The following is a 55,800-nucleotide window of genomic DNA, read 5'->3' on the forward strand; positions in this document are numbered from 1 at the left end:
ATCGCGGGTTCGTAGCCAGTCACTTTTTCATCTTCCACGGTTCAAGTCGTTGTATTCTCCATTACAAATCCAGTTAGGGACAGTATCAATACAGGGAAGTTATTTTTGGCGAAATCCTAAGTGTTTTTAAATCGTTAAAACTTAAGCAAACTTGGTCGTAGGAAAGAAACTCGCGAATTGAATGTGGTGCTTTGATTTCGATAATGCTTTTTGGGGTCGAGCCATTTTGTACCCAAGCTAAAGCCCCTTTGCCCCAATCGATCACCAAACGTTGTGAAAGCTCGTTCATTTCGTGGTTTTTTTTCAAGTCGTACCAAACCATATTGTCTGTCCAGCCGAATTCGTCTTGCAGTTTTCTGAATCGGCTTAATAGCTGTTCGTCGAATTGGTTGAACGGCAGATGACCCTCAATATCCCATAAACCTAAAAATAACGCCGTAGTACTACGCGTTCGTGCAAAGGCGGCAATATGCTTGGCATCGGAAAATTTTTTCGGTGGTTGAAAGCTTTGGTAGTCACAAAATTCTTGGGGATCGATTTGAAAAGTTTCCAAGATACTCATCCGAGAATTCTTCTTTTCGGTGGTTTTTTCTACGCCATGCCTGACCAGTTTGATGTTCTCTGGATTCAAACCGTAAATTTCAAACAGCTTAGAAAGATCTAATCGCATTTTCGTGCTTTGCTTTCCAATTGCTGCAATAGTTTTTGAATGCTGTCAAGCATGGGATGCTTCGTTCAACACTTCCGTTGCCCACTGATTCAGGCTTTTGCCTTTCGCTTTAGCGGTTAATAGTGCAGCCGCATGGATTTCGGGTGGTATGCGCAGCATCAGTTTGCCGCTAGCCGGTTTTTCCGGCGATTTGCCGATGCTGGCGCAAGTTTCCAGATAGTCGTCAACTGCTTCCTCGAACGCGCTGCGCAATTCGGTCACCGTATCGGCATGAAAGCCGATCACATCTTGAATGCCCAGCAAGCGCCCAACCAACAAGTTGTTTCTGTCGTCGAAATCGATGCGGGCGGTGTAGCCTTTGTAAGTCATGGTGTTCATGGTCTGACTCCAATAGAAGATAAAAAATCGCGAGCCTGCTCGACTTGGTAAGGTTTGGCTTCCTTGCTTGGGTGAGGGCGATGGAACGTCGCGATGCGGCCGCGATCCGCGCCCCTCTATTACTTCGCAGCCTATGGCGGCAAAAAGCGATTCGATGCGTTGCCATTCCAGTGTGGCCGACGTGGGTTTGGCAAAGATGGCTTGCAAGGTCTTGGTATGCTTTGCGTTCATGCTATTATGCTAGCAAATAATGCAAGCGTTTGTAAGCGCTAAGCTTTCGTGCCAAGTCGAGCCAACAACTTCTCCAAAAACACCACCTTATCCTCCATGTCCTTAAAGGCTTGGGTAAAGCGTAGCTTATCCGCGCCATCGAATTTATAAACCTGCGACTGGCTTTGAATCATCAAAATCAACTCGCCGGTATCGATCTGCGGATTGGCGGTAAAGACGATGCGGCCGCCGGTGGTGTGGGCTTCGATTTTGCGGATGCCCAGATGCGCGGCTTGTTGTTTCAGTTCGGTGATGGCGAACAAGGCTTTGACTTGGTCCGGCAATAAACCGAAACGGTCGATCATTTCGATTTTTAATTTGCGCAAATCGTCTTCGGTTTCGGCGCTGGCGATGCGTTTGTACAACACCAGGCGGGCGTGAATGTCCGGCAAGTAGTCTTCCGGGATCAGCGCGGCGACTTGCAAATCCACTTCCGGGCCGGTATCCAGCGGTGCGTCCAGTTCCGGTTGTTTGCCGGATTTCAAGGCTTTGACCGCCCGTTCCAGCAACTCGGTGTACAAGGTAAAGCCGATTTCTTGAATCTGCCCGCTTTGCTCGTCGCCCAGCAGTTCGCCGGCGCCGCGGATTTCCATGTCGTGCGAAGACAGCATGAAACCGGCTCCTAGTTCGCCGGAGGTCTCAAAGGCCTCCAGGCGTTTGATGGCGTCCTTGGTCATCAACGACTTGGGTGGCACGATGCAATAAGCATAGGCGCGGTGATGCGAACGGCCGACCCGGCCGCGTAACTGGTGCAACTGGGCCAGACCCAGCTTGTCAGCGCGATTGATGACGATGGTGTTGGCGCTGGGGATGTCGATGCCGCTTTCGATGATGGTGCTGGCGATCAACACGTTGAAGCGCTGGTGGTAAAAATCCAGCATGATCTGCTCCAGCTCGCGTTCGGCCATCTGGCCGTGGGCGATCTGGATGCGCGCTTCCGGCACCAGTTCGCCCAGTTCGCGCATCATTTTTTCCATGGTCTTCACGTCGTTGTGCAGGAAAAACACCTGGCCGCCGCGCTTGATCTCGCGCTGGCAGGCTTCCTGGACTTGCGAATCTATCCATTCGGTAACGAAAGTCTTGATGGCGTGGCGGTTCGGCGGCGGCGTGGCGATGATGGAAATATCGCGCAGGCCGGCCATTGCCATGTTCAATGTACGCGGAATCGGTGTCGCGGTCAGCGTCAACAAATCCAATTCGTGGCGCAGCTTTTTGAAATGTTCCTTTTGCGTCACGCCAAAGCGGTGTTCTTCGTCGATGATCACTAGGCCCAAGGCCTTGTATTTCATCTCCTTGGACAGCAATTTATGGGTGCCGATGACGATATCGACCTTGCCGTCGGCCAAATCGTCGGCGATGGCTTTTTGTTGTTTGGGTGTGACGAAGCGGGAAGTGACTTCGATGCGTACCGGCCAATCGGCGAAACGGTCGCGGAAGTTTTGATAGTGCTGCTGGGCGAGCAGGGTGGTCGGCACCAGCACCGCCACCTGTTTGCCGCTTTGCACGGCAACGAAAGCGGCGCGCATCGCCACTTCGGTTTTGCCGAAACCGACGTCGCCGCAAACCACGCGGTCCATCGGTTGGCTGGCGGCCATGTCTTGCAGGATGGCTTCGATGGCGCTGAGCTGATCCGGCGTTTCCTCGAACGGGAAGGCGGCAGCGAAGGCGTTGTAATCGCTGTTGTCGATGTTAAAGGCAAAGCCTTCGCGGGCGGCGCGTTTGGCGTGGATGTCCAGCAACTCGGCGGCCACGTCGCGGGCACGCTCCATAGCCTTTTTCTTGGCCTTGCTCCATTGGTCGGTGCCTAGGCGGTGCAGTGGTGCGTTTTCGGCGCTGACCCCGCTGTAACGGCCTATCATGTGCAAGGACGATACCGGCACATAAATCTTGTCATTATTGGCGTATTCCAGCATCAAAAATTCGGCATCGATGCCACCGACGTTGAGAATCTGCAAGCCCAGATAGCGGCCGACGCCGTGTTCCTGGTGCACCACCGGCGAACCGATAGTCAATTCGTCGAGGTTATTGAAAATATTTTCCAGCGCCCGGGCCGCCGATTTGGCCCGGCGCCGGCGCTGCTGGACTTTTTCGCCGCTGAGCTGGCTTTCGGTGATGATCGCCAGCGGCGGCAATTGTTCCAGACAATTTGCCGCACTTCCACCATCCATGGCGGTCGTTGCCTTATCCAGCCAAAGGCCATGGTCCATCGGCGCCACGACAATACACGGCGAATGATCGGTTTTTAGAAACTCCGGCCAGCTTTGTACTTGCTTGGCAGCCAGTTTGACGCTTTTTAATTTGTCGATTAGGCCTTCGCGGTGGCCGGTGGTCTCAGCGACGAATAGGATCTTGCCGTCGAAGCCTTCGATGAACTGGCGCAAGCGTTGCGCAGGCTCTTTTAAACGACTGTCTATCGCTACATCGGGTAGCTGTTTGCAGTCGAAGGTGTGGGTGTTTTCCGTTCGATTGTCCAGTACTACGCGGCTGAAACAGTCGGTGTGTTGTTGGATTTCCTCGGCCGACAGAAACAGGCGAGTCGGAGGTAATAGTGGTCGGTCAGTGTCGTATTTGCGTTGCTGATAGCGTTCGTCCGCTTCGCTGTAAAAACGTTGGGCGTTTTCCGCAAACTGGGCCGGCAGCACAAACAGCGCTGTTTTGGGCAAATAGGCGAACAGCGATTCGGTGCGTTCGACGAACAGCGGCAAGTAATATTCGATGCCAGCCGGGGCGATTTGTTTGGAAACATCCAGATACAGATTGTTCTTGGCCGAAGCGTCTGGGAACTGTTCGCGGAAGGCCTGGCGGAAGCGTTTGATGGCTTCGTCGGTAAACGGAAATTCGCGGGCCGGAAATAGCTCGACTTTCTGCATTTTGTCTTGTGACATTTGCGTGTCGGGATCGAAGCTGCGGATTGATTCGACGTCGTCGTCGAACAGTTCGATGCGGTAAGGCTGCTTGGAACCCATCGGAAACAAATCCAAAATCGAGCCGCGCACCGCAAATTCACCGTGTTGATAGACTTGCGACACGCATTGGTAGCCGACCGCTTCCAGTTTGGCGCGGGTGACTTCCAGGCTCAAAGTGCCGCCGACTTCGATGGCAAAACTGTGCGCCAGGATATGCTCGCGTGGGGCCAGGCGATGCATCAAGGTAGCAACTGACAAAATCAGTGCGCCGCGTTTGGTGTCGGGTAGCAGCGCCAGAGTGCGCAGGCGCTCCGAGATAATCTCTGGCAATGGCGAGAATACGTCGTAAGGCAGGGTTTCCCAATCCGGAAAATGCAGAATCGGCAGGCTGTTGTCTAAGAAAAATGCCAGCTCGTGTTCCAGACGCAACGCTGTTTGCGTGTCCGGCGTGACGATGACTAGCAGGCGCTTTTCCTGAGCAATCGTTTGCGCCAGCGTCAGCGAGTCGCCGCAGCCGCTCAGACCACTCCAGTATATTGTGGTGCCTTGTTGCGGCAATGCAGTTGCGGAGATTGTTGGTAAGGACATGGCGTTAAATCAGATTTTTGAAGCGCGCAATTATAACCAGTAAGGTCAGGCTTGAAATAAGCATCCGCGCTTTGTCAATGGCCGGCCTTGGGGGTGCTTTTGCCGCAATTTCGCTGCCTAAAACCTATGCTCAGCTGTTTGGGATTTAAATGCTTAGATTCTTTTGCTGTAATTCGATTTCCTGCATGTAGCGTTGGAGGTTGTTTTCGAACACCTGCGGGATATGGGTGAATTTGCAGCCTATGCGATGTTGATAGGTTGTGGCGCTGGCTCGAACATTGTTCACGCTTTTAATGACAAAACCCACGTGGGCCCTGCTGCCATCGTGCAAATACAAGGCGCATTCGTCTATGACGGTATCCGGCACTAAAAGGTCGGCAATTTTTGTGTCGGGATTTAAAAACGAAAATCCGGAAATACTGATGTCTGCCACGCTGAACACTTTGGCTTGCGTATCGACTTCGCCCGCTTCATTTTTTGTGGCAAGGTTGAGTTCGCAGGTGCTGTTTTTATGAGAAAGAGGCACTTTAACGCGATAATACTGGCGGCGTTGCATCCAAAAAATGGCGTCCGGGATAGGCATCGCAAACACCGGGTGGCCGTCACTTTGCGACTTTTTGATTGCTTTGCCGCGGAATGAAACTTTAATGCCTTCGTATTCGGTGCGGAACAGCACTTTGGCTGAGCCTAGCAGCTGCTTATTCAGTAATTCCGTAGGCGCAACATCCAGTGTAATCAGATTGGCTTTTTGATCGAGATCGATAATGGTGGTCAAAAATGATTGGTTATGTTCGCCAAAATGCGCAGAGATAATGCATTTCTTTTTGACTAGATCGCTCAAGTGACCAAAAATCAGCCTCGCGCTTCTAACAAGATAGTCGGATTCTTTTTCCATTAAATTACTAAATATTGCGGATAGGTGAGAGCACTGCTGTAAAATACCGCAGATTATAGTGCATAGGAAAGGAGTTTTGATGGGTTGGTTGCTATTGTTCGCCGCGGGTTGCTCGGAAATCGTGTTTGCGATAAGTCTTAAATACAATGACGGGTTTACCAAGCTATGGCCGAGCGTAGTGACCGGCGTATCGGGGGCGGCCAGTTTTTACCTGTTAATGCTGGCGATCAGAACTTTACCGCTGGGTACGGCTTATGCGGTGTGGACCGGTATGGGGGCGGTAGGTGTCGCGATAGTCGGGATTTTTCTGTTTAAGGAATCGGCAGACTGGTTCCGCTTAGCGTCTATCCTGTTAATCATCGTCGGCATCGTCGGTTTGAAGCTGACGCATGTGGAATAATGCTGCATTTGTTATCGCAATTGCCGTTGCAAGCGGCGCTTATCGAGCGCATTGGCAGCGGTGACGATGTTGTCTTGATGGAAGGTGCGGTGTGTGCCGCGCGGATCGGGCATGGCGGTAATGCGTTGTTGCGGCAATTGTTGAGTCGGTCGTGTCGGGTTTATGCCTTGCAAGAGATGTTATCAGTTCACGGCGTCCAGCCGCAATTTTTGTTGTCAGGTTTGGAAGTGGTTGATTATGCGGGCTTGGTCGAACTGACTGTGCGGAATCCGGTAATTCATTCGTGGAATTGATTGTCGGTGGGGTTGCGTTGCCAACCAGCGACGATGGCTTTTTGCGCGATGCCGGACAATGGAATCGCGAGGTGGCCGACGAGTTGGCGCGGCTTGAAGCCATTGAGATTAGCGATGCGCATTGGGAAATCCTGCTGTACATTCGTGATTACTATCAAAAATTCCAACACCTGCCCAATGCCCGGATGTTTGTGGCAGCTATCCGCAAACAATTTGGTGAAGACAAGGGCAATAGCCGCTATCTGCAAAAACTGTTTCCGCAAGGGCCGCTGAAATACGCCTGCAAAATCGCCGGCTTGCCCAAGCCACCCACCTGTTTATAAAAATGTTTTCAAGAGAGTTTCATGAGTAACCCCCGTGTAGGATTTATCAGTTTAGGTTGCCCGAAAGCCCTGGTCGATAGCGAGCAAATTTTGACCAAGCTACGTAGCGAAGGCTATCAGGTCTCGCCGAACTATAAGGATTCCGATCTGGTGATCGTCAATACCTGTGGCTTTATCGATGCGGCGGTGGAGGAGTCGTTGGACAGCATCGGCGAGGCTTTGGCGGAAAACGGCAAGGTCATCGTCACTGGGTGTCTGGGAGCGCGGCAAGACGAGATTTTGGCTCGGCATCCGCAGGTTTTAAAAATCACCGGTGCGCACGCCACTGATGAAGTGGTGTCTGCGGTGCACGAGTATCTGCCGCCCGCACACAACCCATTTACCGACATAGTCCCGCCGCAAGGCATCAAGCTGACGCCTAAGCATTATGCTTATCTGAAAATTTCGGAAGGCTGTAATCATAGGTGTACGTTTTGCATCATCCCATCCATGCGCGGGGATTTGGTGAGCCGACCTATCGATGATGTGATGCAAGAGGCCGAGAAGTTGGTCGATGCCGGCGTTAAGGAACTGCTGATCGTTTCGCAAGATACCAGCGCTTACGGTTTGGATTTGAAATATCAAAGTCGGCGCTGGCGCGGCCGGGAAATGCAAACCCGGTTTTACGATTTGGCCGAAGCCTTGGGTGAGTTGGGTATCTGGGCACGGATGCATTATGTCTACCCCTATCCGCATGTTGATGACGTCGTGCCGCTGATGGCTGAAGGCAAGATTCTGCCGTATTTGGATATTCCGTTTCAGCACGCCAACAGCCGAATTTTAAAGCTGATGAAACGTCCGGCTGCGGCGGAAAATAATCTGGAACGCATCAAAGCCTGGCGGAAGATTTGTCCTGATTTGACCATCCGCAGTACGTTTATCGTCGGTTTTCCCGGCGAAACCGAGCAAGACTTTGACGAGTTGCTGCAATTCTTAAGCGAAGCGCAAATGGATAGGGTGGGCTGTTTTGCCTATTCGCCGGTGAAGGGAGCGGTGGCTAACGATTTGCCCGATGCGGTGCCGGAAGCGCTTAAACAGGAACGCTTGGCGCGCTTTATGGAACATCAAGCGGCTATCAGCGCAGAACGCTTGCAGCGTCGGGTTGGCCGGATCGAAACGGTGTTGGTCGATGAGGTGGTCGAGGAGGGTGCGGTGGCGCGCAGCAAAAGCGATGCACCCGAAATTGACGGCCAGGTGTTTATTGATGGCGCAAGTCATTTACAAGTCGGCGATTTCGTCGATGTCGAAATCGAGGAAGCCGACGAGTATGACTTGTGGGGTAAACTGATCTAACGAAAAAGCCGCTGGTTAGGCGGCTTTTTCAGTTCAATTTACAGCGGTGTTACGTTTTCCGCTTGTGGGCCTTTTTGACCATTGGTCACTTCCATCGTGACTTTTTGGCCTTCTTTCAAGGTTTTGCGGCCGTTGCCGTTGATGGCGCTGAAGTGTACGAATACATCTTTGCCGCCTTCTTGCTCAATGAAGCCGAAGCCTTTTTCGTCATTGAACCATTTTACTTTGCCTTCTACTTGAACTGACATAAATCTCTCTTGCTAATAAAGTGCTATTCGCTGGTTTGTAACTAGGGTTGGTGAATAAAGCAGGTAGTGGAAAACAATGTTTGTTGATCCGATTGCAGACTTGAAAAGCGACAACGATACCGAGCTAAATCGCCTCCATTATACATCGCAATCGGCGGGTATCCACAAAAACTAGCTAGATTTTGCTTGTTAAATGATTGTGACAATAGGTTGTCGGCTGTCTTTGGACGGTGCAAATGTCAGGCTAACGTAGGTTGCGGGTGGCTATTGGCTGGCTAAGATATTGAAATAAAGTGATTTTTTTTAAGCTTTTATGGAGAGTCGGCTTGGCTGAAATCCGCTTTTGGCCGCTTGCAAATGCAAAATTGATTGCCGCAAAAAAGCAAAAAAATACTGAATTTTGCAATTGGCCTATTGGGCAGGCCATGAAAAAGACTGCCCAATAGAGCTTGTCGCGTTAAAAATAGCTACCGTTAATCAGGAAATGAGTAGCAATGCTACCGAAAAAACCGATCAAAATGACCGGCATCCATTTCAAGTGTGCGCTAAAGGAGTAAACGCCTTTCATTTGTCCCATCAAGCCTACGCCTGCTGCCGAGCCGATTGCCAATAAGCTGCCGCCCACGCCTGCGGTTAATGTGACTAACAGCCATTGGCCTTGCGAGATGTCGGGATGCATGGTGAGTACCGCAAACATGATGGTACCGTTATCAATGAAAGCCGACAGGATGCCGACCACAATGTTGGCGATGGTGGGGTCCATGCCGACGTATAACACATCCGAGGCCATGGTCAGATAACCAATGAAACTCAGGCCGCCGACGCTGATCATGACGCCGTAAAAAAACAGCAGGGTGTCCCATTCCAGTGTGGCGACGCTTTTAAATACATCGAATTTTTGGCTTGGTCTCGCGTCGGGAACCGCAACGTTAAATAATTTATACACGTGGGCGAAATCGCTAATTTTGCCGTTGTCTTTATCAGCGGTTTTTTGCAAATAAAAGCCCAGGAATTTTAGATAAGTCAGGCCCGCCAGCATGCCGGCCGCGGGCGGCAGTTTCAACATGTTTTCGAAGCAGACCGCAGTAATAATCGTCAGTAAAAACAGCACGATCATGGTCATTGCGCCGCGTTTCATTTTTGGGGCTTTACCGACTGCGGCAGGTTGCTGTTTGGGTATCCAGAAATGCATGATTATCGCCGGCAGTGCGAAATTGACTATGGCCGGGATGAAAAGCGAGTAGAAATCTTTGAACGGTACAACCCCGCTTTGCCAAACCAATAGTGTGGTGATGTCGCCGAATGGGCTGAACGAACCGCCGGCATTCGTGGCTACCACGACGTTGATGCAAGCCAAGGTAACGAACTTGCGATTGTCTTTGCCCATGGCTGCAATCACTGCACCCATCAGCAGTGCGGTTGTCAGGTTGTTGCAAACTGAGGACATGAAAAACGACATGATGCCGGTAATCCAAAACAGCTTTCTGTAGCTGAAACCTTTACTGAGCAACCAAACCCGCAGATTATCGAAAACGCCGCGATCTTCCATCGCGTTGAGATAAGCCATCGACACCATGATGAACAAAAACAGTTCCGCATAGCCTTCCAGACAAGCGCGGAATGCGTGTCCGGCCTGCTCGCTCATACCGTTATTCACGTAAATGCCGGCGATAAAGGCCCAGATCAAGCTCGCAGCTAACACCATGGGTTTGGATTTGTTTAATTCGGTGACCTCTTCGGTCATTGCCAGCAGATAGGCAACGGCAAATATGCCGATAGCCAAATAACCCACCCAATGCTTAGTCAGATTAAGGGCTTGTGCTGCTTGTTCTGCTTCTGCCCAAGCTGTTAGTGGTGAGCAGGTGAGTAAAATGAGTAGAAGGATGCGCGAAAACACGGGTGAACTCCTTTCAATAACTGGGTGCTGGACAGTCACGGTAGGAAGTGAGTTCCTCGACCGTGACTGCTTTTGCCGTGCCCGCTTAACTACGGGTTTGGCTATCACGATAGTACAAAGTTTGTAACTTTACAGCGAGTGTAGTTTAGCATCGCTAAAGCCCGGATATTCCGCAAGGAATGCTTCGGTTTTATATGCTTAACCCTGCCATTAAATCCAATATATTCGTCACTCCCGCGCAGGCGGGAATTCGTTAAAGCCTTTTGTCTCCGGCCTTTGCGGGAGCGACGATATGGATCGGGTCTGTAGTCTACCGGGGATAGGCTTAAAGTCTGCCTATCTTGTTATCATTGGGCTTCGAGTAAATACGTCAGCCAGAGTGAGGACAGTTTTTCCTGTACCGTGTTTTGCCGCAGACGGGCTGCCAGATTCGGGAAATCCACATAATCCAGTGCCTGATCCTGGTTGTAACAAGAATACATAAAGCTCTCTTCGCCGCTTTCCGGATCCACGTGTTTGCATAAGCATTGGGCGCAGACGCCTTTCATCATGCATTGCATCGGCGAGTTGATTGAGCCGACCGCCTCGTGGCCTTCCTTCAAGTACGGTTTTAAAGCGGCAAAGCGTGCGGCTTTTACCGCTGCCATCATTCGATCCGAGCCGATAACGATCAGGTGATCCACGTCCTGCAGACGAATGCTGGTGTCACCTAATTTTCCGGTGGCATAGGACACCATCGCTTCGACGATATTGCCGACAAAGGTTTTATCCTGTGGCCGAGTGACCGGAATCGCTTCGTTGCCGGGTCTGTCGTCTACAGCCCAAACAATCACGTCGGACGCTTCTTCAATTTCCGGGACTTTGAACAAGTCTTCACTGTTACGGTAACCGGCGAAATACAGCACCTTGTTGCCGGCATTGCGCATGGCTTTACCGATTGAGAACAATACCGCGTTACCCAAACCGCCGCCCAGCAGCAAAACGGTTTTACCGGTTGGAATTTCGGTCGGGGCGCCTGTTACACCCATCAATACCAGCGGATCGCCGACTTTCCAGGTGGCGCACAAGCGGCTGGAGCTGCCCATTTCCAGGGCAATTAAAGATACCAGACCTTTTTCCTTGTCTACCCAGGCACCGGTCAGAGCCAAGCCTTCGGCAGCCAGTGTGGTGCCTTCGACTACAGGGGCCAGTGATTCGTAATTTTGCACCCGGTAAAACTGGCCGGGCTCAAAATGTTTGGCGGCCGCGGGCGCTTTGATGACCACTTCGATGATGGTGGGTGTCAGACGATTTACTTCGACGACATGCGCCAGGAAGGTTGCATCCAGTCTGTCCTGCAGGTTGCGTAATTGGGCATCGCGTTGTGGTTGCTGGGAGGCATCCAATCCAGCAATTTCGTTGGCGAACAGTTTAACGATATATGGATAACCGTCTTTCGCGCTGGCCATGGCTTTTACCACGTTGCCGGCATAAACCGGATGGTTGTCGCCATAGAAGGTGATGTAGCGGCCGTTGCTGACATAAGACGTAAACGGTGCCGGTTTGCCCACTTTGACTTGCGCTTCGTCGGCCATCGGCGCCAGTTGCGCCTTGCCGTCCAACCAGTCGGGTTCGTGGCGTTTGTAGAATTTGCCTTCCATCGCGAAAGTGCGCGGATGTTCGGACTGGTAGATCGTGTTGGGCGCGGTGCCTGCCGCGATGAACAAGCCGCGCAGCTTCACTTCCACTTCATCGGTTTTGCGCCATTTACCGTCTTGCTCGGTCAGTCTCTCAAAGCGTACGGCTTGTAAATGGCCGTATTGGTCTTCGATCGCTTCCAATGGGCTCATGCCTTCGGCCAGGTAAATGCCTTCCGAAAGCGCTTCATGGATCTCTTCGTGGTTTTGCCGATATGCAGGCGAGTCTTTGATGCCTTTGCGGTAGAACAGCGTCACGCCGCCCCATTGTTTCAGGAAAGGCAGGAAGTTAGGTGTTTCACCAGCGGCGGCGGCGCGTTCACGCTCCTGTTCGATGACGCGGCCATGCGCCAGGAACTCTTCCAGAATTTCCAGTTCTTCACCATCGTAACGGCTGCGCACCGCCGCTTCCCCGTATTTGGCCACCAGTTTTTCGTAGCGATGCAGAATTTTGCTGACTTGACCAGGATAGTAAGCCAGTAATTCGGTGGTGGTATCGATGGCGGTCAAGCCGCCGCCGATGACGCCGGCGGGTAGGCGTACCTGCAAATTAGCCAGCGAGGATTCTTTGGCCGCGCCGGTCAATTGCAGGCCCATCAAAAAGTCTGAGGCCTTGCGGATGCCGCGGGTCATGTTGTTTTTCAGATCGATCACCGTCGGCTTGCCGGCGCCGCTGGCAATGGCGATGTGGTCGAAACCCATTTCCCAGGCTTCGTCGATGGTGATGGTGCCGCCGAAACGCACGCCACCGTAGCATTTGAAAGCGTTGCGGCGTAGCAAAGTCAGGTAAATGACTTTCAAAAAGTTTTTGTCCCAACGCACGGTGATACCGTATTCGGCCACGCCGCCGAAGCCGAGCAACACACGTTTATCCAGATCTTCGTAAAGGTCTTGGAAGTCCATGATAGGCATAGGCATGTTGTCGCGATCGCCGGTCAGATGTGGAGGCAGCGGCTCGATTTTCAAGGCATCGATACCCACCACGCCAAAGCCTTCGTTCAGCAAATAGTGCGACAAGGTATAACCGGCAGGCCCCATACCCGCCACCAGTACATTTTTGCCGTTATACGGTAGGGCGGTGGAGCGCTTGATGTTCAGGGGGTTCCAGCGGGTCAACAGGCTGTAAATTTCAAAGCCCCAAGGCATGAACAATACGTCTGTCAGCACATTGGTTTCGATTTGCGGAATATTCACCGACTCGGTTTTTTGGTAAATACAACCACGCATGCAATCGTTGCATATCCGGTGGCCGGTGCCGGGGCACATCGGATTGTCGATGATGATCATCGCCAGCGCGCCGATATTGTCGCCTTGGCGTTTGACCACGTGCATCTCGGAGATTTTTTCTTCCAGCGGGCAGCCGGTCATCAGTGCGCTCAAATGATTGGTTTTGAACGTACCGTCTTTTTTGTTCTTGATGCCTTTCGAGCAGGAGTCGTTGTCCCGGTCGTGGCAGTAAATGCAATGATCGACTTCATACAGCACCTGGCGCTGTTTGAAGCGCTTGTCGGTCAAGGCAAAGCCGTCGCGGCGGCGATGATGGTGATCGTCGCAGGCCCAGACGTCATAGCCGTTTTGTGCAACGGTTTCGTGGTCAACCAGATTTTCCAGATTGGTTTTTTCCGGCACCTTGAAGCTCACCCATTTGGCGACATAGGTTTTTAATTCCGGATCGTGCTGGGCGGCAAAACTCCAACGGCGGACGATGTCCAGCAGGCCGGCTACCAGGGCAGCTGGGCTGTCGCAGCCGGTCAATTGGTCTTTGAATGCGGCAACTTCGGCATCGGCAATTTCGGTCTGTTGCGATAAGCGCCATAAATCGGCGCCGAGTTGGCTAACCGCCAATTCCGGATCGGCCTGGAATAAATCCTGTTTGTCAGCAGTTGTCAATAAGCCATTCAGTTGGCTGCGCAGTGCGGCAATATCCCAGCCTTCGATGGTTTGACCTTTGAAAAGCTTGTTCAAATTGCCGACGATTTCGGTGCGATAAACAAATATTGCGTCGAATTCGCCGCGAATATGGTCGATTTGTTGGGCGCGCACATCGCTGACATTGAATAAACGCGCGACGAAGGTACCGACTAGCGGTGCCATTCTTACCAACAATTCGGAAACTTCCTCGGGCTTCATGCCTTCGCCGCCGCAGGCGCGGTAAGCAGTAATTTCCGCAAACAAGGCGGCATCGTGTTGCTGTACCGACTGATCGAATACCGTCAACAAATCAGACAGGCGTTTGGCATCGTACAAGTCTTTATAGGCAAAGCCGGGGATGCCGAGGGTGAGTTGGGTAAGGTCGCGAGTATTAAGCTTTTGTGTCATCAAGTTATTCCGTGAGCGTTCGCTTGAAGTGATAAATGAAAATTCGGGTTAAGGCATGTCGTCGACGACGCTGTCTTTGGCGGGCGGCATCAGGTCGTCGCGGCTCAAGCCCAGGCTCAAAGCGAGCGAGCTGGCGATGTAAATCGACGAGTAGGTGCCTTTAACGACGCCGATCAGCATAGCAATCGCAAAGCCGTGGATGGTTTTGCCGCCGAGGAAAGCTAGGGCCAACAGTGTTAAGAAGACGGTTAACGAGGTCAGAATGGTCCGGCTCAGCGTGTCGTTCAGCGCGGTATTGACGATGTCGTTAATCGATTCCTTGATGCGACTGGTGCGGACGGTTTCACGAATCCGGTCGTAGACCACGATGGTGTCGTTGATGGAATAACCGATCAACGCCAAAATCGCCGACAACACGGTCATGTCGAATTCCCAGCCAAATACCGAGAAAAAACCCATCGTGATGATACTGTCGTGGAATAAGGCAGCGATCGCGCTCAAGGATAATTTCCACTCAAAGCGAATGCTGACGTAAAACATGATGCCGACAAAAGCGAAGAACAGGGCCAGGCCGCCATCGTTGACCAAGTCATCGCCCACTTGCGGGCCGACGAATTCCACGCGGCGCAGTTCGCCGGGTTGGCTTTGGCTGCTGTTAGCGACATTTAGCACTTTTTCGCTAAGCTCTTTTTGGCTGATGTTTTCTACCGGCTTCAAGCGGATTAACACGTCAGCCGCGCTGCCGAAATGTTGCAGATTGGCATCGGCGAAGCCTTGTTGTTCCAGAGTGCTGCGCATTTTGTCCAGATCGGCGGCTTGGTTGTAATGCAATTCGTAGACGCTGCCGCCGGTAAAGTCTATGCCCAGATCCAGACCCTTGACGAAAAATGAAACAATGGAAATTAACAGCAGCGTGCCGGAAAAGTAAAAGGCCAGCTTTCTTTTACTAAGAAAATCAATATGTGTAGCGGAAGTCATGCCAATGTTCCTGATAAGTGGTGAGTGTTGCGATCCGGTCACGCTAAGTCTATGTTGTTTTTATAGAGGGCTTGCGGACGATAAGGCGACGAATTGTACTATTTTCTCCAGAAAGTGGGTGTAAAAAGCACGATTAGCGTAAAGACTTCCAGACGGCCGAGTAACATGGTTATTGCGCAAATCCAGGTTTGGAAATCACTGAGGCTGGCGTAACTATGTGATGGGCCTAGCTGGTTTAAACCAGGGCCAGCGTTATTAATACAGGCGATTACGGCGCTAAGGGCGGAAATCGGGTCCAGTCCGGTAAAGATCAGGGTGAAAGTCATCACCACGATAGAGATGAAATACAGAAAAATAAACGCCAGAACGGCAAAGATGATTTTGTTGGCAATCGGCGTGTCGCCAATCCGAATGGGATTGACTGCGCGGGGATGCAGCAGGCTGAACATTTCCCGTCCTGCTTGTTTCCACAGCAGTAGGGTTCTGAACATTTTGATGCCACCGCCGGTTGAGCCGGTGCAGGCTGTGATGCAGCTTAAATACAGCATCCACCAAGGGACAAAGGGTGGCCATGTGTCGTAATCGATGCTGGCGAAGCCGCAGTCGGTGGCAATAGAAACCAGGTTGAAAGTAACATGACGCAGAGAAATGAAAAAATCCGGGTAAATATCGAAATGCCAAAGATAGCTGCTGCAAAGTAAGGTACTACAGGCTATGACACCCAGCATTGGTATCGCTTCCGGGTCGGACAAATACGGCTTAAGGCTGCGATTATGCAGTACCGTGTAATGTGTCGCGAAATTCATCGCGGCGATCAGCATGAAAATAGTCAGCACCAGTTCGATAGCTGCGGAATCGTAAAAGCTGATGCTGGCGTCGTGTGTCGAAAACCCACCCAGGCCGAGAGTGGAAAATGAGTGGCAAATGGCGTCGAACCAACCCATGCCGGCCAAATTCAATGCCAGGATACAGGCTAAGGTGGCGCCGGCGTAGACTAGCCAGAGCAAGCGGGCGGTTTCGGTGATGCGCGGGGTGATTTTGCTGTCCTTTACCGGGCCGGCAATCTCGGCCTTGTACAATTGCATACCACCGACGCCTAGCAATGGCAGAATCGCCACGGCCAGGACGATGATGCCCAATCCACCTATCCAGTTTAGCTCGTGTCGCCAGAGGTTCAGTGACGGGGCCAAATTGTCCAGACCGACCAATACCGTGGCGCCGGTGGTGGTAAAGCCGGAAACGCATTCAAAAAAAGCGTCCGTGAACGACAGGCCGGGTATGCCCCAAATCAGCGGCAATGTGGCCGCGGAAGACATCAATACCCAGAACGAAGCTACCAGCAAGTAGCCGTCTCGGGTTTTCACATCGCCGCGAAAGCGCATGGTCACGCCGGAAAGCAGACTGCCAATCCCTATATTCAGCGACATGCCGTTTACAAAGTGATCGACCATGCCATCCTCGAAATACAGCGAAGTGGCTATGGGTAGCGCGTAGGTCACGCCGAAGACCATCAAGATCAGGCCGAGTACAAAACCTATAGTGCAAAAACGTTGCATAGTGCCCTGATTAAAACCGAAAAGGTTTTGCCGTGTTGTTATAGATCGCCGGTCTCGAACGCGCCAAACAGCCGAGCGCGTCGCAGCCGGCAATTGTAACAAACAATCGCCGAAATGCGCCTGTCACATAAGCTTAAACAAAGCTTCATATTGTTGTCACAAAGCATCTCTAAGCTGGCCTCGTCATCAGGGATCAACGTGAAACGGAAAATCGAAGATTTTCAACTGCTGCGTGAAGATCGCGGTCGACGCGCGCGGCAAACAACGAGGGCCAGACCATGAAGCTGATTTACTCCATTCATAAGTACGACGTGACGATGTTTACCTGGTTGAACAGCGTTGCCATTCATGCCTACCTAGTGCGTTTTTGCTGCATGATTTCCCGCACCGCCGACGGTTTGCTGTATGTGCTTCTCGCGGCTTGGCTGTATTGGGATCAAGGCAGCAACGATGCGTTGTTACGCGCCATGATATTAGCGTTTCTAATCGAAAGACCGGTCTATACGCTGCTAAAAAAAGGCTTTAAACGCAACCGTCCGCAACAAGCGCTGGAGGATTTCCAGAGCGTGATTACGCCATCGGACCAATTCAGTTTTCCCTCCGGACATACTTCGGCCGCATTCATGGTGGCAACCTTAGTGGGCTATTTCGCGCCTGCGTTGCTGCCGGTTCTTTATGTTTGGGCCGCGCTGGTCGGTTTTTCCAGAGTGGTTTTGGGCGTGCATTTTCCCACCGACACGCTGATGGGCGTGGTCTTGGGGGTTGGCGCGGCAATTTTTAGTCTCAATTACATTTTATGATGAAAATTTTTTATGGCGTGCAAGGTACAGGTAATGGGCACATCACCCGCGCCAGAGTGATGGCGAAAGAACTGTATGCGGCGGGTTTTGATGTGACCTTCCAATTTACCGGCCGGCCGGCGGACAAATACTTCGATATGGAAGTATTCAACGGCTATCAAGTCAAAACCGGCTTGACCTTTAACACCCATAACGGCCAGGTCAGTTACGTAAAAACCGCGTTGGAGGCCAGTCCTATCCGCTTTATCAGAGACATCAGCAGCCTGGACTTAAGCGCTTACGATTTGGTGATCAGTGATTTCGAGCCGGTCACAGCCTGGGCGGCAAGGCGGCAAAAGAAAAAAGTCTTGGGTGTCGGCCATCAATACGCCTTTGGACACAAAATTCCCCGGGCCGGCGGCGATCCGATTGCCGAGCAGGTGATGAAGTATTTTGCCCCGGCGGACATCGGCATAGGTCTGCACTGGCACCATTTCGGCCAACCGATTTTGCCGCCGATTATCGAAACCCCGGCGTTTCCGCAAAACACCCAGGCCAATAAAATATTGGTGTATTTGCCTTTCGAAGATCCGCAAGTAGTGGTTAAGCTGCTGTGCCCATTCGAAAATTTTGAGTTTCATGTGTACTCGCCGGAACCGGCGGTGTCGAAATATCCGCACATCGTTTGCAAGCAACTGTCCAGAGCAGGTTTCCAGAGGGATTTGTACGATTGCGCCGGCATCATCAGCAATGCGGGCTTCGAATTGGCCAGCGAGTCCTTGCAATTGGGCAAGAAGATCCTGGTCAAGCCATTGCACGCGCAAATGGAGCAGATTTCCAACGCCGAAGCATTAAAGCAACTGGGCTACGGCCATACGATGTTTGATTTGGATGACGCGGTGATCGAGGACTGGCTGCACAATCCGCATGCGGTGCATGTCACCTATCCCAATATCGCTAAAGTGATCGTGCAGTGGCTCCAGGATGGCATGCCTGCGATGGACGCGGAGTTTACCGAGCGGGTTTGGGAGTCGGTCCAGGTGCTGCAGATACAACACTAGGCCGGCGCTAATCTTTATCTTCGTCGGGTATCAGTCCTTTCAACTGCTGCGATAACAGCGTTTGCGCGCCAGTGGTCACTATTTCCTCGCCGGGCCGCAAATCGTCGGCCACGAAATAACCCTGGCTAGTGCTGCTGTATTGCTTGAGCGGCCGGCGATTGAAATGCTCCGCATCGGTTTTGATAAACACAAACGCCTGACCCAGATGCCAGACCAAGGCCGGTTGCGGGATATTGACGCCGCTACTGACTTGGCCGCCCTCCGGAACCCAGGCGGTGATGTGGGTGCCGAACGGCAGTTGGCAGTCCGCACACTTGAAAAAATAACGCGGGCCTTGTGACACAGGATCGACTTGCGGGGCGGCGGAAATCAGCTCGGCAGGCAAGGCTGCTTGGCGCTGGTCGCGTTCGTGGATATGAATAAGCTTGACGCCGGGATCGAGCCGGCTATTCGCGGGCAGGGTGATTTGCAGTAACTGGGCGCGATGTTCCAGCAGTTGCATGGCGTTTTTATCCTGAGCATGGGTAAACCAGTGGCTCAAGGTATCGCCCCAGACTAGGCGGCTGTTGGCTGCTATGAGTTGCTGCTGATAGCTGTTGGCAGCCAGATTGGCTTTGTCCGCCTGCCAGATAGCTTGCTGTTCCTGCAAGCGGCGGGTGGAAACGATGTCCTGTTGATGCAGGTCGCGGGTGCGGTTCAGGTTTTGCGCCGCCTCGCTGTAACGGGCTTGGGCGCTGTCTTGCTGGGCGCTGGCGGCCAGGAATTGCTGGCGGATGCTTAGCAGCGGTTCCAGGTTGACGACCGTGCCGTAAGCGGCAAATTCGGGTGTTTGTTTAACCGCTACCAGTGTTTGGGTTTGAATGCCGGCTAGCTTTTGCGCGGCGCTGTCTAGCTGTAACACATCGGGGGCGACATTGCTGCCGGCCGGTTTCGGTTGGGCGGTGCGTGTGGGGGCGTCGTCATCGTCCGCCTTGGCGGCGGTTGGAGTCAGGCTAACAAAGCCAAGCCAGCCTGCTAGGAAAAGTGCTATTCGCATGAATTTTGTTAAATGTAGTTTGACGTCTTAATGGCCGAACTTGTTGTAAGTGCTCCCCATAGAGTTGGGATTATAAAGTTTGGGCTGACGTCTGTAATTTTTTGTTGTGTTAAAAAAATAGCCGGTTATCCTTTCGGATTACTGTCACGGCTTGAGGGAAATGCAAATGAGTGAAACACCTGAAAATTTGAAATATGCGCAAACCCATGAATGGGCCAAGCTGGAAGACGGCAATCTGGTGCGCGTCGGTATCACCGACTTCGCGCAGTCCGAATTGGGCGACATCGTTTTTATCGGCTTGCCGGATGTGGGCCGGGTCGTAAAAGCGGGCGAACAACTGGCGGTGGTGGAATCGGTCAAAACCGCTTCCGATTTGTTCAGCCCGGTCAGCGGCAGCGTGGTTGAAGTCAACGAAGCGGTGACAGACGAGCCGGAGTTGGTGAATGACGGCGCGTATCAAACCTGGCTGTTTTGCATCAAAGCCGATAATCCGGCGGAACTGGAACAATTAATGGATGCCGATGGTTATCGGACCCTGATCGAGGAGTAGGAATAAGTAATGGCAAATCAAAATGCAAAGGGACTTAAGCGGCTGATTAACGCCTGCTTTTTTTCGGTCGCCGGTTTCAAGGCCACCTGGCAGCACGAGGAAGCGTTTCGCCAGGAAGTGGCCTTGTTCGTGGTCACAACGCCGTTGGCGATCTGGTTGGGGCAAACCGCTATCGAAAAAGTCTTGTTAATCGGCAGCGTGGTTTTGGTGTTGCTGGTGGAGTTGCTGAATTCCGCGGTAGAAGCGGTCGTGGACAGGGTCGGTTTCGAGCATCACGAGTTATCCGGACGCGCCAAGGACATAGGCTCGGCGGCAGTCATGTTGTCCTTGATTTGGGCCGGCGTGACCTGGGCGTTGATTCTTTGGTAAGGGATAAAGGCAAGGAGAGCGGCTGATTTTGTCGCTTTCGTCTTGTGCCTGTTTCAAACATCCGTTACCTTAGGGCGGCTAAAATCGTCAAACAAGGATAATAATGAGTGCATTGATCTGTGGCTCCATGGCCTACGACACCATCATGGTGTTTCACGACAAATTTAAACATCACATCCTGCCAGAGAAAGTTCACATGCTTAACGTGTCTTTCCTGGTGCCGGCCTTGCGCCGCGAATACGGCGGCTGCGCCGGCAACATTGCGTATAACTTGAAACTGTTGCAGGAAGAGCCGTCCATCATGGCGACCGTCGGCCACGATTTCGAACCCTACGCCCAATGGCTGAGCCAATGCGGCATCTCCAGCCGTTATATCAAGGTGCTGGACGATCATTACACCGGTCAAGCCTATATCACCACCGATGTAGACGATAACCAAATCACAGCTTTCCATCCCGGTGCCATGAGTTTTTCGCATTTAAACACCGTGCCGGCCGACTCGGGCATTACCATTGGTATCGTCTCCCCGGACGGTAAGCAAGGCATGCAAGAGCACGCCCAGCAATTCGCCGAGCAAGGCATTCCGTTTATTTTCGATCCCGGCCAAGGCATGCCGATGTTCGATGGCGAAGAATTGTTGGCGTTCCTGGAACTGGCTAATTACGCCACCTTTAACGACTATGAGTCGGAGTTGATGCAGCAGCGCACAGGCCTGACGTTGGAGCAAATTGCCGAAAAAGTCGACGCCTTGATCATCACCTTGGGCGGTAACGGTTCCAAGGTATACACGCGCGGCGAAGTGATCGATATTCCGCCCGCCAAGCCCAAACAACTGCTGGACCCCACCGGCTGCGGAGACGCTTATCGGGCTGGTCTGCTGTATGGTCTGATCAACGATTACGATTGGGATGTTACCGGGCGGATTGCTTCACTGTTGGGCGCGATCAAAATTGAGCACAATGGCACCCAGAACCACACCTTCACGATGGCGGAGTTCAAAAAACGCTATCAGGATACCTTTGGTTCGACGTTTTGAGTTTGACTAAAACCCAGGAATTGCTGGCGTTGATGGTCCGCTTGCGCGACCCGGAGAGGGGTTGCGCCTGGGACGTCAAGCAGGATTTCCATAGCCTGATTCCCTACACCATCGAAGAAGCTTACGAGGTGGCCGACGCCATCGAACGTAACGATTTCGACGATTTACGTGGCGAATTGGGTGACCTGTTGCTGCAAGTCGTGTTTCACTCGCAAATTGCCGATGAGCGCGGTTTGTTCGATTTCGAGCAAGTCGCGGCGGCAATTAGCGAAAAGCTGGTGAGTCGGCATCCGCATGTGTTTGCCGAGGTTAAATTCGATACCGATGAGCAGCGCCAGCAAGCCTGGGACGAGGCCAAAGCGCAAGAACGCCGTTTGAAACAGCCTGCGCAGCACACCGAAAGTGTGTTGGCCGGCGTCGCGCAAAGCCTGCCGGCCCTGGTGCAGTGCGAGAAAATCCAAAATCGTGCCGCTAGCCACGGTTTCGATTGGCCGGAAACCGAGCCGGTATTCGACAAAGTGCGCGAAGAGCTGCAGGAAGTCCACGAAGCCTGGCAATCCGGCGATCAAGCGCATGTCCAGGAAGAAATCGGCGATTTGCTGCTGGTGGTTGTCAATCTGGCTCGGCACCTGAAAGTCAACCCGGAAATCGCCTTGCGCGAAGCCACTAAAAAATTCACCCGCCGCTTCAATTACATCGAAAAGCAAGTGGAAGCCTCCGGCCGAGAGCTGCGCGAATGCGAATTGGCGGAACTGGATGGCTTATGGGACGAAGCCAAGCGTCATTTAAAGCAATTGCAGCCCCATGGCTAGTTTGCGTAGGAGCGATGTCAGTCGCCTAATACACCTCAGTTTGCTTTTTAGCGTTTGGGCATACAGTGAAACAGCCGCGGCCGAATTATTGGGCACAATCTCGGACGACACCGCGCCGGTTGTTAAGCCGTTAGAGCCTAAAACCGGTAAAAACGACGACCGGAAAATTATCTATCGAGTCATTTGCTCGTCTGAAGACCAAGATTTACCCGACTGCGACCGGTCAGCCGTTGATGACGGCAACGACGCTGCCACATTGCCGATGCCGGATTTACCGCCGGATAGTGCAGACCTGGCAGAGCAGTCTGCGCAAACTGACGCCGCGAAACTGACAGCGGAGGAAAAACCGCAGCAATCCGCGCATAAAAAAGCCGCCAAGCTCAGTAAGTCCGCAAAAAAGACGGCCACAAAAAAGGCGACAGCTAAAAAGTCGGACAGCAAGAAAAAGCCACATAAATAGAGCGCGGATGATCATAGCAAAGCCCATGGCCTGATTTTGCCGCAAGCGGAACTGCCGGCCCGGTTTACGGTCGAGTGGTTCTAAACTTTTTAAGAGGCGTCCCCATGAAACTTCCCGGCATCCCCGCAATTCCCGTTTCCGAAATCACGCCACGCGAGTTGTTTTACCAGCGCCGGCATTTTATGCAATTGGCACTCGGCGGCTCTGCCGCGTTGTTGGCGGGAGCTGCGGTTGGCGGGGAAAAACTTACCAGTAGTCTTTCCGAGGCTTACGGCCTGACCGATAAATTGACGCCTCTGGAAGACGTCAGCCAATACAATAATTTCTACGAATTCGATACCAGCAAGGAAGGTCCGGCAAAAATGGCCGGCCGCCTTAAAACCCGGCCCTGGACGGTGAGTGTAGAAGGCGAAGTCCGCAAACCCAAACAATTTGCCATCGAAGATTTGCTGAAATTGGCACCGATGCAGGAGCGCATTTATCGCCTGCGTTGCGTGGAGGCCTGGTCGATGGTGATTCCCTGGTTGGGTTATCCTTTAGCGGAGCTGCTGAAACAAGTGGAACCGACCAACGAGGCGCGTTATGTGGAATTCGTCAGCCTGCACGACCCCGAGCAAATGCCCGGTCAACGGCGGGCGGTATTGGAGTGGCCGTATCGGGAAGGCCTGCGCATCGATGAAGCCATGCATCCCTTGGCTTTGCTGACTTTTGGTTTGTACGGCGAAGTGTTACCTAATCAAAACGGCGCGCCGGTACGTATTGTCGTGCCGTGGAAATACGGTTTCAAAAGCGCCAAATCCATCGTCAAGATTCGTTTGCTCAAGCAGCAGCCGACCACCAGTTGGATGCAGGCGGGTCCAAACGAATACGGCTTTTATGCCAACGTCAACCCGGAAGTCGATCATCCGCGCTGGAGCCAAGCCAAGGAGCGCCGCTTGGGCGAGTTTCTAAAACGGCCGACCTTGCCGTTCAATGGCTATGCCGAGCAAGTAGCCAGTTTGTATGCCGGGATGGATTTGGCTAAAAATTTTTGATTGTGAATTGGAAAACGCTTGACGATAGTCACCTGCGGCGTCTAAAACCGCTGGTGTTTTTGGCGGCTTTACTGCCCCTGGGGTTATTGCTGACGGCGGCCTGGCAAGATCAATTGGGTGCTAATCCCATCGAAAAAATCACCCACAATACCGGTTATTGGACCTTGACGTTTTTGCTGATCAGTCTCGGCGTCACGCCGCTGCGGCAGCTAAGCGGCGCAAATTGGCTGGTCCGGCTCAGGCGGATGCTGGGCTTGTTTGCATTTTTTTATGCTTGCCTGCATTTTTCGACGTATTTGGTGTTGGACCAGTTTTTCGATTGGTCGGCTATAGCCAAGGACATCCTGAAGCGCCCATACATTACCGTGGGCTTTGCGGCGTTTGTGCTACTGATTCTGCTGGCGGTAACCTCTACCAACGCCATGCAGCGCCGGCTCGGCGGCGAAAACTGGAAACGCTTGCACCGTTTGGTTTACCCGATTGCCGCGGCCGGCGTGGTGCATTTTGCTTGGCTGGTCAAAAAAGATCTGAGCCGGCCCTTGCTGTTCGGCGGCATACTGGTTTTGTTACTGGCTTTGCGCTGGTTTTATAAAATTAAATCGGCCCGTTTACGTCGATCTTATTCGTCGATTTAGGCTAGGCTTACACGTTTTACGATTTGCAAAGGGATGCTCAGTTGCAAACCATCAGACCGAATGTCATCGATTTTGAAGCCTCCGGGTTTGGCTTCGATAGTTATCCCATCGAAGTAGGCGTGGTATTGGGAAACGGGCAAAAATATTGCGCGCTGATCAAGCCGGCCAGCGATTGGACTCACTGGGATGCGCAGGCTGAGCGCGTGCATGGCCTCAGTCGGGAGATCTTAATCAATTGTGGAAAACCCGTCGCCCTGGTGGCCAGCGAATTGAATGATTTTTTAGCCGGTAAAACGGTGTATAGCGATGGCTGGGTGGTCGATAAGCCATGGTTATCTCGCTTGTTCTTCCGCTGCGGCGTACAGCCGGGTTTTTATCTCAGCGCCCTGGAAATGATATTAAAAGAAGCGCAGATGGATATCTGGAGCCAAACCAAACGGCAAGTGATGCAGGATATGGCCTTGTTGCGGCATCGGGCCAGTACCGATGCCTTAATCATTCAGGAAACCTATGCCCGTACCCGGCAATTGATCAGCGGTGGCTTAGCGCCGGCTTGATCTTGGATTGATTGTTAAAATTCGCCTCTTGGCGCGTAACGAATCTGCCTAAAGTTGATAACTGGCCTTGGCCTTGATAGCCTATGCCGCCGGTCGAAGCTTAGCGGCCTATTTGGCGGAAAAGATTTAGAGCCAGGGTTGGCGCCAACCCGATAATTATAATAAACGAGAAAATCGAGAGCTCGCATCATGAAACTGGAAACCCAATTTAGCAATCAGCAACTCAAACGCATCAACGTTCAGGGCATTTTGTATATGTGTTCCTGTCCGTCGCAGGTTGGCGGACAAATCGATAGCTTGCGCAAGCTGTTCGACTATCAGGCCAATTGCTCCGAGCGCAGCGGCAGCGAGGTGCAAACCAGAGTACATCAGCGCATTGCCGATGCTACCCAGAAAGCCCATTTGATCATGGAAGAATGCCTGAAAGATGTGCTGGAGCTGGAAGGCTGGGATCCGGAAACCCTGGAAATGCCGGCCGGTCTGCGGACCTTGCTGGAACAAGAAATAGACGGCGAATAAGCCAGGGCCGGCAGTTCCTTTGCAGGGAATGTGGGCGGATGAATCTCTAAGCTAGGGGGTTATTTATCCGAACGGCGGGCGCGAGGCACTTTCCTCATTGCCCGTATTTCTTTTCCAATTCCCGAGACAGGGCGTCGGCTTCTTCATCGGACATATTTTCCAATTCCTGCAGGCTTTTGCCGGTCACTTGTTTTACCGCCGCCGCGCCTTGGCCTTGGCTAAGCGCACTGCGAGCTTCCTGAGCCAAGCGATTGGCCTCGTCTGTGGTTTGTTTGATCTTGGCGTCGTACAAACGATTCACTTCCGCATCCGATTTACCCTTGGCCGCTGCGCCGAGGTTTTTGCGCTTGCTGTCCATCATTTCCCGATTGCCTTTGGCGTTGGCCTCGTCGACCATTTTTTGCGCCTCGCGTTCTCTGGCTTGTTCGGCGCGCTGCGTGGCCTCCCGCTGTGCTTGTTCTTGCGCTTCCAGTTCCGGGTCCCAATCGGCCAGGGCATTGGGATTAAAAATCGTCAGTAACATGAGCAAGATGACGCGGTTCATAAGAGATCTCCTGGCGATGCGGTGGAACGGACTTCGGTGCCGTCTCTGCTTAACTATTTTGGGTTAATCCAGTCTTGAGGACGGTTATTCACTTTAGTGGCCTACGCTCTGGCCTGTCAACCAAATGCGGCATAGGTTTTCGAAGGCTTCATTCTCAAAGTTATCTGTATGTCGTATTTCCGGCAATCGTTGTGTGGTTTTGTTGAGTTTGTTGGTTAGCAGACAGAGGCTAAGCCGAGTTAAACCCTAAAAGTCTTACGAATGCAAAGGTTTTAACGTTGTCCTATGGCCGGCATGGATGTTGCACCGGGTAAGCGGGGCAATGCCGGTAGCGGAAGGCTGTTGGTGCTGCAACTCGAATAATAACAATCAAACGTTTTCAACCGTCCGGGAGTAGCTCGGTCGGAACAGCTGCGGGGGCGGCTTTGAAAACTTGCTGTTGAAGCTACTGGATAACAACAATCAACGCCCAGACTCGCGTGGTGTCGTCAAGCCAGTCACTTCGATTAGCCATAACGACGACTGGAGTATCCATGATCGAAACCTTTTACGATGTGATGCGCCGACAAGGCATCACCCGCCGCAGTTTTCTGAAATTTTGCAGTTTAACAGCTGCCTCGCTGGGCTTGTCTCCAGCATTTGCGCCGAAAATTGCCCATGCGATGGAAACCAAGCCGCGCATCCCGGTGTTGTGGCTGCACGGTCTGGAATGCACCTGCTGCTCGGAATCCTTCATCCGTTCCGGCCATCCCTTAGCGAAAGACGTGATCTTGTCGATGCTGTCCTTGGATTATGACGACACCATCATGGCCGCCGCCGGCCATAACGCCGAAGCCATCGTCACCGAGATCGTCGAAAAATACAAAGGCAACTACATCCTGGCCGTGGAAGGCAATCCGCCGCTGGCCGAAGATGGCATGTATTGCATCATCGGCGGCAAGCCCTTCGTTGATCAGCTGAAATACGCCGCAGAAAGCTGCAAGGCCATCATTTCCTGGGGCTCTTGCGCTTCCTGGGGTTGCGTGCAAGCCGCCAAGCCCAATCCCACTCGAGCGACGCCGGTACATAAAGTCCCCGGCTTGGCCGACAAGCCGATTATTAAGGTGCCTGGTTGCCCGCCGATTGCTGAAGTGATGACCGCCGTGGTGGCTTATCTACTAACGTTCGACAAACTGCCGACCCTGGATAAACAAGGCCGGCCGCAAATGTTCTACAGCCAGCGCATCCACGATAAATGCTACAGACGGCCGCATTTCGACGCCGGCCAATTCGTCGAGCAATGGGATGACGAAGCCGCCCGCCAAGGCCACTGCCTGTACAAAATGGGTTGCAAAGGGCCAACCACGTATAACGCCTGCTCCACAGTGAAATGGAACGAAGGCACCTCGTTTCCGATTCAATCCGGCCACGGCTGTATCGGCTGTTCCGAGGACGGTTTCTGGGATAAAGGCAGCTTTTACGACCGCCTCACCGGCATCAACCAATTTGGTATCGAAGCTAACGCCGATGCGGTCGGCGGCACCGCCGCCGCGATTGTGGGTGCCGGCGTTGCCGCGCATGCCGGTTTGACCGCTTTAAACAATGCCAAACAAGCCGGGGATAAACAACCAGGAGCGCAGCAATAATGACAGTCCGAAACACCCCCAACGGTTTTAATTTAAACGATGCCGGCCGCCGCGTGGTGGTCGATCCGGTGACCCGCATCGAAGGCCATATGCGCTGCGAAGTCAATATCGACGACGACAACATCATCCGTAACGCCATCTCCAGCGGCACCATGTGGCGGGGGCTGGAAGTGATTTTAAAAGGCCGCGACCCGCGCGACGCCTGGGCTTTCGTGCAACGCATCTGCGGCGTCTGTACCGGTACTCACGCCTTGACCTCGGTGCGGGCGGTTGAAGATGCCCTGAAAATCAAGATTCCGGAAAACGCCAACTCGATCCGCAACATCATGCAGCTCAGCTTGCAGGCGCACGATCACTTGGTGCATTTCTATCATTTGCATGCCTTGGATTGGGTGAATCCGGTCAACGCCTTGAAGGCTGATCCGGTGGCAACTTCGGCCTTGCAACAACAGATTTCGCCGAGCAATCCCAAGTCTTCACCGGGCTATTTCCGCGACACCCAAAATCGGCTGAAAAAGTTTGTCGAATCCGGCCAATTGGGTCCGTTCAAAAATGGTTACTGGACCAATCCGGCCTATTTGCTGCCGCCGGAAGCCGATTTGTTGGCGGTGACCCATTATCTGGAAGCGCTGGATTTTCAAAAGGACATTATGAAAATCCGCACCATCTTCGGCGGCAAGGACCCGCATCCGAATTGGCTGGTCGGCGGCGTGCCGTGCGCGATCAATCTGGACGGCGTCGGCGCGGTCGGTGCGGTGAACATGGAGCGCTTGAACCTGATTTCGTCGATTATTGACCGTACGATAACCTTTATCGACCAGGTCTACATTCCGGATTTACTGGCGATTGCGCAGTTCTACAAAGGCTGGATGTACGGCGGTGGTTTGGCCGGCGCCAGTATGCTGTCTTACGGCGACATTCCGGACAAAGCCAACGACTATTCTGCCGCCAACTTGCTGATGCCGCGCGGCGCGATCATTAACGGCGATTTGACTAAAGTTCATGAAGTGGACTTGACCGATCCAGAGCAAATCAAGGAATACGTGCCCCACTCCTGGTACAAATACCCGGACGAAGCGCTGGGTTTGCATCCTTATGATGGCATCACCGAACCGAACTATAAAATCGGCGCGAAAACCAAGGGCGACCGCACCAATATCCAGGAACTGGACGAAAGTGCCAAATACTCGTGGATCAAAGCGCCGCGTTGGCGCGGGCACGCGATGGAAGTTGGCCCGCTGGCCCGTTATGTCATCGGCTACGCGCAAGGGAATAAAGAAATCACCGAGCAGATCAACTTTGTTCTAAAAACCCTGGATGTGCCGGTCAGTGCCTTGTTCTCGACTTTGGGCAGAACTGCAGCGCGTGGTCTGGAAGCGCAATGGGCCGCCGGCAAGATGCGTTATTTCATGGACAAACTAATCACCAATCTGAAAGCCGGCGATTTAAGCACGGCTAATGTCGAACGCTGGGATCCGGAAACCTGGCCCAGCAGTGTCAAAGGCGTGGGCTTTACCGAAGCGCCGCGCGGTGCCTTGGGCCACTGGCTGAAAATCGAAGATACCAAAATCGCCAACTACCAATGTGTGGTGCCAACTACCTGGAACGGTTCGCCACGCGACGAGCAAGGCAATATCGGCGCCTTCGAGGCTTCGCTGATGAACACCAAAGTCGAGGTGCCGGACGAGCCGGTGGAAATTTTGCGCACACTGCATAGTTTCGACCCGTGTTTGGCTTGCTCCACGCATGTGATCAGCCCCGACGGTACTGAATTAACCCGCGTCCAAGTCAGATAAGGAATAGCCATGAAAAACTTGTTTTGGACTTTGTTACTGCTGGCGCTGGCCGGCAATGCCCATGCTCACAGCCATCCGGGTATCGATAGCTTTACCCATGCATTGGAACATCTGTTTCTGATCCAAGGCCTGCCCATGCCTTATGCCTTGGGCGGTAGCTTGATATTGCTGGTGCTGGCCGTGGTGGCAGTCTGCTGGGCGAGCCGCTGGCGGAGACCCTTATGAGCGCGCCCCTGGCTCCGGTTTATGTGTACGAGTTGCCGGTCAGGCTTTGGCACGCGGTCAATGCCTTGGCGATTACCGTACTGGCGGTCAGCGGCTATCTGATTGCCTCGCCGTTACCGTCCCCAGTCGGCGAAGCCAGCGAGCATTTTCTGATGGGCTATATCCGCTTTGCGCATTTTGCGGCGGGCTATGTGCTGGTGATCGGTTTTCTGGGACGAATCTACTGGGCGTTTGCCGGCAACGAACATGCTCGGCAGATCTTTCTGCCGCCCTTGCTGCAAGCGCATTTTTGGGACGGCGTTTTGCAAGAAGTCTTGTGGTATGCGTTCTTGACCAAGTCGCCGCGTCACTATATCGGTCACAACCCGCTGGCTATTTTGGCGATGCATTTTGTGTTGGTGTGGGGCTCGTTGTTCATGATTTTCACCGGCTTTGCCTTGTACGGCGAAGGCGAGGGGCAGGGCAGTTGGCAATACACACTGTTCAGCAGTTGGCTGTTGCCGCTGTTCGGCGACAGTCAAACCGTGCACACCTGGCACCATCTGGTGATGTGGTTCATCGTCTGTTTCGTGCTGATTCATATTTATGTCGCGGTGCGCGAGGACAAATTATCCGGGCAGAGCATACTGTCCACCATTGCGACCGGCTGGCGGACCTTTAAAGATGACAAGCCGGTGGACGATGCGCATTAAATTCGTAGGGTGGGCACGGTTTTGGTGCCCACGCGGAATCGAACGGTGGGCACTTGATTGTGCCCACCCTACGCTTGTCTGAGCGAGCCATGGCAAGTACTCCATCCAACATCCTGCTGCTCGGCATCGGCAACCTGCTCTGGGCCGACGAAGGCTTTGGCGTACGGGTGATTGAGCATCTGCAAAAACACTACCGTTTCCCGGATAACGTGCAAGTGGTGGATGGTGGTACGCAAGGCGTATACCTGATCGAACATGTGCAGGCGGCGGACGTTTTGGTGGTGTTCGACGCGGTGGATTACGGTCTGCCGCCTGCAACCATCAAGCGGGTCGAAAACGATGAAGTGCCGAATTTCCTGGGCGCCAAGAAAATGAGCCTGCACCAAACCGGCTTTCAAGAAGTCTTGGCCCTGGCGCAAATGCTCGGTCAATATCCCCAGCATTTACTGTTGATTGGCGTGCAGCCGGAAGAATTGGAAGACTACGGCGGTAGCCTGCGGTCCGCCGTCAAGGCGCAGATTCAACCGGCCATCGATATGGCTTTGACCTATTTACAAGATTTTGGTGTGCTCGCCGAATGCGTCGCTACCCCACAGGTATTGGCCGATCCCATCTTGAATATCCAACGCTACGAACAGGAACGTCCCACACCCGAACAAGCCTGCCGGCTCGGGGATGAACGCATCGTATTATCCGCTGCCTTTGAGGTGAAACCACCGTCTGCGTCTGACTTGCCCAGTCTGCAAGTCGATGTCGATTACCGGGGCAAATACTGATGTGCATCGGCATCCCCATGCAAGTCATCGAATCGCGAGGCGATGCTGCACTGTGTGAATATCGCGGCCAAACCACACTGATCGACATGATGTTGGTCGGCGAACAAGTCGCCGGCACTTGGCTGTTGGTGTTTTTGGACGCAGCGCGGGAAGTTATTTCCGCAGAGCGCGCCGCGCAAATCGCCGATGCCCTAGAGGCCATGCGCCTAGCCATGCAAGGCGAAACTAACTTCGACCATTTATTCGCTGACTTGGTCGACCGCGAACCCGAACTGCCGGAGTTTTTACGCACATGAGCACGCCCTTGCTGGAACAGTTGCACTCCCGCCATGGCCTGCCGCTGCTGGATGCCGACAGTTACGACAACTTTATTTACGGCCACGACTCCGTGGTGCTCTTCTTTGCCAACGACCCGGCCATGTTTCCGGAAAGCCACGACGTCGCGGTGATCTTGCCGGAGCTGTTAAAGGTGTTTGCCGGCCGGTTGCATGGTGCGCTAGTCGATAAAACCATCGAACGCGAGTTGCAGGCCAAGTTTCACTTTAGCAGTTGGCCGTCCTTGGTATTTTTGCGCGGCGGCGACTATTTGGGTGTGATTACCGGGATTAAGGATTGGGCGGAATACGGTCAGGAATTTGCCAGGATTTTGGCTGACGAGCCTGGGCAGCCGCCGGGGTTTGATTTGGAGAAGGTTTGTGGTGTTGGGCAGGCTTAATTTATTTTTGACGGTGCTTGTGCTGTTGGCGTTCGAAGGCTTTCAGTAATTTAGCAGTCTGATTCCCTCTCCTTGCGGGAGAGGGCTAGGGTGAGAGGGAACTTCACCGGCTCTTTAACAATTTGGTGTCGTTATCGCGGCAGAAGTGAGGTTGGACGTATACTATCTCCGTCGCGCTTGTACCGGCGTGAACGAGTTTTCTGCTTAACGGGGGTATCGCCGACATGAATCTCGCACAACTGGAAGCCGAAATTTTGGCCTTACCGCTTCAAGACCGGGCGGCTTTGGCGCAACGCCTGCTATTGAGCCTCGAGGACGTTTCCGAGTCGGAGTTCGAGCGGTTATGGGGCGAGGAATCGGCGCGCAGAGTTGCTGAATTTACCTCTGCCTACAATAAAGCGATTGAACAAGAAGGCTTGCCTTTGGACGAATGGCGTTCTTTTTAACATTGCTCGTTTTTATGCAAATAACTCGATGAGCTAAACATGCGGTTTGACTGGGACGAGCATAAGAACCAACTACTCAAAAACACTCGTGGCGTCTGCTTCGAGGATGTCTTGGTGGCGATTAGTGAAGAAAGATTGCTTGATGTATTGCCACATCATAATGTTGACAAATATCCGCATCAGAAAATTTTTATCGTTCGTATCAGGGATTACATCTGTTACGTGCCATTCGTGGAAGACAGCGAAACGATATTTTTGAAAAATATCATTCCAAGCCGTAAATATCACAAGCAATATTTTAAAGAGGCTCAACATGGCGACTGAACTATCGATTGAAGAACAAGAGATTGTCGATTATGTCGAAGGCGGCGCGGCTGTCAGTGTCGATAACTTGGATGGCGAAAAAAGCCGCTATAGCCAAATCGCCCGCGACCAAATAGGCAAAAAGAAAACGGTCAGCATTCGGTTGTTGGAAAGCGATCTCGAACGGTTGAAGGCGCAGTCGGTTAGTCAGGGATTGCCGTATCAAGTGTTGATTAGTTCGTTGATACATCAATATGCGAATGGGAAGATTAAATTTGATGTTTGATGAGTGAGTTTTTCTAGTTCTTCTTGGGAACCTTTTCTCGGAAGCTCTAGCTTCCAATCTTGTCGAGTCAATGTGTCGCTGCCGCGACGGGTTTTTTGAAGTCGGGTCTCGGCCCGACAGCCGAGTGACTTTTCTTTGTTTGGCCAAAGAAAAGTCACCAAAAGAAAGGCCACCCGGAATTCCGCCTTAATCCTGCGCTTCTCGCTTTTGGCGAGGGTTTTCGGAAGGGGCTTCCCAGCCCCTCCGAAAACGAGCGGCATCCCTGCCGCTCCCCTACCGGGCTGATCTCGCCAAAAGCTGCGATGCTCGGGGCGGAATAACGGGAACAACCCTGTCGCGAGATGAAAGGTTATTAGATGATTTTGAAAGCTAGGTTTGCAATTGTGTTGTAGGATGCTGCCGACGAAAGGAGGCGCATCGTTCGCGATTGATGAGCTTCACTCTGTTCAGCTCATCCTAAAGGACTAAAGTTTTTAATTGATGAAACGCCGCTTTACTAAAAATAATATTAATTACATTTTAAAAAAATGGCCTCAAGCTGTTAGTGCTGACAGAGGGGATTTTAGAGTACTCCACGATCTGGCAAATTCTGGAGCACAAATGTGGAAAGAAAGTCTTCGTTGGCCAGATTACTTTTGGCTTGGATTAGAAAGTGATATTCCAAAGCCCAATACGTCTACAAAAGAATTAATACTATCTATACAAGACCCGTCTGGACAAAATCATCATGCAGATATGGGAGCATTAAAATATCGCGTTACTCCCCTTGCTGTTAGCGGAAAGTACGCAGTATCCAACCAAATTGAATGTTTTTTGGAAGTAAAAGCAATAGGAGCTAACCCGGTACATAAAATTAAAAACTACAGTCCCGATATTCCGTGGTCAAAATTCTTAAAAACGAAATTAGACCATGCATTTCTTGATCATCTTAAGCACGCAAACACACAAATCCGTGATGGTAAAAAAATTATTGGTTTCAAAGATGCCAGAGGAATAGTTGTAATAGTCAATGAGTGGGCGCCATCATTAAATATCGATCTAGCCTGCGCATATATAACACAAGTAATCGACAAACTTGAGTATATAGACGCTGTAATTTATTTGTCGGATTCCCCTCAAAAACCCAACCCTGTTCCGCTAATTGTGAAGAATGCGCAGGACTCTAACTTAGTAAAGTTTCATAGAGAATTCCTAATAATGCTTTCTTCATTTTCTTGGGAAAATTCATCTTTAAGTTGCAAATTTGACTCGAAAGAATTGGTTGCCGAAATAACGATGGATTCGATTAGTAAGCAAATGTATGGAACATGGAGTGCTGGTTGGCGGGATGTTGATGACCCATCTCCGATACCAACTCCAAAATGTAGCATTTCATTTGTACCAGCTGATGAATACTCTTCAAAATTGAAATAGCACTTGATCTTCAAATAGAGTGGGCAATAGGGAATAATTTTTCAAAGCGTGTGCTTAAATTTTCGGTTTTCTTTGAGTTTGGGTATGAGTTACTCCCGTTATTCCGCCCCGAGCATCGCAGCTTTTGGCGGGATCAGCCCGTAGGGGAGCGGCAAGGATGCCGCTCGTTTTCGGAGGGCCAGGGATGGCCCTTCCGAAAGCCCTCGCCAAAAGCGAGACGCGCAGGATAAAGGCGGAATTCCGGGTGGCTTTTTCTTTGAATACTTTCTTTTGGCCACGCAAAAGAAAGTATTTCGGCTGTCGGGCCGAAACCCGACATCAAAATAAACCGCGATAGCGACACCAAATAAACAAACTCCTATAAATTAACCAGATAACTCAAAGCGATCGCCAAAATATGACCTCAATAACTCTCCCTATTTTCGGCCAAGGCAGCCAACCCGCCGAGGAAGACGGCGTCGAACTCGACTATCTGGCGATGCCGGAAGAAATGGCCACATACCGGATGCCGGCGATTTCGGTGGACTTGAATGCGGCCGATCTGGCGCAGGCCAAAACCGCGTTGCAGCAGCTTGAGCGGAATTTGGCAAAGTATCCAGCAACCAGCCAAACCATAGACGTGATAAGCCTGGACCAAACCAATCGCCAATTCGTCGACGAACTGCTCGGCGAAGGCGAAGTCAGCATGCTGTGTAAGGGCGCGGAAACCCTGCGAATTCAGGAATCGGTGCTGGCCGGTGTCTGGCGTTCGCAACGCCTGGATGGGCAAAAGCAGATCGTTACCGATACATTGGAAGTCGGCATCATCCCACAAGCCATCTTGCAAACCGCATTTTCCGATGCCGCCACGCATATCGATACTGACATGAGCGCGCTGCCGGACGGCGTGATGAATGCGCCACCCTTGCTGGCCGAGTTGAATGCCAAAATCGCCGAGTATCAACCCGGCGCCGAAGCGCATATCATCAACTTGAGTTTGCTGCCGCAAACCGAGCAGGATTTGGCGTTTCTGGAGCAACGTTTGGGCAAGGGGGCGGTGACGATTTTGTCGCGTGGTTACGGCAACTGCCGGATCGACGCTACCGCGACCCGTAACGTTTGGTGGGTACGATATTTTAATTCGCAGGATACGCTCATCCTCAATACCCTGGAAGTCAGCGAGGTGCCGAATGTGGCGTGCGCGTCGGCGGAAGACATTGCCGACAGCCACCAGCGTTTGCAGGAAATTTTGCAGGTGTATTTGTGAGCGAAGGTTTCTTCGCCGGCGCTTACGGTGGCGATGCTTCTCGATTGCCGCCCGAAGCCAAGCTGGAATGCAAGATTTGCTGGCATGTCTATGATCCGGCCGAGGGCGATGCCGTTTGGCAAATACCGCCTAACACTGCTTTTGCCGATTTGCCTGAGCATTGGAGCTGTCCGCAATGCGGTGCGCCGAAGCAGGGCTTTTTGGTGCTGGACGATTAAGTATGCACTGGCAGGACGGTGAGCAGATTCGGCAAACGCTGGAAGCCTTGTTTAACGATATCCTGGCCCAACGGATGCGGGACTTGCCGGTGCTGAATCCGGCATTAGCGGTGGGAGCGCTTGGGTTTAGCCGCTACAACGCCGATTGGGTGGGGGTGTTGATTACGCCCTGGTTTATGAACCTGTTGCTGCTGCCAAGCGCGGAAAGTCGATGGTCGGCGCAAGCGCCAGGAACCAAGTTTGACCAGGCTTTTCCGTACGGCAGTTTCGAGTTCGTCGTCGCTGATGAACGGCAATTGGGGCGCTACGCGCAATGTTCGCTATTTTCGCCGATGTTTCAATTTGCCGACCAAGCGGCGGCCGTGGCGGCTGCGGAAAGTGCATTGCAAGCTTTGCTAGCCGTTCCCGCGCCACGAGCGATCAGCCGCCGCGATTTGTTGCGCGGCAATTTGGTAAGACCTTAAGTGACGCCGGCGGGCGAGATTACTATCGAACTGACGCATCGCGCCGGCCAAGTCGCTGCGGTGAAGATAGGCGCGACCCGGCCGGAGGCGGCGCAGGTGCTGGTCGGCAAAACGCCGGAGCAAGTGTTGAGCATGGTGCCACTACTGTTTTCTTTATGCGGCAATGCCCAGGCTTACGCGGCTTTAATGGCCTGCCGCGCTGCCTTGCAGATGACCGCTGAGCCGGAAGCTGATGCCGCTCGGGAATGCTTGCTGCAACTGGAAACCGTGCGCGAACACGCTTGGCGGATATTATTGGATTGGCCGGTTTTGCTGGGTCAGCCTGCCGATAAGCTCGCGCTTGCGGCGCTATTAAAATTGGATAGGCAGTTCAAATCGTGTTTATTCAGGGATGGCGAGGCGTTTAAGCTGGATAGCCTGTTGCAGATCGACGGAGCGTTTTTGCAGACTTTGCTTGATGAATTGACCAGCTTAATCGATCAAGCGATTTTTGCGGGCGGCCGCAACGGGTTTCTGGCGATTTCGGACGAAGCGCATTTGCGCGACTGGTTGGATGGCAATACAGGGGTGGCAGCGCAACTATTGAATGCTGTATATCAACGCGATTGGCCGGCGCTAGGGAACAGCCCTGTGGTGGGTTTGCCGGAATTGGATTCGGCCGAACTGAACAGGCAGATGCAAAACACAGATCCGTTGGACTTCTGTCGGACGCCGCAGTGGCTGGGGCGCTGTTTTGAGACGACACCTTTCAGTCGTCAGCAAGCGTCGCGCTTGCTCGCGGATTTGCATAGCCATTACGGCAATGGTTTGTTGCTGCGCTTTGTTGCCGTGTTAATGGAAATGGCAGTAATCCCGCGGGGAATAACAGCAATGGCTGGCATGATGTCGGCGTACGCTGCAGATGACGTTGGCTTGGCGCAAGTCCAAGCCGCGCGCGGCTTATTGATTCATCGCCTGGAGTTGCGTCAAGGCAGGGTGTACGATTACCGCATAGTGGCTCCGACCGAATGGAATTTTCACCCCGATGGTGTGTTGGCCCAAGGTTTAAAGTCTTTGCAAGCGGACCCTGTCGATGGTTTGCGGCAGCAGGCGGAATGGCTGATCAATGCGGTCGATCCTTGCGTGGCCTATCGTTTGATATTGAATAAACGGTAGGTACGCACCGCCGCGTACCATCGAAAGTTTGAAAGGTACGCCGTGCGTACCCTACGGCTGGCATATATTGACTGGTAACCATCATGCACGAAATGTCGCTCTGCGAGAGCGTGTTACAGATCATCGAACAACAGGCCAAGGCTCAGCAATTTGCCAAGGTCAAAACCGTCTGGCTGGAGATTGGCGCCTTGTCCGGCGTAGAACCGGAGGCGATGCAGTTTAGTTTTGAAGTGGTGATGCAAGGCTCCCTGGTCGACCAGGCCCGCTTGGAAATTATCGAAGTGCCGGGGGTGGCGTGGTGCATGCCGTGCGGCTGTGAGGTGCTGGTGAGACAGTTATACGACGAATGTCCGCACTGCGGCAGTCATCAATTACAGATCGTCGATGGCGATCAAATGCGAATTAAAGAACTGGAGGTAGAGTAATGTGCGGCGTATGCGGCTGCGGCGAGGGCCATACCCACTCGCACGACGATCCACATGATCACGAGCATGCTCATGATCACCACCACAGTCACGAGCATGGTCATCACCATCATCACGACCATAGCGCGGAACACGCGCATGCGCCGGGTCTGACTCAGGCGCGGATGGTGCGGATCGAGCAGGATATTCTGGCAAAAAACAATCGTTATGCCGACGAAAATCGCCGCTATTTTAGCGAGCGTGGCATGCTGGCTTTGAACTTGGTGTCCAGTCCCGGCTCCGGCAAGACCACGCTGTTGACTGAAACCATTCTGCGTTTGAAAGACGAGTTGAGCATCGCGGTTATTGAAGGCGACCAACAAACCGCGCGAGATGCCGACCGCATTCGCGCCACCGGCGTGCCGGCGCTGCAAATCAACACCGGCAAGGGCTGTCATCTGGACGCGCATCGGGTCGGTCATGGCTTGGAAAGTCTCAATTTGCCTGAGCATAGTCTGCTGTTCATTGAAAACGTCGGCAATTTGGTGTGCCCGTCAGCGTTTGACTTGGGCGAAGCGCACAAGGTGGTGATCCTGTCGGTCACCGAAGGCGAGGACAAACCAATCAAATATCCGGACATGTTCCATGCCGCCGATTTGATGATCTTAAACAAAACCGATTTGCTGCCGTATCTGGATTTCGACAGCGCGCAATGTATCCAGTACGCGAAACAAGTTAACCCGCGCATCAAGGTTTTGTCGCTATCGGCCAAGACTGGCGAAGGCATGGACAACTGGCTGACCTGGCTGAGGGCGGAGATGGCTTTGCAGCGGATTGAGTATGCTTAAATCACTATGCGGTAAGATTTTTTCTGACCGTTTACCTTCATTTTCGAGGAAAGGATATGCCGACTAGTCAAGAAATTTACCAACAAATCAGCCACTTAATGCCATTGGAGAAATTGCGTTTAGCAGAGATGTTGCTTGCCGATCTGGATGCGCCGAATCCGGAAATCGATGCTGTCTGGCGCGACGAGGCGCAAAAACGTTGGCAAGGCTATAAAGATGGCAAGCTAAAAACAGTCAGTTATGAAGCGGTTATGCAGAAATATAAATGAAGGTTGAATTTCTCGAAGCCGCGCAAGCCGAGCTCGATCAGGCCTTTGAATGGTATGAAATACAGCAAAATAATCTAGGTCTACAGTTTTTACACGAGTTCGATGCTGCGATTAGGCGAATTACCGCGTATCCAAAATCCTATACGTTGATTGGCAATGAGATAAGACGCTGCCTGATAAAACGTTTTCCGTATGGTGTTTTGTACGGCCTTGATGAAGGCAAAGTTATCGTAATTGCAGTAGCGCATTTACATCGAAAACCTGATTATTGGATGGAAAGAATTGGGTAATAAGGTCTCAACCTGAAGCCCGCATGCAAAAAGTGATGCGAAAGCAAGCGCCGAATTAATCTACAACATCAACAATCAGCTTATGTGCCTAGCCCTCCCTGCCCAAATTACCGAAATTGATTTTTCAACACAGATGGCGACGGCGTCAGTGGACAACGTCAAAGTGGAAGTGTCGCTGGCCTTGGTCGATGATGTGAAAGTCGGCGACTATGTGCTGGTCCACGTCGGTTATGCGCTGAATAAAATCGACGAGGACGAGGCCCTGAAAACTTTGGCCTTGTTTGCGGAAGCCGGTCTAACCGCCTCATGAAATACATCGACGAATTCCGTCAGCACGATCTGGCCCAGCAACTGGCTAACAGCATTGCGCAAACCGTCAATCCGGACCGCCATTACCGGCTGATGGAGTTTTGCGGCGGCCATACCCATGCGATTTTTCGTTATGGCGTGCAGGATTTAATGCCGAGCAATGTCGAGTTCATTCACGGCCCCGGTTGTCCGGTGTGCGTGTTGCCGACCGGGCGCATCGACAATGCGATTCAGTTGGTCGAACAGCACGGCGTAATACTCTGCACTTATGCCGATCTGATGCGGGTGCCCGGTGGCGGCAGGCAAAGTCTGCTCAAAGCCAAGGCGGCTGGCGGCGATATTCGCATGGTTTATTCCACCCAAGACGCCTTGAAAATCGCCCGAGATAATCCGGATCGGCAAGTGGTGTTTTTCGCGATTGGCTTTGAAACCACCACGCCGCCGACTGCGGTTGCGGTCAAGCAAGCGCAAGCCGAGGGGCTGACGAATTTCTCGGTGTTTTGTAACCATGTGCTGACGCCTGCCGCGATGCAAGCCATTTTGGATGCGCCGGAGCCGGTGCAAATCGACGCCTTCCTCGGCCCGTCGCACGTCAGCAGCGTGATCGGCAGCAAACCCTACGAAACCTTTGCCGAACATTACGCCAAGCCCATCGTCATTGCCGGTTTCGAGCCGCTGGACGTGATGCAATCGGCCTTGATGTTGATCCGCCAACTCAATGCCGGTCAGCATACAGTGGAAAACGAATACAGCCGCGCGGTGACCCGCGAAGGCAATCTCAAAGCCCAAGCCTTGATGGCCGAGATATTCGAGTTACGACCGCACTTCGAATGGCGCGGTTTGGGTTTGATCCCGCATAGCGCGTTAAAACTTAAAGCCGAATACGCAGAGTTCGACGCCGAACAGCGCTTCGATATGCCGGCGATCCAAGCCAGCGATGTCAAAGGCTGCGATTGTCCAGCCATCCTGCGCGGCGCGAAAAAGCCGCAGGATTGCAAACTGTTGGGCACGGTCTGTACCCCGGAAAACCCGATGGGTTCGTGCATGGTGTCGTCGGAAGGGGCTTGCGCGGCCTATTGGAGTTACGGGCGGCTGCGGCAAAGTTAGAAAAAGCGGGCGCTATTTAACGCCCGCTTGGGTGGCCCGTGTTTAGCGGACTAAGTGATGCGGCTTATTTATAGATTTCTGCTGCCGCCGCTTTCAGTTTCGCTTCGTCGCCCTGCATCGGTTTCATCATGGGGTTTGTCGACGCTTTGGCGCCAGCAACCAACTCGTCGGCGGTTTTGAATTTAGCTTTCAAGGCATCCACGGCCGGTGCGACCGAGCCGTTATGGCAACCTTTGCAAGTAGCCGCCGCATCGGCGCTGGCCAGTGAAGGCGTGATGGCAACAGCTGCCAGTGTCAATATAGCGAGTAGATTTGTTTTCATGAACGTTACCTCGTGTTAATTATTATTTTTAGACTACGGTCCGGACAAGCGTCCTAACCGCTGGTGCGGATGATTTTAGGCATCGGCGGACGTTTTCTACCACAGCCGGAAACTCCAAGCAATCGCCCGAGGATTTGGGACAGTAGATAAGCAGTGTCGCGGGGGAGGGGCGAGTATGCTCAAGCCGACGGAGATTAAATAACTATTTCAGGAAGTGCTGGGCCGTGCTTGCGCTCAGTAATCCGCGTCGTGATCGCCAATATTGATGGGAATGATGCGGCCGTCTTCGATCAATAATTCCAGGGTAATGCGGTAAGACAAATTGATGGAAACCGAATGCAGTCCAGCCAACTTGCCTTGCAGTGGATGCAAACGGAGCGACGGGTGAAACGGATTGGCTTCCAGTAGCTGCAAAGTTTTTAGATACGGTTGCCGGAGTGCCGGATGACGTTTGATAAAGCGTGCGGCCTTTTTGTTGTATTGCTCGGTAAAAACCAAGGCATACGCCATTACAGCGTGTCCAGCCGGGCCAAATGCGCTTCCGGAGACTCCTGGGTGAAGCGGCCGGCCGCCAAATCCGCGCGGGTTTGCGCCAGCGCCGCATCCAGTTCGCATTCGCGCAAATAGTGGTAATGGGCGATGTCCATCACCACAAAACGCTCCTTGCCGCGCACCGACACCACTGCTTCCGGTGCCTCGGCCAGCGCCGCTTCGATAGCAGCGACACCTTTGGTTTTTAAATCGTTGGCGCTAATTTGCGACATGGTTATTCCCGGCAGTTAATTTAGGATGTCAATGGTGTGCTTAATAGTGTGATTAAGCAAGCGATCTTTTATACTCAAAAAATCAGGGCTATATGTCGCTCAGCATCTATTGCCTTTACACCATTGGGCATCGAAGGACCTTTTGGGTATGTTTCAAACGTGCTTGAGTTGCGGTTGAATGCGTGTATCTAAACGGATACAATTGACCCATGAATTATGTCGTGCAGCAAACGGAATCGTTTGCAAAATGGCTGGCGTCTTTAAAAGACCTGCGCTCCAAAACCGCGATTTACCGCCGCATTGACCGGGCGCAGACCGGTAATCTTGGCGACATCAAAGCGGTGGGCGAAGGCGTTTGCGAGATGCGCATCGATCTCGGTGCGGGTTACCGCGTTTATTACACAATACGTAACGGCATGATGATTATTTTGTTGGCCGGCGGCGATAAGTCTACCCAACAGTCTGATATTCAACGTGCGATTAAACTGGCTAAAGAGGTTTGAAACATGAGTGAACAACTACTGCCCTTCGACATGATCACGCTATTGGATAGCGACGAAGCAGTCAGCGAATACCTTAACCAAGTGCTGGAAGAAGGCGATAGCGACGAACTGATAAGAGCCTTGGGCTATATCGCCAAAGCCAAAGGCATGGCCATGATCGCCAAAGAATCAGGCCTGGGCCGCGAAAGTTTGTACAAAGCGTTGGCCCCCGGTGCAAAACCGCGCTTCGACACGGTGTTGAAGGTTATTCGGGCATTGGGTGTTAAGTTACACGCAGAGCCGGTTTGATGCTGCCCGTCCGCGAAAGATGCGCTTCGCTCAGCACATCTATGGCCCTTAAATTAACGAATAGAAATATGCCGATAACTGAAGAACATATCCTGGAATGCTACGACGCTCACATACGTGGAGCTACATGCCCTTATCCACATGGTATGAATGCGACATCAGCGGAAATGACCATGAGATGGTTGGCATGTATCTTCCACGACCAGCGATGTAATCGTAGCTTTAGTGCAATGCAGTGCCGAGTCGTCTTGGCAAGAATATTTGCTGATTTTGGTGATAGACGCGCGACCCAGGTTGCGCTGTCTATTCAGAGGGATCTTGATCTACGATACGAAAGATATGGTGTCCACCAAAATAAACATCGTGAAGCCATCGCAGGGTATTTACCGGATTAGTAGATTAACAATGTCCAAACAATTACATAAACATACAATCGGTCTAGCTGGAGAATTCCTAGTTGCTGGCGAGTTGCTCCGTCGAGGAATTATGGCAGCAGTAACTTATGGGAACGCCAAAAAGGCAGATGTTATTGGGATTAACGGGACCACAGCTGTTTCACTGGAAGTTAAATCAACTGCACAATCCAAATGGGTGCTTGGTAGCGAGTTACCAGCCGATAATTCAAGTATCTGGATCCTAGTTCATTTACCTGAAAACGAATTCGAGTCTCCAGAATATTTTGTAATAACAAGTGCAGAACTTCGCAAATTGCTGTTGCCGCAGCATGAAGCGTACAACGCTAAATATCGTGAAAAGCATGGTAAGGATTTCTCTTCCAAGGGTGTCGTGACAATTCAGCGCAAGCTACTCATTGATGGTTATTTAGGAGCTTGGGAAAAAGTACGTGCAGCCTTAAAGCTTATGTAGCCCAGGGTACGCGGTGCGTACCCTACATCTAATCCATTCGCCAGAACATCAATAATTCAAACCCATGTCCTACTCCCATTCACTCAATCTAAAATCCGGCCAAGTCGATCTCACCCACGGCGGTGGCGGCCGGGCGATGGCGCAATTGATTACCGAACTGTTCGTTAAGCATTTCGATAACGACTTGTTGCGCCGGCAAAACGATCAGGCCTTGTTTGATGTGCCGGCCGGTCGATTGGCGATTAGCACTGACGGCCACGTGATTTCGCCGTTGTTTTTTCCGGGCGGCGACATCGGTTCGTTGGCGGTGCATGGCACGGTCAACGACGTGGCGATGTCCGGCGCCAAACCGCTTTACCTGAGCGCCGGCTTCATCTTGGAAGAAGGCTTGCCGCTGGCCGACCTGGAGCGCATCGTCATCAGCATGGCCGCCGCCGCCAAGGCTGCTGGCACGCCGATTGTCACCGGCGACACCAAGGTAGTGGAGCGCAGCAAGGGCGACGGGGTGTTCATTACCACTACTGGCGTCGGCATCGTGCCGGACGGGGTGAATATTTCCAGCGACCGCGCCGAGGCCGGTTGCGCGATTTTGCTCAGCGGCAGCATCGGCGACCACGGCGTGGCTATCATGGCTAACCGCGAGAACCTGCAATTCGAAACCAGCATCGTCTCCGACTCGGCGGCGTTGCACGGTTTGGTGGCCGAGATGGTGTCTGCGGCACCGGCGGCGATCCGCTGTTTGCGCGACCCAACCCGCGGCGGTTTGGCGGCGGCCTTGAACGAACTGGCCGGCCAATCCGGCGTCGGCATGGTCATCGACGAGGCGGCGATTCCGGTCAAGGCCGAGGTCAAGGCCGCTTGCGAAATCCTCGGCCTCGACCCGCTGTATGTCGCCAACGAAGGCAAACTGGTCTGTATTTGCGACGCCGCTGCCGCCGAGACCTTGCTGGCGGCGATGCGCCAGCATCCCTTGGGCCGCGATGCCGCCATCATCGGCCAAGCCATCGCTGACCCGCACCATTTCGTGCAAATGACCACCGCGTTCGGCGGCCGGCGCATCGTCGATTGGCCGGTCGGCGAACAACTGCCGCGCATCTGCTGATGCCCGGCAAGGCCATCCGCGCGCGCGGCGTGGTGCAAGGCGTGGGCTTTCGGCCGGCGATCTGGCATTTGGCGCGCGAGTTTGGTTTGGTGGGAGCGGTGTGGAACGACGCCGAAGGCGTAATGATTCATGTGCATGGCGACGCGGCCGCTCTGGAACGCTTCGCCGCCGCCATTCCCAACCAGCTACCGCCGCTGGCGCGCTTGGACACCTTGGAAATCACTGATTTAGCCGGGGAGGCGGCGGACAGCGAATTTCGTATTGTCGCCAGCCAATCCGGCCGTGCCGAAACGGCAATCGCCGCCGACGCCGCAACCTGCCCGGCTTGCCTGGCTGAGATTGCCGATCCCCGTAACCGCCGTTACCGTTACCCGTTCACCAATTGCACCCACTGCGGCCCACGCCTGTCCATCGTCCACAGCGTGCCTTACGACCGCTGTCATACCAGCATGGCGGCATTTGCCATGTGTCCGGAATGCCAACACGAATACGACGACCCGGCTGATCGGCGCTTTCACGCCCAGGCCAATTGCTGCCCGGTTTGCGGGCCAAAGCTGTGGTTGGAGGCTGCTATCGGTCCCTCGCTCGGCGTGGGAATGCAGCCGGAACCGCCGAGCGGTTCAGGACGCCGGAGCGTCCAAGACGGGGTCCCCACGCGGAGCGTGGGAACCATGAACGCAGACGTGATGAACGATGTCATCCACCAAGCCGTGGATCTGATTCGCCAAGGCTACATCCTCGCCATCAAAGGTCTGGGCGGTTTTCACCTCGCTTGCGATGCGAGTAATACCGGAGCTGTCGACAAGCTCAGACAGCGCAAGCGCCGTTACGCTAAGCCGTTTGCGCTGATGGCACGGGATGCAGCGATGGTAAGCCGTTATGCGCTGATCAATTCTCTGGAACTGTCAGCCTTGGAGGACCGCGCCGCGCCTATCGTGCTGTTACCAGCGCAAGGCGAATATCTAGCGAGCGGCGTCGCGCCGGACGACGACAAACTGGGTTTCATGCTGCCGTACACGCCCTTGCATAGCTTGCTGATGCAAGAGTTGGAGGCGCCCATCGTGTTGACTTCGGGCAATATTTCCGACGAGCCGCAATGTACAGATAACGCCGAGGCGCGGGAAAAATTAGCGGGCATCGTGGATTATTGGTTGTTGTACGACCGTGACATCGTCAATCGCCTGGACGATTCGGTAGTGCGTTTGATGGATGGTCAGATGCGTATGCTGCGCCGGGGACGTGGCTCTAGTCCGGAGGTTTTGGTATTGGCTCCGGGGTTTGCGGAATCCGGCAATATTCTGGCACTGGGTGCCGAGTTGAAAAACAGTGTTTGTTTGCTGAAAAACGGCCAAGCGCTGGTCAGCCAGCACATCGGCGATCTGGAAAACGCCGCCGTGCAACAGAATTACCGGCAAACCATTGATTTGTACAAAAAGCTTAACGACCTTCGGCCGGTAAAGATTGCTGTCGATAAGCACGCCGGCTATCTATCGACTCAATACGGCCAGGCCTTGGCTGCCACTGAATCTATCGAATTAGTCCGCGTCCAGCATCACCATGCCCATCTGGCGGCTTGTCTGGCCGAACATGGCGTTGATCTGAACGCACCGCCGGTTTTGGCGGCGATCTTCGATGGTTTGGGCATGGGCGAGGATGGTGAATTATGGGGCGGCGAATTTTTATTGGGCGATTACCGGAGTTACACTCGGCTTGGATATTTTCAGCCTATCGCCTTACTCGGCGGTGCCCAGGCGATGCGGGAGCCTTGGCGGAATACTTATGCACAACTGCGGCATTATTTCGATTGGCCGATTTTACAGCGTGACTACGCGGATTTGGACATCATGCGGCTGTTGGCCGGCAAGCCTTTGGCAACGTTGGATACGATGCTGACGAAAAACCTCAACTCGCCGCTGAGTAGTTCCTGCGGGCGTTGGTTCGACGCCTTTGCCGCGGCTTTTGGGCTGCACCCGGAGCAAGTGCATTTCGAAGGCCAAGCCGCGATTGCCATGGAAGTGTTGGCGACGCCGGTGTTTGCCCAAGAACAGGCTTACGCGGACGCTTGGTCCGTGGAGCGCAACTGCGACATGACGGTATTGAGTTGGCCGGGCCTTTGGCGGGCGGTGTTGGCCGATCTGCAAATCTGCATCGACAAGGCCCGCATCGCCGCCCGGATTCACCATAGCCTGGCTGCGGCGACCGTTGAGTTGCTAATGCAATTGAGCGGAGAAGCTGGCGCGGATAGCGTTGTACTCAGCGGAGGCGTGTTTCAAAACCGCTTGTTGATGGAAGCAGTCAGCGAGCAATTGCGTCGACACGGCAAAACCGTGTTATCGCCACGACGCTATCCGATGAACGACGGTGGGCTGGCTTTGGGGCAGGCGGTGATCGCGGCGGCGAGCGCTGGATAATCTTGCGGTTAACTCGAGCGAGGCAATTGGAGATCGAAGTCGGTTGATAATTTGCGTTAGAATGTTTTTGCTGTATCCGTTTCAACGCAAAAGCGTCAGGTAGTTCTGCAACATGGCAGCAATACTCGTCACTTTGGAGAACGTTATGACAAAACCTTACTCAGCGAGGCGATTATGAAAGCAAGAGGACCAATGAAAAAACTATTAATATCAGGCCTGTTTTTCGCGTGTATCCCATATTCCGACGGTTATGCCGCAACCACGCTTTATACCCAAGACTTCGAAAATCCCAATGCCGGCGCATTTGTTAATGATAGCGGTGATGTCAATATTTATAATCCGATCAACGCCCTTTATGGTGGGCAGCCGGCCGGTTTCCAGTTTGCTCAAACCTTTACCGTGGAAACATTGCAAATTGGCGGCACACAGGCTTGGGGAACCGGGTTTCTCGACCCGCAAGCACGGGCGGGAAACTATGCTATCAGCATGCTTTCGAGTGCTCAGAACGATCTTCTAGGTCTGTCCTTTAATATTGGAACACACAAATATCTGAATTTTCAGATGGATGTGTCCTCGATAGATTTGGATAGATGGGGTGGCCCTTTTGTCGCTGCGGGAGGCGTCGCGCCGGTGTTTCGTTTCTCGCTTTTTGACAATCCCGGCGGCGGTACAGGCGTAACTGGGGGAGCATTGTTAAGTTTTGCGGATGTAACCGGAACCGCAACGGCACTTAAGAACACTTTCGATTGGACTAACCACATCATAGCGCTTGACGCTACAGGGAACACCAACGGCAACGTGATATTGCAAATCGATGAGTTACAAGGCGGTTATGCAGCGCTGGATAATTTTGTGATCGCTGCATCCGATAAACCGGGTGACGTTGGCCAAGTGCCCTTACCGGCCGCTGCCTGGCTGTTTGGCAGTGGTTTGCTGGGATTGCTGACTCTGAGACCAATTAAGCGCCGTTAACGGTTGTAGGTTTAACCATCGTTCAATCGGCAAGGCGGGTTCCCTAGTTGATCAGGCCGGGCGAGACCACGTCTCACCTTGTCTGGCGTCGTCAAACCTGTTTCTCAAACGCCACCTCAAACCGGCCATAACGCTGCAAAATTGCCGGCAACAGCAGTAAGTTCAACATGGTCGACGAAGCCAATCCGCCAATGATGATGGCTGCCATTGGCCCCATGATTTCCCGGCCCGGATTGTCGCTGCCTATCGCAATCGGCAGCATGGCTAGTGCCGTGACCAGTGCGGTCATCAGGATGGCCGGCAGGCGTTCCTGGGCGCCGCGAATCAAGGTCTCCGTCGACCAAATCTGGCCTTCCAGCTCAATCAAATGCCGGTAATGCGAAATTAGCATGATGCAGTTGCGCACAGTGATGCCGAACAAGGTGATGAAGCCGACGAAGGAACCCACCGACAGCGTGGCGTCGGTGATGACTACCGCTGCCACGCCGCCCAATAAGGCAAAGGGCAGGTTTAGCAAAGTCAGCAGCATATGCCGAAGGCTACCCAAGGCGATGAACACGAAAATCAACACGCCGGCGCCGGCCAGCACAGCATGGATGATCAGCGTCTCGCGAGCTTTGGCCTGTTCCAGCGCCGCACCGATGAACTCCGGGTAGCTGCCGTCGCGCCAGCTGAGCTCGTTTTGCACGCGCTGTTTCAATTCGATCATAAAGGCGTCCATATCCCGGTCTTCCACCTTGCAAGTAACGGTCTGGATGCGCTGTGCGCCTTGATGCAGGATGTTATAGCGGCCTTCGCCGTGGCGGATTTCCGCGACCTCGCCGAGCAACACCCGCTGGCCTTCCGTGTTTTTCAACGGCAGCTGAGCCAGGTAATCCGGCTGACTGCGCCATTCAGGCGCCAAAGCTACCGCCACATTGAAAATCCGGTTGCCTTGCAGATTTTTGCCAACGATGCGGCCTTCGTAAGCGGTTTGCAGGGCGGTCATCACTTGCGCCGGACTGATGCCGCGAAACTTTAATTGCTCCAGGTTCAACTCGACTTGCAACAAGGCCGTGGCTGGCGGTGAGCGCAACTGCACGTCTTCCGCGCCGGGGATGGTGTTGATCAGCGCTGCGAGTTGCTGTGCCTTGTGGTCCAGTTCGGCTAGATCGTTGCCGTAGATATTGACGACCACCGGCGCGGTGTAGCCGGAAATGGTTTCATCTACCCGTTCAGTTAAAAACGTATTGGCTTCGTAATTGATGCCGGGGAATTGTTCCAAAACCTCGCGCAAGCGGTCCAGCACCCGCTGTTGTTCTTGGCCGGATAATGGCTTTAAGCGTACTTCGTATTCGCTGTAGTGGCTGCCGTAAGTGTCGGCGCCGCGTTCTGCGCGGCCGGCCCATTGCGATACCGACTCGACGCCGTTAATCGCCATGATTTGCTCGGTGAGTAAGCTACCGACGCGGATGGATTCTTGCAACGAAGTACCCGGTACGCTGGCGGTGTGGACGATGAAATGGCCCTCGCGCAATTCCGGCAGAAATTTATGATCCAATCGTAGAAAGGCGGCTACGCCGATCAGGCAGGCAAGCGCGCCTATCATCGCCACGGTTTTGAAATGCCTGATAGCCCAGAGCAATTGCTTGGCATACAGTGGTTTAAGCCGGCGTAACACGGGCGGATCGCTGTCGTCAGGCAGCTTGTTGCGAAACATTAAATGGCATAGAGCCGGTGTCAGCGTTAGCGCCACCAGCAAGGACATTAAAATCGCCAGGATATACGACACGCCCAGCGGCGCGAACAAGCGGCCGCTGACGCCGTCCAGCGTCAGCAGTGGCACAAACACCAAAGCCACGATGAAGCTGGCATAAACCACCGAACCGCGAACTTCCAGCGAAGCCTGATAAATCACCGTTTCCGCGCTATCCGGAAAGATTTTTAAGCGGTTTTCGCGTAGGCGTCTAAAGATGTTTTCGGTGTCGATGATGGCGTCGTCCACCACCTCGCCCAGCGCAATCGCTAGCCCGCCCAATACCATGATATTCAGATTGACGCCAGATTCCAGCAGCACCAGCGCGGCGGTCAGCAGCGACAACGGAATGGCGGTAGCGGCGATGAAGGCACTACGCAGATTGAATAAGAACACATATAGCACAACCAGTACGAACAGACCGCCGATCAGTAAATGCCCGGACAGGTTATGCACCGAGGTTTCGATGTAATCCGCCGGCCGGAATAAATGCGAGTAGAAATCCACGGCCTGTTGCTTGAAGATGGGTTGAAACTCTTCCAACACGGCCTCGACCTGCCGCGACACCGACAAGGTATTGGCGCCGTACTGGCCGATCACCATCATCACGATGCCGGGTTTACCCATGATTTGCGCCGCGCCGATGGGCGGTTCCGGCCCATAACCGATCTGCGCGACATCGCCCAAGGTTATATTCATACCCTCCTGGCGTTTGACGATCAGTTGCTTGAATTGCTCGGGATTGACCGGCTGGCCGCTGATTTGTAGCGTAAAGCGCTGGTTGGCGTTTTCGATGAAACCGGCGCCGTTCATTTCCGCCGCCCCGGCTGCTGCGTTGACAATGTCGTCTATTGAGAGATTGAAACGCTGCAAAGCCGCCGGTTGTAACTGCACTTGCAGTTGTTGAATGTCGCCGCCGAATACATTCACATCGGCCACGCCAGGTACCGCCAGTAGGCGTGGCACCAAGCTCCAATCCACCAAGCCGCGCAGTTCCATCAAGGTCTTGCTGTCCGAACTGATGCCTATCGTCAATACTGTTGCCGACGAAGAAGACAAGGGCACGGCAATCGGCATTCCCACGCCAGGCGGCAGTTGCTGACTAAGGCCGTCCAGCCGTTCGCTGATCAATTGCCGGTTGCGGTATACGTCACTAGTTTCGTTGAAGGTGGCGGTGACGATGGATAGACCTTGAATCGATTGCGAGCGTAAGGTTTGCAATCCAATTAAGCCGCCAACGCTTTTTTCGATTTGCTGAGTCACCAGCACTTCCACTTGCTCGGCAGCCAGGCCGGGGGCTTCGGTCTGGATGATGACTTGTTTGGGCGAAAATTCCGGAAAAATATCCAGACCGGCGTTAGCCAGACGATAACCGCCGTAAACGAACAGCAGTAGCGCCAGGGCCACGACGATGCCGGAATAACGAATGGAAAAGCGGACCAAAAGTGCGAGCATGAGCGGCGAGAAGGGGTGAAATAGCGGGCTATTGTGCCTTGTCGGTCAGGATTGGTCCATGTTGATACGCAGCTTTCCTGGCTGTGCGGATAGAAAGAAGGCTAAGCTGTGGGTGACTTTCGAACGGAATGGTGCTTAAAGGATTGCCTCCGCGCTAGTGGCGGAGGTGAGCGTTGTCGGTTTTTTGAGAATCAGGAAAGCCGTTTTTTGCGAGACAAGGCGATGAAGCCCAATAATGCCGAACCCATTAAGCCAAAGGCTGCCGGCACAGGAACTGGGGTTGTGGTGGTTAATAGTCTGAACTGTCCATCCCATTTTGTCGGGCCGGTGAAGTTCAAGCGAAAACTATGCAGGCTGGCAAATACCGCAGGATTGGTAAAGTCGCTGAAACTTACCAAGTAATTATTGTTGCTGGTAAACGTTTTGATGCCGGAACTTGAGCTGCCGTTGGCTACCATTTCCACGTTGACACCCAGATCGATTGCCAACACCTCCAGCAGGATGCCGTTGCCGTGAGCGGTTAAATCGAGCGGATCGAAATTCCACAGAATGGAAGCGCCACCGGCCGAACGGCCATCATTCGATATGATCAGCTGGTTGCCGCCGGAAACGATTTCCGTGGTGTTGGCTGAGGCGGTTCCCGAGGCTTGAGCGATAAAGGTCCTTGAGGCATTACTCAGGTCCGTGCCGGTAAGAGCAGACACTGTATCGCTGGTAGAGCCTGCGCTACTGCCGTCGTCGAATGCGGTTTGAGCATGGCTGAAATTATCAAGCGTCAATATGCCTGCTTGGCTTTGGCCGGATAGCGCTAAGCCCAGGCTTAGCAGCAAAGGCGCGAGGTTTTTGTGAAAATGTTTAGCATTCATGTGAGTTATCCGTGAGCAGAATTGAAGTTTGGAAATCAGAAAATTTTGACGGTAGGCGTTAAGCGGCTACTAGTTTTTGGCGTTTGCCGCCGACAATGCCCAAAGCGCCTATGATCAATAAAGCGGTGACGGAAGGTTCCGGGACTGTTGATAACTGGCTGAAGTCAGCGTCCCACGCGGCATGGGTGCCGCGCAATTTCAGCTCCAGACTGTTTAGGTTCTTGAAAGCCGCAGGATTCGAAAATTGTGAGAAATCAAATCTAATAGTGCTGGGTGAACCGATTGCAACGCTGGTCAAGTTCTGAAAACTTAGCAGCGAAGTACCGTTGGCGATCATTTGAATTTGGTAACTGGCGTCGCTAGATTCTGTCGTCAGCAATATCGCGTTAGCGAAAGTAGTGAAATCGACCGCAGCGAAGTTGTAAAAGATACTGGCGGTGCCGGTTGAATTGCTGCTGTTACCGACCGTTAACAAGCCGTCTTCTACAAAAATTCTGGTGGTACCGCCAGGGGTAGGGCTGGAATTTAAGGTTCGTTGCAAATTGCTTAGATCAGATCCGGATACATTAACTGGGCCATTGACTGTGTTTGTAGTGGACTGACGGGTGGCAAAATTATCGATCACTGTTGCCGACTCGGCGGCTTGAGTGAAGAAGGCTAAAATCAGGATTAATCCGGATAAGGGCATTTTCGGCATTACAGCATTCATGTCGATTCCTTTTTGTCAGTGGCTGAAAGATAAGTGATTCGCGTGCAAGCCATTGGGTTGCATAGTGCGTCACTCTAACTAAGCATTAGTAATGCCAACTTAATTTAGATTAATCCAATCAATTATTTAAATGTGATTTGGTAGCGCTTTTTCAGCTGAGCTGCTGACAGCCGGGGCAGAGGTTACGACAGATTTGGCAGGATGGCATGGTGCTGTCATGCGTGGCATTTAATAATGAGCGCAGTTGCTGCTTGTGGTCTTGGTGAGTGAGTGGGAATGTTTCCGATACTTTGCCGATCCTTTCAAAGTGCGATAGCATCGTACTAACACCTTCAATCTGGAGTTCAGCCTCATGGATAGCCAACATATCGATTTGCACCGCTCCATTATCTCCCTGAGTTGTGCGCTGGATTTAGTCGGTATCGACGAAGTCAAGCACGGTAAGCGGGTCGCGATGATGGCTTGGCACATTGCCGGCAAGCTCGATTGGTCGGCTGTTGATAGATTAAGCATTCTATACGCCGGTATGCTGCACGATTGCGGGGTGGCAAAGGTTCGCGAGCATAGGCATTTGACCGAATCGCTGGAGTGGGACGGTGCGGAGGCGCATTGTTTACGCGGTGCGGAATACTTGCAAGCCTGCCCGCCGCTGGCCTATCTGGCGGAGGAGATCCGCTATCATCACACGCGCTGGGAGCAATTGGTTGAATTGCCGCTGGTGCCCCGGATAAAGCTGCGTGCGAATCTGTTGTTTCTGGCTGATCGGATTGACGTGTTGCAAGCCCCGTATTTGGCCAGCGAGCAAATTTTGGTGGCCGCGCCCAAAATAGTGGAGCGCTTACTGAGTTATTCGGGATCGCTGTTTGCGCCTGAGCTGTTGGCTGCATTTTCGGAACTGGCGAAAAGTCAGGCGTTTTGGCTGGCGATGGACCCGGATTATCTGGATGAGGATTTACGCGAATTGGGGCGTGATTTGCCGACGGTAGACTTGACTTATCCTTCGCTGCGGGAAATGGCGCGGCTGTTTTCGCGAGTGGTGGATGCGAAAAGCCCGTACACCGAGCAGCATTCTGAACGGGTTGCGCAGATCTCCAGACAATTGGCATTGGATTTGGGTGTGACCGGCTGCGATCTGGAACAGGTGGAAATTGCCGGTTTATTGCACGACATCGGCAAATTGCGGGTTTCCGAGGACATCATAGACAAACCAGGCAGCTTAACTGCCGAAGAGCGGGCCTGCATGCAGCGTCACAGTTACGATACTTACCGAATTTTGCAACGGGTGTTTACCGACTCCAAAATTCCGCAATGGGCGGGTTTGCACCATGAAAATCTGCGTGGCGAAGGATATCCGTTCAAGACCATCGGCAAGTCTTTGGAGTTGGAGTGCAGGGTTATCAGTGTGGCCGATATTTTTCAGGCTTTGGCCCAGTCCCGCCCATATCGCGAGGGCATGTTACTGGCTGACATTATCCAGCACCTCAGGCAGCGCGTGGCGGAAGGGGTTTTGGATGGCGAGGTGGTTGCCAAGTTGATCGAGAATGCGGACTTTTATTACGAATTGGCGCAAGGCAATTACTCGATGGATTAAACCGGCGGCCAAAGGGCTATGCTTGTCCGCGACATCCAGGCCTGGGCCTTTTAAAATATTCGCTCGAAGCCGAAAACACAAAAGCCGGAGGCATCTTTAGGCCTCCGGCTTTTAGCGACAGCGAGCTAAATGGCTGATTACGCTTGGCGTTGTTTTCTGGTATTAAAACCTATCAAACCGAGTAAGCCGGAACCCATCAGCCAAGCTGCTGCCGGCACCGGGACCGCGGTAATGGGACCGCTTCCGCCATTGTTGTCCAGGCAATATTCAACATAGAGCTCTGCCGCTTTGAAAAAATAATCTTTGCTACCATAATCCTTCACGCCCAATACGGCCGTCAATGAAGCGAAGCCGGTTTTGGAAAGAAAATCGCTAACATCCAAGCTGATATATTGTTTGTAGCCATCGACTTCGGTCCAGCTCGTGGAAACGTTGGAGCCGTTAATCGATGTTATACGAGCGTATTCGTTTTTGTCTTTTAACAGGCCATTTAAGATGATGGAGTCGTCGGCCGATGTTGAGTCGTCACGCAACCATATTTTCAGCAGAGCGCTGTTGATAAAGGTGGTGTCCAGCTGATAGTTGAAGTTAAGGGTGTAGCTATCGTTGCTGCTAATGTTGTCGGCTTTCGAAATTAGCGTGCCGTTGCTGCCGCCTGATAACGTCAGGCTCAGTTTTTCCAAATCGCAAGATGCCTGGTTGCCGCAGCTACCGTGTTCTGACTGATTGTCGTGTTCATGTTCGTGTTCAAACCCATTCGACGCAAAGGCGGAGGAAGTGAATAGGGCCGAAGATAATAGGATGGAAGCAGTAAACAGCGTTTTCATAGCAAGTACCCAGAAGTAATGAATGGAAATTTATCGGAGGTGATTGGACGCAGAACAGGATGTGTGCGGCAAATCATCTGGTGAGCAGTTTAACCGGGTATGTAACGTCGTTTAATTGTCCGTTCGTGCCATGACAATTTTGTCATGGCGGACGGTTTGGGCGGAGTGCTTGGATAGCGGGATCGCTCAGGTGCGGTATGGATTACCTCCCATCCGAGTCGACTGTTGGGCAATAAGAACAACTCACAGATCTGAAAGCGGTATCACAAAGCGCGAATTGCCCGCTCATTTGCTTAAAGAGGCGGCCGAGAATATTTTGCGAAAACACCGCCTCAATTTTGCAGGCGGTGTTTATTTTGAGTCCTCTCAGATGCGGCGTTGCCCGATAAATCCCAGTCCCGCCAATGCCGCGCCAAACAGCCATGCGGCTGCAGGTAACGGCACGGTCGTGATATTGATCGAGGCATTTGCCGTTAATACATTGCCGTTGGATAGCGTGTCGGTGTCAGGATCGAACAAGGGATTAAACGGGCTGCGGGTGAATAAATCGTAAGTCAGTACAATTTGGCCAAAGACGGTGCCCTGCGCGGCGTTGTCAGCAATTTTAAAACTACCTACGCCGGTTTGGCTGGCGGCATCGAATGTCTGCCCCCAGACGGTGCTGGCGCCAAAGCCCGGTC

At 52.9% G+C, this 55,800-nt stretch carries 62 protein-coding genes (1 of these 62 only partly in view); 43 read left to right on the top strand and 19 right to left on the bottom strand.

The window, feature by feature from the left end; translation table 11 throughout:
* Positions 1-85 precede the first annotated feature (85 nt).
* The 4 genes from QLH52_RS12655 to QLH52_RS12670 all read right to left on the bottom strand — a co-directional run bounded on the left by QLH52_RS12655 (position 86) and on the right by QLH52_RS12670 (position 5,707).
* Positions 86-670: a hypothetical protein gene (locus tag QLH52_RS12655; protein WP_319961829.1), complete on the bottom strand. Its 585-nt coding sequence runs from the start codon at positions 668-670 to the stop codon at positions 86-88.
* 45 nt (positions 671-715) lie between these two features.
* Complete coding sequence (locus QLH52_RS12660) at positions 716-1,279, bottom strand: type II toxin-antitoxin system HicB family antitoxin (protein ID WP_319961830.1); 564 nt, start codon at positions 1,277-1,279, stop codon at positions 716-718.
* A 38-nt stretch (positions 1,280-1,317) separates the two neighbouring features.
* Entirely contained in the window at positions 1,318-4,812 is a 3,495-nt protein-coding gene (gene mfd, locus QLH52_RS12665; protein WP_319961831.1) for a transcription-repair coupling factor, read from the bottom strand.
* 145 nt (positions 4,813-4,957) lie between these two features.
* Positions 4,958-5,707 (bottom strand): flagellar brake protein, encoded by a 750-nt coding sequence (locus tag QLH52_RS12670; RefSeq protein WP_033157824.1) that lies wholly within the window; start codon positions 5,705-5,707, stop codon positions 4,958-4,960.
* A 79-nt stretch (positions 5,708-5,786) separates the two neighbouring features.
* Here QLH52_RS12670 and QLH52_RS12675 point away from each other — a divergent pair, with 79 nt between their 5' ends.
* Genes QLH52_RS12675 through rimO form a run of 4 tightly spaced genes read left to right on the top strand, consistent with a single transcriptional unit; the run spans position 5,787 to position 8,055 of the window.
* Positions 5,787-6,107 carry a DMT family transporter gene (locus QLH52_RS12675; RefSeq protein ID WP_319961832.1) on the top strand — a complete coding sequence of 107 codons (321 nt, stop codon included), beginning with the start codon at positions 5,787-5,789 and terminating at the stop codon, positions 6,105-6,107.
* Complete coding sequence (locus QLH52_RS12680) at positions 6,107-6,400, top strand: DsrH/TusB family sulfur relay protein (protein ID WP_319961833.1); 294 nt, start codon at positions 6,107-6,109, stop codon at positions 6,398-6,400. The genes QLH52_RS12675 and QLH52_RS12680 overlap by 1 nt, the downstream gene beginning before the upstream one ends.
* Positions 6,391-6,723, top strand: coding sequence for a TusE/DsrC/DsvC family sulfur relay protein (locus QLH52_RS12685; RefSeq protein ID WP_319961834.1), 333 nt, complete (start codon positions 6,391-6,393; stop codon positions 6,721-6,723). Before QLH52_RS12680 ends, QLH52_RS12685 begins: the two co-directional genes overlap by 10 nt.
* A 21-nt stretch (positions 6,724-6,744) precedes the next feature.
* On the top strand, positions 6,745-8,055 hold the full coding sequence (rimO, locus tag QLH52_RS12690; RefSeq protein WP_319961835.1) for a 30S ribosomal protein S12 methylthiotransferase RimO: 1,311 nt from the start codon (positions 6,745-6,747) through the stop codon (positions 8,053-8,055).
* Between the two features lie 38 nt (positions 8,056-8,093).
* Here rimO and QLH52_RS12695 read toward each other — a convergent pair whose 3' ends face one another.
* The 5 genes from QLH52_RS12695 to QLH52_RS12715 form a co-directional block, all read right to left on the bottom strand.
* On the bottom strand, positions 8,094-8,303 hold the full coding sequence (locus QLH52_RS12695) for a cold-shock protein (RefSeq protein ID WP_020483452.1): 210 nt from the start codon (positions 8,301-8,303) through the stop codon (positions 8,094-8,096).
* 457 nt (positions 8,304-8,760) lie between these two features.
* Positions 8,761-10,047, bottom strand: a complete 1,287-nt coding sequence (gene nhaD, locus QLH52_RS12700) for a sodium:proton antiporter NhaD (RefSeq protein WP_373276523.1) — start codon at positions 10,045-10,047, stop codon at positions 8,761-8,763.
* A gap of 500 nt (positions 10,048-10,547) precedes the next feature.
* Positions 10,548-14,195, bottom strand: a complete 3,648-nt coding sequence (locus tag QLH52_RS12705) for a pyridine nucleotide-disulfide oxidoreductase (protein WP_319961838.1) — start codon at positions 14,193-14,195, stop codon at positions 10,548-10,550.
* 48 nt (positions 14,196-14,243) lie between these two features.
* Complete coding sequence (secF, locus tag QLH52_RS12710) at positions 14,244-15,173, bottom strand: protein translocase subunit SecF (RefSeq protein WP_033157829.1); 930 nt, start codon at positions 15,171-15,173, stop codon at positions 14,244-14,246.
* Between the two features lie 98 nt (positions 15,174-15,271).
* Positions 15,272-16,729, bottom strand: a complete 1,458-nt coding sequence (locus QLH52_RS12715) for a TrkH family potassium uptake protein (protein WP_171697502.1) — start codon at positions 16,727-16,729, stop codon at positions 15,272-15,274.
* Positions 16,730-17,007: 278 nt separating this feature from the next.
* Between QLH52_RS12715 and QLH52_RS12720 the strand changes: the two genes are divergently transcribed.
* Together QLH52_RS12720 and QLH52_RS12725 are read left to right on the top strand one after the other, a co-directional pair.
* Positions 17,008-17,529: a phosphatase PAP2 family protein gene (locus tag QLH52_RS12720; protein ID WP_319961839.1), complete on the top strand. Its 522-nt coding sequence runs from the start codon at positions 17,008-17,010 to the stop codon at positions 17,527-17,529.
* A complete protein-coding gene (locus QLH52_RS12725) occupies positions 17,529-18,569 on the top strand; it encodes an MJ1255/VC2487 family glycosyltransferase (RefSeq protein WP_319961930.1) in 1,041 nt (346 codons plus the stop codon). Before QLH52_RS12720 ends, QLH52_RS12725 begins: the two co-directional genes overlap by 1 nt.
* Before the next feature lie 7 nt (positions 18,570-18,576).
* Here the strand turns inward: QLH52_RS12725 and QLH52_RS12730 are convergent, their stop codons facing one another.
* Positions 18,577-19,605, bottom strand: coding sequence for an efflux RND transporter periplasmic adaptor subunit (locus QLH52_RS12730; protein WP_319961840.1), 1,029 nt, complete (start codon positions 19,603-19,605; stop codon positions 18,577-18,579).
* A 166-nt stretch (positions 19,606-19,771) separates the two neighbouring features.
* Between QLH52_RS12730 and gcvH the strand changes: the two genes are divergently transcribed.
* The 9 genes from gcvH to QLH52_RS12775 all read left to right on the top strand — a co-directional run bounded on the left by gcvH (position 19,772) and on the right by QLH52_RS12775 (position 25,577).
* Complete coding sequence (gene gcvH / locus QLH52_RS12735; protein WP_033157834.1) at positions 19,772-20,155, top strand: glycine cleavage system protein GcvH; 384 nt, start codon at positions 19,772-19,774, stop codon at positions 20,153-20,155.
* A gap of 9 nt (positions 20,156-20,164) precedes the next feature.
* Positions 20,165-20,524, top strand: coding sequence for a diacylglycerol kinase (locus QLH52_RS12740; RefSeq protein WP_319961841.1), 360 nt, complete (start codon positions 20,165-20,167; stop codon positions 20,522-20,524).
* A 103-nt stretch (positions 20,525-20,627) separates the two neighbouring features.
* On the top strand, positions 20,628-21,560 hold the full coding sequence (locus QLH52_RS12745) for a carbohydrate kinase family protein (RefSeq protein ID WP_319961842.1): 933 nt from the start codon (positions 20,628-20,630) through the stop codon (positions 21,558-21,560).
* A complete protein-coding gene (gene mazG / locus QLH52_RS12750) occupies positions 21,557-22,372 on the top strand; it encodes a nucleoside triphosphate pyrophosphohydrolase (RefSeq protein WP_319961843.1) in 816 nt (271 codons plus the stop codon). The genes QLH52_RS12745 and mazG overlap by 4 nt, the downstream gene beginning before the upstream one ends.
* Positions 22,373-22,460: 88 nt before the next feature.
* The gene (locus tag QLH52_RS12755) at positions 22,461-22,832 is read left to right on the top strand and encodes a hypothetical protein (protein ID WP_319961844.1); all 372 of its coding nucleotides are present in this window, start codon (positions 22,461-22,463) and stop codon (positions 22,830-22,832) included.
* A gap of 104 nt (positions 22,833-22,936) precedes the next feature.
* Complete coding sequence (msrP, locus tag QLH52_RS12760; protein WP_319961845.1) at positions 22,937-23,866, top strand: protein-methionine-sulfoxide reductase catalytic subunit MsrP; 930 nt, start codon at positions 22,937-22,939, stop codon at positions 23,864-23,866.
* Positions 23,867-23,868: 2 nt separating this feature from the next.
* Complete coding sequence (locus QLH52_RS12765) at positions 23,869-24,501, top strand: protein-methionine-sulfoxide reductase heme-binding subunit MsrQ (protein WP_319961846.1); 633 nt, start codon at positions 23,869-23,871, stop codon at positions 24,499-24,501.
* A gap of 41 nt (positions 24,502-24,542) precedes the next feature.
* A complete protein-coding gene (locus QLH52_RS12770; protein WP_319961847.1) occupies positions 24,543-25,058 on the top strand; it encodes a 3'-5' exonuclease family protein in 516 nt (171 codons plus the stop codon).
* Between the two features lie 189 nt (positions 25,059-25,247).
* Positions 25,248-25,577: a hypothetical protein gene (locus QLH52_RS12775; RefSeq protein ID WP_319961848.1), complete on the top strand. Its 330-nt coding sequence runs from the start codon at positions 25,248-25,250 to the stop codon at positions 25,575-25,577.
* 94 nt (positions 25,578-25,671) lie between these two features.
* Here QLH52_RS12775 and QLH52_RS12780 read toward each other — a convergent pair whose 3' ends face one another.
* Positions 25,672-26,121: a hypothetical protein gene (locus tag QLH52_RS12780; protein WP_319961849.1), complete on the bottom strand. Its 450-nt coding sequence runs from the start codon at positions 26,119-26,121 to the stop codon at positions 25,672-25,674.
* A gap of 533 nt (positions 26,122-26,654) precedes the next feature.
* Here QLH52_RS12780 and QLH52_RS12785 point away from each other — a divergent pair.
* The 21 genes from QLH52_RS12785 (at position 26,655) to hypD (ending at position 40,708) form a co-directional block, all read left to right on the top strand.
* Positions 26,655-27,746 (top strand): hydrogenase small subunit, encoded by a 1,092-nt coding sequence (locus QLH52_RS12785; RefSeq protein ID WP_205451383.1) that lies wholly within the window; start codon positions 26,655-26,657, stop codon positions 27,744-27,746.
* Positions 27,746-29,542, top strand: coding sequence for a nickel-dependent hydrogenase large subunit (locus tag QLH52_RS12790; protein WP_319961850.1), 1,797 nt, complete (start codon positions 27,746-27,748; stop codon positions 29,540-29,542). Before QLH52_RS12785 ends, QLH52_RS12790 begins: the two co-directional genes overlap by 1 nt.
* A gap of 9 nt (positions 29,543-29,551) precedes the next feature.
* Entirely contained in the window at positions 29,552-29,767 is a 216-nt protein-coding gene (locus tag QLH52_RS12795) for a hypothetical protein (RefSeq protein WP_205451381.1), read from the top strand.
* Positions 29,764-30,459 carry a Ni/Fe-hydrogenase, b-type cytochrome subunit gene (gene cybH, locus QLH52_RS12800; RefSeq protein WP_319961851.1) on the top strand — a complete coding sequence of 232 codons (696 nt, stop codon included), beginning with the start codon at positions 29,764-29,766 and terminating at the stop codon, positions 30,457-30,459. Before QLH52_RS12795 ends, cybH begins: the two co-directional genes overlap by 4 nt.
* 89 nt (positions 30,460-30,548) lie before the next feature.
* Positions 30,549-31,235, top strand: coding sequence for a HyaD/HybD family hydrogenase maturation endopeptidase (locus tag QLH52_RS12805; RefSeq protein WP_319961852.1), 687 nt, complete (start codon positions 30,549-30,551; stop codon positions 31,233-31,235).
* Positions 31,235-31,531: a HypC/HybG/HupF family hydrogenase formation chaperone gene (locus QLH52_RS12810; protein ID WP_319961853.1), complete on the top strand. Its 297-nt coding sequence runs from the start codon at positions 31,235-31,237 to the stop codon at positions 31,529-31,531. Before QLH52_RS12805 ends, QLH52_RS12810 begins: the two co-directional genes overlap by 1 nt.
* A complete protein-coding gene (locus QLH52_RS12815; protein WP_319961854.1) occupies positions 31,528-31,950 on the top strand; it encodes a thioredoxin domain-containing protein in 423 nt (140 codons plus the stop codon). The genes QLH52_RS12810 and QLH52_RS12815 overlap by 4 nt, the downstream gene beginning before the upstream one ends.
* 224 nt (positions 31,951-32,174) lie before the next feature.
* Entirely contained in the window at positions 32,175-32,396 is a 222-nt protein-coding gene (locus QLH52_RS12820; protein ID WP_319961855.1) for an addiction module protein, read from the top strand.
* Positions 32,397-32,435: 39 nt separating this feature from the next.
* The gene (locus tag QLH52_RS12825; RefSeq protein ID WP_319961856.1) at positions 32,436-32,720 is read left to right on the top strand and encodes a BrnT family toxin; all 285 of its coding nucleotides are present in this window, start codon (positions 32,436-32,438) and stop codon (positions 32,718-32,720) included.
* A complete protein-coding gene (locus QLH52_RS12830; protein WP_064039509.1) occupies positions 32,710-32,985 on the top strand; it encodes a hypothetical protein in 276 nt (91 codons plus the stop codon). The genes QLH52_RS12825 and QLH52_RS12830 overlap by 11 nt, the downstream gene beginning before the upstream one ends.
* 480 nt (positions 32,986-33,465) lie before the next feature.
* Positions 33,466-34,398: a hypothetical protein gene (locus tag QLH52_RS12835; protein ID WP_319961857.1), complete on the top strand. Its 933-nt coding sequence runs from the start codon at positions 33,466-33,468 to the stop codon at positions 34,396-34,398.
* A 397-nt stretch (positions 34,399-34,795) separates the two neighbouring features.
* Positions 34,796-35,644, top strand: a complete 849-nt coding sequence (locus QLH52_RS12840; protein ID WP_319961858.1) for a hydrogenase expression/formation protein — start codon at positions 34,796-34,798, stop codon at positions 35,642-35,644.
* Positions 35,641-35,862, top strand: coding sequence for a rubredoxin (locus QLH52_RS12845; RefSeq protein ID WP_319961859.1), 222 nt, complete (start codon positions 35,641-35,643; stop codon positions 35,860-35,862). The genes QLH52_RS12840 and QLH52_RS12845 overlap by 4 nt, the downstream gene beginning before the upstream one ends.
* Positions 35,863-35,864: 2 nt before the next feature.
* Entirely contained in the window at positions 35,865-36,326 is a 462-nt protein-coding gene (gene hybE, locus QLH52_RS12850) for a [NiFe]-hydrogenase assembly chaperone HybE (RefSeq protein WP_319961860.1), read from the top strand.
* Positions 36,327-37,481: a nickel-dependent hydrogenase large subunit gene (locus QLH52_RS12855; RefSeq protein ID WP_319961861.1), complete on the top strand. Its 1,155-nt coding sequence runs from the start codon at positions 36,327-36,329 to the stop codon at positions 37,479-37,481.
* A gap of 83 nt (positions 37,482-37,564) precedes the next feature.
* On the top strand, positions 37,565-37,906 hold the full coding sequence (gene hypA, locus QLH52_RS12860) for a hydrogenase maturation nickel metallochaperone HypA (RefSeq protein WP_319961862.1): 342 nt from the start codon (positions 37,565-37,567) through the stop codon (positions 37,904-37,906).
* Positions 37,906-38,733: a hydrogenase nickel incorporation protein HypB gene (gene hypB, locus QLH52_RS12865; protein WP_319961863.1), complete on the top strand. Its 828-nt coding sequence runs from the start codon at positions 37,906-37,908 to the stop codon at positions 38,731-38,733. The genes hypA and hypB overlap by 1 nt, the downstream gene beginning before the upstream one ends.
* A gap of 56 nt (positions 38,734-38,789) precedes the next feature.
* Positions 38,790-39,002, top strand: a complete 213-nt coding sequence (locus tag QLH52_RS12870) for an addiction module protein (protein ID WP_171697522.1) — start codon at positions 38,790-38,792, stop codon at positions 39,000-39,002.
* Positions 38,999-39,292, top strand: coding sequence for a type II toxin-antitoxin system RelE/ParE family toxin (locus tag QLH52_RS12875; RefSeq protein ID WP_101054287.1), 294 nt, complete (start codon positions 38,999-39,001; stop codon positions 39,290-39,292). The genes QLH52_RS12870 and QLH52_RS12875 overlap by 4 nt, the downstream gene beginning before the upstream one ends.
* Positions 39,293-39,374: 82 nt before the next feature.
* Complete coding sequence (locus QLH52_RS12880) at positions 39,375-39,602, top strand: HypC/HybG/HupF family hydrogenase formation chaperone (RefSeq protein ID WP_319961864.1); 228 nt, start codon at positions 39,375-39,377, stop codon at positions 39,600-39,602.
* Positions 39,599-40,708 (top strand): hydrogenase formation protein HypD, encoded by a 1,110-nt coding sequence (hypD, locus tag QLH52_RS12885; RefSeq protein ID WP_319961865.1) that lies wholly within the window; start codon positions 39,599-39,601, stop codon positions 40,706-40,708. The genes QLH52_RS12880 and hypD overlap by 4 nt, the downstream gene beginning before the upstream one ends.
* 64 nt (positions 40,709-40,772) lie before the next feature.
* Here hypD and QLH52_RS12890 read toward each other — a convergent pair whose 3' ends face one another.
* From QLH52_RS12890 to QLH52_RS12900, 3 genes are all read right to left on the bottom strand, one after another.
* Positions 40,773-41,030 (bottom strand): hypothetical protein, encoded by a 258-nt coding sequence (locus tag QLH52_RS12890; protein WP_033159118.1) that lies wholly within the window; start codon positions 41,028-41,030, stop codon positions 40,773-40,775.
* 234 nt (positions 41,031-41,264) lie between these two features.
* A complete protein-coding gene (locus tag QLH52_RS12895; RefSeq protein WP_319961866.1) occupies positions 41,265-41,540 on the bottom strand; it encodes a type II toxin-antitoxin system RelE/ParE family toxin in 276 nt (91 codons plus the stop codon).
* Positions 41,540-41,794, bottom strand: coding sequence for a prevent-host-death protein (locus tag QLH52_RS12900; protein ID WP_033159120.1), 255 nt, complete (start codon positions 41,792-41,794; stop codon positions 41,540-41,542). The genes QLH52_RS12895 and QLH52_RS12900 overlap by 1 nt, the downstream gene beginning before the upstream one ends.
* Before the next feature lie 209 nt (positions 41,795-42,003).
* On the opposite strand from QLH52_RS12900, the gene QLH52_RS12905 reads away from it, so the two are divergent.
* From QLH52_RS12905 to QLH52_RS12930, 6 genes are all read left to right on the top strand, one after another.
* Positions 42,004-42,297 carry a type II toxin-antitoxin system RelE/ParE family toxin gene (locus tag QLH52_RS12905; protein ID WP_033159121.1) on the top strand — a complete coding sequence of 98 codons (294 nt, stop codon included), beginning with the start codon at positions 42,004-42,006 and terminating at the stop codon, positions 42,295-42,297.
* Positions 42,298-42,300: 3 nt separating this feature from the next.
* Positions 42,301-42,585 (top strand): addiction module antidote protein, encoded by a 285-nt coding sequence (locus QLH52_RS12910; RefSeq protein ID WP_033159122.1) that lies wholly within the window; start codon positions 42,301-42,303, stop codon positions 42,583-42,585.
* Between the two features lie 405 nt (positions 42,586-42,990).
* Complete coding sequence (locus QLH52_RS12915) at positions 42,991-43,452, top strand: hypothetical protein (protein ID WP_319961867.1); 462 nt, start codon at positions 42,991-42,993, stop codon at positions 43,450-43,452.
* 64 nt (positions 43,453-43,516) lie between these two features.
* Positions 43,517-44,554 carry a hydrogenase expression/formation protein HypE gene (hypE, locus tag QLH52_RS12920; protein ID WP_319961868.1) on the top strand — a complete coding sequence of 346 codons (1,038 nt, stop codon included), beginning with the start codon at positions 43,517-43,519 and terminating at the stop codon, positions 44,552-44,554.
* Positions 44,554-46,965 carry a carbamoyltransferase HypF gene (gene hypF / locus QLH52_RS12925; protein WP_319961869.1) on the top strand — a complete coding sequence of 804 codons (2,412 nt, stop codon included), beginning with the start codon at positions 44,554-44,556 and terminating at the stop codon, positions 46,963-46,965. Before hypE ends, hypF begins: the two co-directional genes overlap by 1 nt.
* Positions 46,966-47,157: 192 nt before the next feature.
* On the top strand, positions 47,158-47,937 hold the full coding sequence (locus tag QLH52_RS12930) for a hypothetical protein (RefSeq protein WP_319961870.1): 780 nt from the start codon (positions 47,158-47,160) through the stop codon (positions 47,935-47,937).
* A gap of 91 nt (positions 47,938-48,028) precedes the next feature.
* Here the strand turns inward: QLH52_RS12930 and QLH52_RS12935 are convergent, their stop codons facing one another.
* From QLH52_RS12935 to QLH52_RS12945, 3 genes are all read right to left on the bottom strand, one after another.
* Complete coding sequence (locus tag QLH52_RS12935) at positions 48,029-51,127, bottom strand: efflux RND transporter permease subunit (protein WP_319961871.1); 3,099 nt, start codon at positions 51,125-51,127, stop codon at positions 48,029-48,031.
* Positions 51,128-51,318: 191 nt separating this feature from the next.
* Positions 51,319-51,993, bottom strand: coding sequence for a hypothetical protein (locus tag QLH52_RS12940; protein WP_319961872.1), 675 nt, complete (start codon positions 51,991-51,993; stop codon positions 51,319-51,321).
* A 58-nt stretch (positions 51,994-52,051) separates the two neighbouring features.
* Positions 52,052-52,702, bottom strand: a complete 651-nt coding sequence (locus tag QLH52_RS12945) for a PEP-CTERM sorting domain-containing protein (RefSeq protein WP_319961873.1) — start codon at positions 52,700-52,702, stop codon at positions 52,052-52,054.
* Positions 52,703-53,054: 352 nt separating this feature from the next.
* On the opposite strand from QLH52_RS12945, the gene QLH52_RS12950 reads away from it, so the two are divergent.
* Positions 53,055-54,293: an HD-GYP domain-containing protein gene (locus QLH52_RS12950; RefSeq protein ID WP_033159129.1), complete on the top strand. Its 1,239-nt coding sequence runs from the start codon at positions 53,055-53,057 to the stop codon at positions 54,291-54,293.
* Between the two features lie 137 nt (positions 54,294-54,430).
* On the opposite strand, the gene QLH52_RS12955 is transcribed toward QLH52_RS12950, so the two are convergent.
* On the bottom strand, positions 54,431-55,120 hold the full coding sequence (locus QLH52_RS12955) for a VPLPA-CTERM sorting domain-containing protein (RefSeq protein ID WP_033159130.1): 690 nt from the start codon (positions 55,118-55,120) through the stop codon (positions 54,431-54,433).
* A 366-nt stretch (positions 55,121-55,486) separates the two neighbouring features.
* A protein-coding gene (locus QLH52_RS12960; RefSeq protein WP_033159131.1) for a VPLPA-CTERM sorting domain-containing protein crosses the window boundary here: on the bottom strand, positions 55,487-55,800 show its 3' portion. 250 nt of this gene lie beyond the right edge of the window; 314 of the gene's 564 nt are visible here — the last part of the coding sequence; its start codon lies beyond the right edge, outside the window; it ends in the stop codon at positions 55,487-55,489.

The organism is Methylomonas defluvii, from assembly GCF_033949435.1.
In the GTDB taxonomy this organism is placed as follows: domain Bacteria; phylum Pseudomonadota; class Gammaproteobacteria; order Methylococcales; family Methylomonadaceae; genus Methylomonas; species Methylomonas defluvii.

Coding starts and splice junctions, on each gene's coding strand:
- QLH52_RS12655 (WP_319961829.1), bottom strand. CDS start 670: ATGCGATTAGATCTTTCTAAGCTGTTTGAAATTTACGGTTTGAATCCA.
- QLH52_RS12660 (WP_319961830.1), bottom strand. CDS start 1,279: ATGAACGCAAAGCATACCAAGACCTTGCAAGCCATCTTTGCCAAACCC.
- mfd (WP_319961831.1), bottom strand. CDS start 4,812: ATGTCCTTACCAACAATCTCCGCAACTGCATTGCCGCAACAAGGCACC.
- QLH52_RS12670 (WP_033157824.1), bottom strand. CDS start 5,707: ATGGAAAAAGAATCCGACTATCTTGTTAGAAGCGCGAGGCTGATTTTT.
- QLH52_RS12675 (WP_319961832.1), top strand. CDS start 5,787: ATGGGTTGGTTGCTATTGTTCGCCGCGGGTTGCTCGGAAATCGTGTTT.
- QLH52_RS12680 (WP_319961833.1), top strand. CDS start 6,107: ATGCTGCATTTGTTATCGCAATTGCCGTTGCAAGCGGCGCTTATCGAG.
- rimO (WP_319961835.1), top strand. CDS start 6,745: ATGAGTAACCCCCGTGTAGGATTTATCAGTTTAGGTTGCCCGAAAGCC.
- QLH52_RS12695 (WP_020483452.1), bottom strand. CDS start 8,303: ATGTCAGTTCAAGTAGAAGGCAAAGTAAAATGGTTCAATGACGAAAAA.
- nhaD (WP_373276523.1), bottom strand. CDS start 10,047: ATGACCGAAGAGGTCACCGAATTAAACAAATCCAAACCCATGGTGTTA.
- QLH52_RS12705 (WP_319961838.1), bottom strand. CDS start 14,195: ATGACACAAAAGCTTAATACTCGCGACCTTACCCAACTCACCCTCGGC.
- secF (WP_033157829.1), bottom strand. CDS start 15,173: ATGACTTCCGCTACACATATTGATTTTCTTAGTAAAAGAAAGCTGGCC.
- QLH52_RS12715 (WP_171697502.1), bottom strand. CDS start 16,729: ATGCAACGTTTTTGCACTATAGGTTTTGTACTCGGCCTGATCTTGATG.
- QLH52_RS12720 (WP_319961839.1), top strand. CDS start 17,008: ATGAAGCTGATTTACTCCATTCATAAGTACGACGTGACGATGTTTACC.
- QLH52_RS12725 (WP_319961930.1), top strand. CDS start 17,529: ATGAAAATTTTTTATGGCGTGCAAGGTACAGGTAATGGGCACATCACC.
- QLH52_RS12730 (WP_319961840.1), bottom strand. CDS start 19,605: ATGCGAATAGCACTTTTCCTAGCAGGCTGGCTTGGCTTTGTTAGCCTG.
- gcvH (WP_033157834.1), top strand. CDS start 19,772: ATGAGTGAAACACCTGAAAATTTGAAATATGCGCAAACCCATGAATGG.
- QLH52_RS12740 (WP_319961841.1), top strand. CDS start 20,165: ATGGCAAATCAAAATGCAAAGGGACTTAAGCGGCTGATTAACGCCTGC.
- QLH52_RS12745 (WP_319961842.1), top strand. CDS start 20,628: ATGAGTGCATTGATCTGTGGCTCCATGGCCTACGACACCATCATGGTG.
- msrP (WP_319961845.1), top strand. CDS start 22,937: ATGAAACTTCCCGGCATCCCCGCAATTCCCGTTTCCGAAATCACGCCA.
- QLH52_RS12775 (WP_319961848.1), top strand. CDS start 25,248: ATGAAACTGGAAACCCAATTTAGCAATCAGCAACTCAAACGCATCAAC.
- QLH52_RS12780 (WP_319961849.1), bottom strand. CDS start 26,121: ATGAACCGCGTCATCTTGCTCATGTTACTGACGATTTTTAATCCCAAT.
- QLH52_RS12785 (WP_205451383.1), top strand. CDS start 26,655: ATGATCGAAACCTTTTACGATGTGATGCGCCGACAAGGCATCACCCGC.
- QLH52_RS12790 (WP_319961850.1), top strand. CDS start 27,746: ATGACAGTCCGAAACACCCCCAACGGTTTTAATTTAAACGATGCCGGC.
- QLH52_RS12795 (WP_205451381.1), top strand. CDS start 29,552: ATGAAAAACTTGTTTTGGACTTTGTTACTGCTGGCGCTGGCCGGCAAT.
- cybH (WP_319961851.1), top strand. CDS start 29,764: ATGAGCGCGCCCCTGGCTCCGGTTTATGTGTACGAGTTGCCGGTCAGG.
- QLH52_RS12805 (WP_319961852.1), top strand. CDS start 30,549: ATGGCAAGTACTCCATCCAACATCCTGCTGCTCGGCATCGGCAACCTG.
- QLH52_RS12810 (WP_319961853.1), top strand. CDS start 31,235: ATGTGCATCGGCATCCCCATGCAAGTCATCGAATCGCGAGGCGATGCT.
- QLH52_RS12815 (WP_319961854.1), top strand. CDS start 31,528: ATGAGCACGCCCTTGCTGGAACAGTTGCACTCCCGCCATGGCCTGCCG.
- QLH52_RS12820 (WP_319961855.1), top strand. CDS start 32,175: ATGAATCTCGCACAACTGGAAGCCGAAATTTTGGCCTTACCGCTTCAA.
- QLH52_RS12825 (WP_319961856.1), top strand. CDS start 32,436: ATGCGGTTTGACTGGGACGAGCATAAGAACCAACTACTCAAAAACACT.
- QLH52_RS12830 (WP_064039509.1), top strand. CDS start 32,710: ATGGCGACTGAACTATCGATTGAAGAACAAGAGATTGTCGATTATGTC.
- QLH52_RS12835 (WP_319961857.1), top strand. CDS start 33,466: ATGAAACGCCGCTTTACTAAAAATAATATTAATTACATTTTAAAAAAA.
- QLH52_RS12840 (WP_319961858.1), top strand. CDS start 34,796: ATGACCTCAATAACTCTCCCTATTTTCGGCCAAGGCAGCCAACCCGCC.
- hybE (WP_319961860.1), top strand. CDS start 35,865: ATGCACTGGCAGGACGGTGAGCAGATTCGGCAAACGCTGGAAGCCTTG.
- hypA (WP_319961862.1), top strand. CDS start 37,565: ATGCACGAAATGTCGCTCTGCGAGAGCGTGTTACAGATCATCGAACAA.
- hypB (WP_319961863.1), top strand. CDS start 37,906: ATGTGCGGCGTATGCGGCTGCGGCGAGGGCCATACCCACTCGCACGAC.
- QLH52_RS12870 (WP_171697522.1), top strand. CDS start 38,790: ATGCCGACTAGTCAAGAAATTTACCAACAAATCAGCCACTTAATGCCA.
- QLH52_RS12875 (WP_101054287.1), top strand. CDS start 38,999: ATGAAGGTTGAATTTCTCGAAGCCGCGCAAGCCGAGCTCGATCAGGCC.
- QLH52_RS12880 (WP_319961864.1), top strand. CDS start 39,375: ATGTGCCTAGCCCTCCCTGCCCAAATTACCGAAATTGATTTTTCAACA.
- hypD (WP_319961865.1), top strand. CDS start 39,599: ATGAAATACATCGACGAATTCCGTCAGCACGATCTGGCCCAGCAACTG.
- QLH52_RS12890 (WP_033159118.1), bottom strand. CDS start 41,030: ATGAAAACAAATCTACTCGCTATATTGACACTGGCAGCTGTTGCCATC.
- QLH52_RS12895 (WP_319961866.1), bottom strand. CDS start 41,540: ATGGCGTATGCCTTGGTTTTTACCGAGCAATACAACAAAAAGGCCGCA.
- QLH52_RS12900 (WP_033159120.1), bottom strand. CDS start 41,794: ATGTCGCAAATTAGCGCCAACGATTTAAAAACCAAAGGTGTCGCTGCT.
- QLH52_RS12905 (WP_033159121.1), top strand. CDS start 42,004: ATGAATTATGTCGTGCAGCAAACGGAATCGTTTGCAAAATGGCTGGCG.
- QLH52_RS12910 (WP_033159122.1), top strand. CDS start 42,301: ATGAGTGAACAACTACTGCCCTTCGACATGATCACGCTATTGGATAGC.
- QLH52_RS12915 (WP_319961867.1), top strand. CDS start 42,991: ATGTCCAAACAATTACATAAACATACAATCGGTCTAGCTGGAGAATTC.
- hypE (WP_319961868.1), top strand. CDS start 43,517: ATGTCCTACTCCCATTCACTCAATCTAAAATCCGGCCAAGTCGATCTC.
- hypF (WP_319961869.1), top strand. CDS start 44,554: ATGCCCGGCAAGGCCATCCGCGCGCGCGGCGTGGTGCAAGGCGTGGGC.
- QLH52_RS12930 (WP_319961870.1), top strand. CDS start 47,158: ATGAAAAAACTATTAATATCAGGCCTGTTTTTCGCGTGTATCCCATAT.
- QLH52_RS12935 (WP_319961871.1), bottom strand. CDS start 51,127: ATGCTCGCACTTTTGGTCCGCTTTTCCATTCGTTATTCCGGCATCGTC.
- QLH52_RS12940 (WP_319961872.1), bottom strand. CDS start 51,993: ATGAATGCTAAACATTTTCACAAAAACCTCGCGCCTTTGCTGCTAAGC.
- QLH52_RS12945 (WP_319961873.1), bottom strand. CDS start 52,702: ATGAATGCTGTAATGCCGAAAATGCCCTTATCCGGATTAATCCTGATT.
- QLH52_RS12950 (WP_033159129.1), top strand. CDS start 53,055: ATGGATAGCCAACATATCGATTTGCACCGCTCCATTATCTCCCTGAGT.
- QLH52_RS12955 (WP_033159130.1), bottom strand. CDS start 55,120: ATGAAAACGCTGTTTACTGCTTCCATCCTATTATCTTCGGCCCTATTC.